50 protein-coding genes (1 of these 50 running past the window's edge) are annotated in these 57,671 nt (G+C 44.1%); 35 read left to right on the top strand and 15 right to left on the bottom strand.

The window, feature by feature from the left end; all coding sequences use genetic code 11:
- Both helD and MKY87_RS29790 read left to right on the top strand, forming a co-directional pair.
- Nucleotides 1-2,012, top strand: the 3' portion of a protein-coding gene (gene helD, locus MKY87_RS29795; RefSeq protein ID WP_340967651.1) for an RNA polymerase recycling motor HelD. The gene continues 403 nt to the left of window position 1, outside the view; only the last 2,012 of its 2,415 coding nucleotides appear in the window; its start codon lies off the left edge, out of view; it ends in the stop codon at nucleotides 2,010-2,012.
- Nucleotides 2,013-2,233: 221 nt separating this feature from the next.
- The gene (locus MKY87_RS29790) at nucleotides 2,234-2,938 is read left to right on the top strand and encodes an SDR family oxidoreductase (protein WP_339783946.1); all 705 of its coding nucleotides are present in this window, start codon (nucleotides 2,234-2,236) and stop codon (nucleotides 2,936-2,938) included.
- A 118-nt stretch (nucleotides 2,939-3,056) separates the two neighbouring features.
- On the opposite strand, the gene MKY87_RS29785 is transcribed toward MKY87_RS29790, so the two are convergent.
- From MKY87_RS29785 to MKY87_RS29775, 3 genes are all read right to left on the bottom strand, one after another.
- Entirely contained in the window at nucleotides 3,057-3,887 is an 831-nt protein-coding gene (locus MKY87_RS29785) for a carbohydrate ABC transporter permease (protein WP_017688542.1), read from the bottom strand.
- A 1-nt stretch (nucleotide 3,888) separates the two neighbouring features.
- A complete protein-coding gene (locus MKY87_RS29780; protein WP_340967649.1) occupies nucleotides 3,889-4,761 on the bottom strand; it encodes a carbohydrate ABC transporter permease in 873 nt (290 codons plus the stop codon).
- Between the two features lie 67 nt (nucleotides 4,762-4,828).
- Nucleotides 4,829-6,142 (bottom strand): ABC transporter substrate-binding protein, encoded by a 1,314-nt coding sequence (locus MKY87_RS29775; protein ID WP_340967648.1) that lies wholly within the window; start codon nucleotides 6,140-6,142, stop codon nucleotides 4,829-4,831.
- Between the two features lie 205 nt (nucleotides 6,143-6,347).
- Here MKY87_RS29775 and MKY87_RS29770 point away from each other — a divergent pair, with 205 nt between their 5' ends.
- The 3 genes from MKY87_RS29770 (at nucleotide 6,348) to MKY87_RS29760 (ending at nucleotide 11,883) form a co-directional block, all read left to right on the top strand.
- Entirely contained in the window at nucleotides 6,348-8,111 is a 1,764-nt protein-coding gene (locus MKY87_RS29770) for a sensor histidine kinase (protein WP_036670882.1), read from the top strand.
- Nucleotides 8,112-8,127: 16 nt separating this feature from the next.
- Complete coding sequence (locus MKY87_RS29765) at nucleotides 8,128-9,654, top strand: response regulator transcription factor (RefSeq protein WP_036670884.1); 1,527 nt, start codon at nucleotides 8,128-8,130, stop codon at nucleotides 9,652-9,654.
- A gap of 243 nt (nucleotides 9,655-9,897) precedes the next feature.
- Nucleotides 9,898-11,883 (top strand): methyl-accepting chemotaxis protein, encoded by a 1,986-nt coding sequence (locus MKY87_RS29760; RefSeq protein WP_051449731.1) that lies wholly within the window; start codon nucleotides 9,898-9,900, stop codon nucleotides 11,881-11,883.
- A gap of 104 nt (nucleotides 11,884-11,987) precedes the next feature.
- On the opposite strand, the gene MKY87_RS29755 is transcribed toward MKY87_RS29760, so the two are convergent.
- Nucleotides 11,988-12,860 (bottom strand): AraC family transcriptional regulator, encoded by an 873-nt coding sequence (locus MKY87_RS29755; RefSeq protein ID WP_036670888.1) that lies wholly within the window; start codon nucleotides 12,858-12,860, stop codon nucleotides 11,988-11,990.
- 245 nt (nucleotides 12,861-13,105) lie between these two features.
- On the opposite strand from MKY87_RS29755, the gene MKY87_RS29750 reads away from it, so the two are divergent.
- Nucleotides 13,106-14,305, top strand: a complete 1,200-nt coding sequence (locus MKY87_RS29750) for an MFS transporter (RefSeq protein ID WP_036670889.1) — start codon at nucleotides 13,106-13,108, stop codon at nucleotides 14,303-14,305.
- Nucleotides 14,306-14,521: 216 nt separating this feature from the next.
- Nucleotides 14,522-15,277, top strand: a complete 756-nt coding sequence (locus MKY87_RS29745; protein WP_051449732.1) for a gamma-glutamyl-gamma-aminobutyrate hydrolase family protein — start codon at nucleotides 14,522-14,524, stop codon at nucleotides 15,275-15,277.
- A gap of 114 nt (nucleotides 15,278-15,391) precedes the next feature.
- On the opposite strand, the gene MKY87_RS29740 is transcribed toward MKY87_RS29745, so the two are convergent.
- Together MKY87_RS29740 and MKY87_RS29735 are read right to left on the bottom strand one after the other, a co-directional pair.
- On the bottom strand, nucleotides 15,392-17,716 hold the full coding sequence (locus MKY87_RS29740) for an MMPL family transporter (RefSeq protein WP_036670890.1): 2,325 nt from the start codon (nucleotides 17,714-17,716) through the stop codon (nucleotides 15,392-15,394).
- Nucleotides 17,717-17,735: 19 nt separating this feature from the next.
- Nucleotides 17,736-18,383 carry a TetR/AcrR family transcriptional regulator gene (locus MKY87_RS29735; RefSeq protein WP_036670891.1) on the bottom strand — a complete coding sequence of 216 codons (648 nt, stop codon included), beginning with the start codon at nucleotides 18,381-18,383 and terminating at the stop codon, nucleotides 17,736-17,738.
- 237 nt (nucleotides 18,384-18,620) lie between these two features.
- Between MKY87_RS29735 and MKY87_RS29730 the strand changes: the two genes are divergently transcribed.
- From MKY87_RS29730 to nspC, 5 genes are all read left to right on the top strand, one after another.
- Nucleotides 18,621-19,514: a TetR/AcrR family transcriptional regulator gene (locus MKY87_RS29730; RefSeq protein WP_340967641.1), complete on the top strand. Its 894-nt coding sequence runs from the start codon at nucleotides 18,621-18,623 to the stop codon at nucleotides 19,512-19,514.
- A gap of 216 nt (nucleotides 19,515-19,730) precedes the next feature.
- Nucleotides 19,731-20,990 carry a cytochrome P450 family protein gene (locus MKY87_RS29725; protein ID WP_340967640.1) on the top strand — a complete coding sequence of 420 codons (1,260 nt, stop codon included), beginning with the start codon at nucleotides 19,731-19,733 and terminating at the stop codon, nucleotides 20,988-20,990.
- 163 nt (nucleotides 20,991-21,153) lie between these two features.
- A complete protein-coding gene (locus MKY87_RS29720; RefSeq protein ID WP_340967638.1) occupies nucleotides 21,154-21,612 on the top strand; it encodes a nucleoside deaminase in 459 nt (152 codons plus the stop codon).
- A gap of 541 nt (nucleotides 21,613-22,153) precedes the next feature.
- On the top strand, nucleotides 22,154-23,392 hold the full coding sequence (locus MKY87_RS29715) for a saccharopine dehydrogenase family protein (protein ID WP_017688530.1): 1,239 nt from the start codon (nucleotides 22,154-22,156) through the stop codon (nucleotides 23,390-23,392).
- A 1-nt stretch (nucleotide 23,393) separates the two neighbouring features.
- A complete protein-coding gene (nspC, locus tag MKY87_RS29710) occupies nucleotides 23,394-24,521 on the top strand; it encodes a carboxynorspermidine decarboxylase (RefSeq protein WP_036670896.1) in 1,128 nt (375 codons plus the stop codon).
- A 200-nt stretch (nucleotides 24,522-24,721) separates the two neighbouring features.
- Here nspC and MKY87_RS29705 read toward each other — a convergent pair whose 3' ends face one another.
- On the bottom strand, nucleotides 24,722-25,495 hold the full coding sequence (locus MKY87_RS29705; protein ID WP_340967636.1) for an SDR family NAD(P)-dependent oxidoreductase: 774 nt from the start codon (nucleotides 25,493-25,495) through the stop codon (nucleotides 24,722-24,724).
- A gap of 111 nt (nucleotides 25,496-25,606) precedes the next feature.
- Here MKY87_RS29705 and MKY87_RS29700 point away from each other — a divergent pair, with 111 nt between their 5' ends.
- Both MKY87_RS29700 and MKY87_RS29695 read left to right on the top strand, forming a co-directional pair.
- On the top strand, nucleotides 25,607-25,963 hold the full coding sequence (locus MKY87_RS29700) for a MerR family transcriptional regulator (RefSeq protein ID WP_338594670.1): 357 nt from the start codon (nucleotides 25,607-25,609) through the stop codon (nucleotides 25,961-25,963).
- A gap of 90 nt (nucleotides 25,964-26,053) precedes the next feature.
- Nucleotides 26,054-26,926: a YitT family protein gene (locus MKY87_RS29695; protein WP_036670902.1), complete on the top strand. Its 873-nt coding sequence runs from the start codon at nucleotides 26,054-26,056 to the stop codon at nucleotides 26,924-26,926.
- Between the two features lie 74 nt (nucleotides 26,927-27,000).
- On the opposite strand, the gene MKY87_RS29690 is transcribed toward MKY87_RS29695, so the two are convergent.
- Nucleotides 27,001-27,672 (bottom strand): cyclase family protein, encoded by a 672-nt coding sequence (locus MKY87_RS29690; protein WP_340967634.1) that lies wholly within the window; start codon nucleotides 27,670-27,672, stop codon nucleotides 27,001-27,003.
- 166 nt (nucleotides 27,673-27,838) lie between these two features.
- On the opposite strand from MKY87_RS29690, the gene MKY87_RS29685 reads away from it, so the two are divergent.
- The 3 genes from MKY87_RS29685 (at nucleotide 27,839) to MKY87_RS29675 (ending at nucleotide 30,826) form a co-directional block, all read left to right on the top strand.
- Nucleotides 27,839-28,033 (top strand): hypothetical protein, encoded by a 195-nt coding sequence (locus MKY87_RS29685; protein ID WP_017688524.1) that lies wholly within the window; start codon nucleotides 27,839-27,841, stop codon nucleotides 28,031-28,033.
- Between the two features lie 216 nt (nucleotides 28,034-28,249).
- Nucleotides 28,250-29,383, top strand: a complete 1,134-nt coding sequence (locus MKY87_RS29680) for a serine hydrolase domain-containing protein (RefSeq protein ID WP_340967633.1) — start codon at nucleotides 28,250-28,252, stop codon at nucleotides 29,381-29,383.
- A 300-nt stretch (nucleotides 29,384-29,683) separates the two neighbouring features.
- Nucleotides 29,684-30,826 (top strand): DUF4309 domain-containing protein, encoded by a 1,143-nt coding sequence (locus MKY87_RS29675; RefSeq protein ID WP_340967632.1) that lies wholly within the window; start codon nucleotides 29,684-29,686, stop codon nucleotides 30,824-30,826.
- 98 nt (nucleotides 30,827-30,924) lie between these two features.
- Here the strand turns inward: MKY87_RS29675 and MKY87_RS29670 are convergent, their stop codons facing one another.
- The gene (locus tag MKY87_RS29670; protein WP_340967631.1) at nucleotides 30,925-31,893 is read right to left on the bottom strand and encodes a DMT family transporter; all 969 of its coding nucleotides are present in this window, start codon (nucleotides 31,891-31,893) and stop codon (nucleotides 30,925-30,927) included.
- Nucleotides 31,894-32,050: 157 nt separating this feature from the next.
- A complete protein-coding gene (locus tag MKY87_RS29665; protein WP_445669471.1) occupies nucleotides 32,051-32,530 on the bottom strand; it encodes a TetR/AcrR family transcriptional regulator in 480 nt (159 codons plus the stop codon).
- Nucleotides 32,531-32,811: 281 nt separating this feature from the next.
- Between MKY87_RS29665 and MKY87_RS29660 the strand changes: the two genes are divergently transcribed.
- The 10 genes from MKY87_RS29660 to glyA all read left to right on the top strand — a co-directional run bounded on the left by MKY87_RS29660 (nucleotide 32,812) and on the right by glyA (nucleotide 42,774).
- Entirely contained in the window at nucleotides 32,812-33,219 is a 408-nt protein-coding gene (locus MKY87_RS29660; RefSeq protein WP_340967629.1) for a cupin domain-containing protein, read from the top strand.
- Nucleotides 33,220-33,531: 312 nt separating this feature from the next.
- Complete coding sequence (locus MKY87_RS29655; protein WP_340967627.1) at nucleotides 33,532-34,521, top strand: LacI family DNA-binding transcriptional regulator; 990 nt, start codon at nucleotides 33,532-33,534, stop codon at nucleotides 34,519-34,521.
- Nucleotides 34,514-35,392, top strand: coding sequence for a ribokinase (gene rbsK, locus MKY87_RS29650; RefSeq protein ID WP_340967625.1), 879 nt, complete (start codon nucleotides 34,514-34,516; stop codon nucleotides 35,390-35,392). The genes MKY87_RS29655 and rbsK overlap by 8 nt, the downstream gene beginning before the upstream one ends.
- Nucleotides 35,392-35,793 (top strand): D-ribose pyranase, encoded by a 402-nt coding sequence (gene rbsD, locus MKY87_RS29645; RefSeq protein ID WP_340967623.1) that lies wholly within the window; start codon nucleotides 35,392-35,394, stop codon nucleotides 35,791-35,793. Before rbsK ends, rbsD begins: the two co-directional genes overlap by 1 nt.
- A 14-nt stretch (nucleotides 35,794-35,807) precedes the next feature.
- Nucleotides 35,808-37,289, top strand: a complete 1,482-nt coding sequence (locus MKY87_RS29640; RefSeq protein ID WP_340967622.1) for a sugar ABC transporter ATP-binding protein — start codon at nucleotides 35,808-35,810, stop codon at nucleotides 37,287-37,289.
- Nucleotides 37,290-37,299: 10 nt separating this feature from the next.
- Nucleotides 37,300-38,262: an ABC transporter permease subunit gene (locus MKY87_RS29635; RefSeq protein WP_371129067.1), complete on the top strand. Its 963-nt coding sequence runs from the start codon at nucleotides 37,300-37,302 to the stop codon at nucleotides 38,260-38,262.
- A gap of 13 nt (nucleotides 38,263-38,275) precedes the next feature.
- The gene (rbsB, locus tag MKY87_RS29630; protein WP_338594694.1) at nucleotides 38,276-39,208 is read left to right on the top strand and encodes a ribose ABC transporter substrate-binding protein RbsB; all 933 of its coding nucleotides are present in this window, start codon (nucleotides 38,276-38,278) and stop codon (nucleotides 39,206-39,208) included.
- Nucleotides 39,209-39,535: 327 nt separating this feature from the next.
- On the top strand, nucleotides 39,536-40,279 hold the full coding sequence (locus MKY87_RS29625) for a YggS family pyridoxal phosphate-dependent enzyme (RefSeq protein ID WP_340967619.1): 744 nt from the start codon (nucleotides 39,536-39,538) through the stop codon (nucleotides 40,277-40,279).
- 19 nt (nucleotides 40,280-40,298) lie between these two features.
- Nucleotides 40,299-41,504, top strand: coding sequence for a benzoate/H(+) symporter BenE family transporter (locus MKY87_RS29620; protein ID WP_340967616.1), 1,206 nt, complete (start codon nucleotides 40,299-40,301; stop codon nucleotides 41,502-41,504).
- Between the two features lie 25 nt (nucleotides 41,505-41,529).
- Nucleotides 41,530-42,774: a serine hydroxymethyltransferase gene (glyA, locus tag MKY87_RS29615; RefSeq protein ID WP_036615966.1), complete on the top strand. Its 1,245-nt coding sequence runs from the start codon at nucleotides 41,530-41,532 to the stop codon at nucleotides 42,772-42,774.
- 137 nt (nucleotides 42,775-42,911) lie between these two features.
- On the opposite strand, the gene MKY87_RS29610 is transcribed toward glyA, so the two are convergent.
- A complete protein-coding gene (locus MKY87_RS29610; RefSeq protein ID WP_340967788.1) occupies nucleotides 42,912-43,532 on the bottom strand; it encodes an NAD(P)-dependent oxidoreductase in 621 nt (206 codons plus the stop codon).
- 50 nt (nucleotides 43,533-43,582) lie between these two features.
- On the bottom strand, nucleotides 43,583-45,013 hold the full coding sequence (gene pdxR / locus MKY87_RS29605) for a MocR-like pyridoxine biosynthesis transcription factor PdxR (RefSeq protein WP_340967614.1): 1,431 nt from the start codon (nucleotides 45,011-45,013) through the stop codon (nucleotides 43,583-43,585).
- Between the two features lie 285 nt (nucleotides 45,014-45,298).
- Between pdxR and MKY87_RS29600 the strand changes: the two genes are divergently transcribed.
- The 7 genes from MKY87_RS29600 (at nucleotide 45,299) to MKY87_RS29570 (ending at nucleotide 53,736) form a co-directional block, all read left to right on the top strand.
- Entirely contained in the window at nucleotides 45,299-47,404 is a 2,106-nt protein-coding gene (locus MKY87_RS29600) for a serine hydrolase domain-containing protein (RefSeq protein ID WP_340967612.1), read from the top strand.
- Between the two features lie 345 nt (nucleotides 47,405-47,749).
- The gene (locus MKY87_RS29595) at nucleotides 47,750-49,198 is read left to right on the top strand and encodes an amino acid ABC transporter substrate-binding protein/permease (protein ID WP_340967611.1); all 1,449 of its coding nucleotides are present in this window, start codon (nucleotides 47,750-47,752) and stop codon (nucleotides 49,196-49,198) included.
- On the top strand, nucleotides 49,191-49,919 hold the full coding sequence (locus MKY87_RS29590; protein ID WP_340967610.1) for an amino acid ABC transporter ATP-binding protein: 729 nt from the start codon (nucleotides 49,191-49,193) through the stop codon (nucleotides 49,917-49,919). The genes MKY87_RS29595 and MKY87_RS29590 overlap by 8 nt, the downstream gene beginning before the upstream one ends.
- A gap of 138 nt (nucleotides 49,920-50,057) precedes the next feature.
- Nucleotides 50,058-50,420: a hypothetical protein gene (locus MKY87_RS29585; protein ID WP_340967608.1), complete on the top strand. Its 363-nt coding sequence runs from the start codon at nucleotides 50,058-50,060 to the stop codon at nucleotides 50,418-50,420.
- 95 nt (nucleotides 50,421-50,515) lie between these two features.
- Nucleotides 50,516-51,586, top strand: coding sequence for an NAD(P)-dependent alcohol dehydrogenase (locus tag MKY87_RS29580; RefSeq protein WP_340967606.1), 1,071 nt, complete (start codon nucleotides 50,516-50,518; stop codon nucleotides 51,584-51,586).
- Between the two features lie 117 nt (nucleotides 51,587-51,703).
- The gene (locus MKY87_RS29575; protein WP_133385963.1) at nucleotides 51,704-52,294 is read left to right on the top strand and encodes a TetR/AcrR family transcriptional regulator; all 591 of its coding nucleotides are present in this window, start codon (nucleotides 51,704-51,706) and stop codon (nucleotides 52,292-52,294) included.
- A gap of 68 nt (nucleotides 52,295-52,362) precedes the next feature.
- On the top strand, nucleotides 52,363-53,736 hold the full coding sequence (locus MKY87_RS29570) for an MFS transporter (protein ID WP_431523324.1): 1,374 nt from the start codon (nucleotides 52,363-52,365) through the stop codon (nucleotides 53,734-53,736).
- A gap of 67 nt (nucleotides 53,737-53,803) precedes the next feature.
- Here the strand turns inward: MKY87_RS29570 and MKY87_RS29565 are convergent, their stop codons facing one another.
- The 3 genes from MKY87_RS29565 to MKY87_RS29555 form a co-directional block, all read right to left on the bottom strand.
- Nucleotides 53,804-55,084, bottom strand: coding sequence for a glycoside hydrolase family 27 protein (locus MKY87_RS29565; protein WP_091030550.1), 1,281 nt, complete (start codon nucleotides 55,082-55,084; stop codon nucleotides 53,804-53,806).
- Nucleotides 55,085-55,192: 108 nt separating this feature from the next.
- Nucleotides 55,193-56,074 (bottom strand): AraC family transcriptional regulator, encoded by an 882-nt coding sequence (locus MKY87_RS29560; RefSeq protein ID WP_340967605.1) that lies wholly within the window; start codon nucleotides 56,072-56,074, stop codon nucleotides 55,193-55,195.
- Between the two features lie 27 nt (nucleotides 56,075-56,101).
- Nucleotides 56,102-56,713, bottom strand: coding sequence for a TetR/AcrR family transcriptional regulator (locus MKY87_RS29555; RefSeq protein WP_340967603.1), 612 nt, complete (start codon nucleotides 56,711-56,713; stop codon nucleotides 56,102-56,104).
- A 138-nt stretch (nucleotides 56,714-56,851) separates the two neighbouring features.
- Between MKY87_RS29555 and MKY87_RS29550 the strand changes: the two genes are divergently transcribed.
- Nucleotides 56,852-57,613 carry an alpha/beta hydrolase gene (locus tag MKY87_RS29550; protein WP_340967602.1) on the top strand — a complete coding sequence of 254 codons (762 nt, stop codon included), beginning with the start codon at nucleotides 56,852-56,854 and terminating at the stop codon, nucleotides 57,611-57,613.
- Nucleotides 57,614-57,671 lie beyond the last annotated feature (58 nt).

The following is a 57,671-nucleotide window of genomic DNA, read 5'->3' as shown; positions in this document are numbered from 1 at the left end:
ACTGGCGTACGCCAATTGCGAGTCTGTACTATGATCACTCTCCCGGGCCAGCAAGTTATGACACACCTTCAGGACGAATTGAAGGAAAGATGGAGCTCAAGCGTCAATTTCAGATTCAACATGGGCAGCTTCATAGCATGTTTGATTCAACTGAGACGATTGGTGACGAATTGTTGCAGCAAGTGCTCGCCAAGGGTGCAGACTCACAAATGAAGAGCATTGTAGCAACGATCCAGAAGGAACAAAACGCCATTATTCGTGATGACCGAAGCCGAATGCTTATCGTTCAAGGGGCAGCTGGCAGTGGCAAGACGTCCGCTGCGTTACAGCGAGTGGCCTACTTACTATACAAACACCGCCAGACCGTCAAAGCAGATCAGATTGTACTTTTCTCCCCGAATCCGATGTTTACCAGTTATACTTCCACCGTGCTCCCGGAACTTGGCGAAGAAAATATGCAGCAGACAACTTTCCAGGAATATCTGAATTATTGGCTGGATTCCTCCTTACGACCAGAGGATGCCTTTGATCAGATTGAATATGTGCTGACAGCCCAAGAAGATCCGGGATATGAAGCTCGTCTGGAGGCGATCAAGTACAAAGCTTCCGAGACATTCCTGCAAGTGCTCCAAAACTACGGTAAGTGGCTGGGGCGGGAGGGCATGCGGTTCAACGGCATTCAATTTCGGGGACGTGAATTCATCAGTTCAGATCGAATCAAGACCCAATTTTACAGTTTGGATCAAAATCTTACCTTGTCCAACCGCATACTTCTTTTGCAGGAATGGCTGCTGAGAGAACTTATTTCGCTGGAACGTCTGGAACGGGAAGCAGACTGGGTTCTGGAGGAGTTGAATTATCTGGACACAGAAGAGTACGTGGAAGCTTTCCGCATGTTGCACAAAGAAAAGCCTGTGTTTGATGTGGCGGAAAAATACGCAGCACGAGATAACGGGAATAACAGTGCAGTGCAAGATGAGGGTGCCTTTAACTTTGCAGTGCAGGAAGAGGAGTTGCTTCGTCAGAAACTGGTGAAAGACATGTTTAAACCTTTAAGAAAGAGTGTGCGGAAATTCCAGTTCGTGGATGTGAAAGGCATATACGAACAACTATTTGTAGATGAAGCCGCTTATCGAGAACAAACGAATGGGGCAATCCCCCCGCAGCACTGGCCTGAGATCTGTAAACAGACCAAAGAAATGATTTTTCAGAACAAGCTGTTCCATGAGGATGCTACTCCGTATTTATATGTAAAAGAGATGATCGAAGGCGTCCGAACAAACACGGAGATTCGTTATGTCTTCGTGGATGAAGGTCAGGATTATTCGGCGTTTCAATATGAATATCTTAAAAAGCTGTTTCCTCGTGCCCGCATGACGGTGCTGGGGGATTTCGGGCAAGCGATCTTTATGCAGGCTACGGATTTGGCAGCATCCAACTCGCCACTGGTTCACCTTTACGGAAAAGGCGAAACTACATTGATACGCCTTGTACGCAGTTATCGTTCAACCAAAGAGATTGTTGAATTCACGAGACAGATGTTACCAGGGGGAGAAGAGATAAGACCGTTTGAAAGGGGAGATCAGAAGCCTCTTTTAACAAAATTGAAGGACGAAAATCTGCGTGGTGCACAGATTCTCACAGACATCGCCGCGCTTAAGGCGGAGGGGTTTGATTCCATCGCTGTGATTACGAAAACCGCAGCTGAAAGTCGTGATGCCTATGAAAGGTTGCAAAGTCAAGGCGGCGAAGGGTTACAGCTCATAACAAAGGATACACAGATTTTCGAAAAAGGGATCATGGTTATTCCTGTGTATCTCGCCAAAGGCGTTGAGTTCGATGCTGTCCTGATCTATGATGCTTCACCCGTCGCTTACAGCCAGGAATATGATCGCAAGCTTCTGTATACGGCATGCACACGGGCCATGCACCGACTTCATCTATATACAGTGAGTGACTGGTCACCATTTGTGCAGGCGTTACCTGCGAATCTGTATGACATAAAATCATAATCCATATGTAAATCCGTTCTCAATGAAGGACCAAAGAAAGATGCTCGGAGCCTTATTTCAAAGGTTATCGGGCATCTTCTTTTTATAAAGACATGAATCATAAAAGTTATTCTTTACTGATCGTTCCTGATGTGATAGATTGTTATTGGGAGTTATGAGAATGATCATTCCCATAACAGCTCAAAAATAAATACATTCTCAATGAGAGGAAGTAATAATAAATGAATATTTCCAAACAAGTTGCTATTGTAAGTGGGGCTAATCGAGGGTTGGGCAAGGAACTTGCTCTTGAACTGTTGGCGAGGGGAACCAAAGTGTATGCTGGCGCACGAAACCCTGAATCAATTGATCTGCCGGGGGCAATTCCACTGGAACTCGATATTACGGATTCACAATCTGTCATGGCTGCAGCTGAGGTAGCCAGTGATGTAACCCTTCTAATCAATAATGCTGGTTCCGCTACGGGTGCTTCTCTGCTCACGGGTGAGCTGAACGATATTCACTTGGAATTCAATACACATGTATTCGGTACGCTCTCAATGATTCGTGCGTTTGCACCGGTGATAGAGAAGAATGGGGGCGGTTCGATATTGAATATCCTGTCCGCTCTATCTTGGCTCAGCCTTGGTAACTCAGGTGCATATTCAGCTGCAAAATCCGCTCAGTGGGGAATTACGAATGCATTACGTCTGGAATTAGCCCCTAAGAACGTTAGTGTTGCCGGATTGCACGTGGCGTTCATGGATACGGATATGACGGCAGGTATCGACGCACCAAAAACGAGCCCAACGGATATTGCCAAAATTGCAATAGATTCCATCGAAGCGGATCTCTACGAGATTATTGCTGATGATACCAGTCGGAATGTACAACAGGGTCTTGCTGGTGGTGTGGCTGCCCTTTACCCGCAATTGTTTCAAAAATAAAGAGGCGTAGATGCATTTTCTCGTTATAAATAAAACAACCCCCACCAGATATGGTGGGGGTTAAGTTCGTCATGAATCCTCCAATTTCATTCCCTCAAGAACGGTGAGAATATAAGGTTTAACCTTTAACTGCACCGGCAGTAAGGCCGCTGACGATATATTTTTGCCCGAATAGATAAAGGATGAATACAGGCAGTGAAGTAAGCACGAGATTGGCGAAGATCAGGTTCCAGTCCCGGCTATATTTGCCGTAGAAATTGTAGATCGACAGTGGCATCGTCCATGTGGAACTGTCTGTCAGGAAGTACACGGGAATCGTGATGTCATTCCATACGGACATGAACACCATGATCGCTACCGTTGCGTTAACGGGCAGGATGAGCGGTGTGACGATGCGGAAGAACACGCCGAACACACTTGCTCCTTCCAGAAATGCCACTTCGTCCAGCGCTCGTGGAATGGTTTTGATGAATCCACTATACAAGAATACACTGAAGGCTGTATTTAACGCGGCGTAGATCAGGATGACACTTGTGATGCTGCCGTAGAATCCCAATCCCTGTACAACACGTATGGTTGTAATTATCGACATTGGCGCAATCAGTCCCATGAAGAAATACATGTAGATGGTGCCGGATAATTTGGTTTCCCGACGTGCCAGAATGAATGCCGCTGCCGAAGAAGCAACGATATTAATGATGGAAGATACGCCAGTAATCAAAATGCTGTTGAAGAACGCTCGCGACAGACCGCCTTCCTGGAAGACACGAACATAGTTCGAGAACTGCCATGTTTCCGGAAAACTCAGGGAGAAACTAAGCACTTCGGCGCTGGTTTTGAAAGAACCAAAGATCAGAATGACAAGCGGCAACAGAACGATAAGAGAGGCCAGAATCAGGAAACCTTCCACGATATAGTTGCGGATGGCGAGTTTGCGTGTATAGCCCATGTTATTCCGTAACCTCCTTACGCCGCATGAAGATCAATAGCGGTATAGCGATAATGGTAACGACCACGAACAGAAGGGTGTTGACCGCGGTACCAAGTCCCCAGTTGCCTTCGCCGAAAGATCGCAGAATGATCGTACCTACGACCTGGGAGGCGTTACCCGGGCCACCACCGGTCATGACATATACTTCGGAGAATACTTTGAGTCCACCGATCAATGTCAACATCAGGTTAATGTTAATCGCGGGCAGCAAGAGTGGTAGTGTGATTTTGAAAAAACTTCTCCACGAACTTGCGCCATCAATCTTGGCGGCTTCGTAATATTCTTGAGAAATGGACTGCAGACCAGCCAGATAGATAGCCATCTGAAACCCAGCGCTTTGCCAGATTGATACGATGGCAATCGTCCAGATCACAATCGATGGGTTGGTCAGCCAAGCTTGGCTTAACGAATGTAACCCTACAGATTCCAATAAATTGTTGATTGTACCTTCGGTACGCAACATGGGAGTGAACAGAATACTGATCACAAGGATGCTGAGAATGGAAGGGGAGTAGAAGATCGCACGCAGCAGGTTCTTTGTTCTTAATCGCATGTTAAGTCCTACAGCCAGCAATAGGCCGATGACATTTTTGCCAACAACGGTGACAATTGCAAATATCGCCGTGTTTTTCAGCGCTAGAATAAGCGTTTTGTCCGAGAAAATTTTCTGGAAATTATCCCACCCAATGAACTTCAGCTCCAGCCGATCCAGCCGCCAATCCGTGAATGAGTAATAGAAGGCGGCGAGAGCAGGCACAACAAAAAAGATGGAGTAGATAAGTAGTGCGGGAAATATCATGTAATACGAATACAAATTTTTAGTCCTTTTCATGTCTCACACTCCGTTATAACTAGGCAGCATAACGGTCGATCTGTTATGCTGCCTTATATTTCACTCTTTAGAAACCTTCTACACCTTTATCCTGCATTAGCTGACTGAACTTCTCATCCCAGGATTTCAGTACTTCTTCAGGTGACAATCCACCCGCGAATTGATCCTGCAACAATCGGTACAGTTCGCTCCGATCAACCAGCATGTATGCATCCGTTGTCAGCACGGTTTTCTTCGGCGTAATGTAGTTGTCGACAATATCCTGTTTGTAGGCTGGGAGTTCCGGTGTAGTAACGTCACTGAAATTGGATACGTATCCTTTGGAATCCACGATCTGTTGTGCGACATCCTTGGAAGCGATATAGTCCAGGAATTGTTTGGCTTCATCCAAATGTTTGGATTTCTTCGGAATGAACAGTTGTCCGCCCAGTGGACTTGCACCCAGACTGGCATTATCCGACGATGGAATCGGAAATACGCCCAGTTCCATATTTGGATCTTGCTCGGCTACGCCTTCAATTAACCAATCGCCCATAAACATCATGGCAACTTCCTTGTTCAGGAATTTACCTACGGCCATGTCATAGCTATCACTGAGTACATCGGTGTTGGTGTACCCCTTGGTGTATACTTCATACTGTTGTTCCAGGAAGGTTTTGAACTCGGGAATATCGGACCATTTTTTCTTGTTGCTGTTCAACTCATCAAAAAACATCGGGTCATTTTTGGCTACAAAATCGGCAAAAGCTGCAGCAGGCCAGATGTTGGCAGCCCAGGCATCTTTATAAGGCATGAATACAGGTGTAATGCCACTTGCTTTGATTTTTTCACAGATCGCCAGGAATTCTTCGTAGTTGGTTGGAATCGACAATCCGAGTTCTTCAAAGATTTGTTTGTTATAAACGACCCCTTGCATCCCTGTATCCTGACTGACATGGAAGCTGTAGAGATGACCACCAGAAGAGAGGACGTCTTTGTTCACAATTCTGCTCGCCCAAGGCTCGTTATCCAGAATCTCGAAGTTACGTTCAAGGTTCAGGTCCGTGACTGCGCTCGCCAGATTGTACTGAATAATGTCAGGCGTTTCATCTACAGCCAGTTTGGTTTGCAGTACCGTTGTTGTTTGTTCCGCTGGAATCAGCTGCAAATTGACACGAATGTTCGTTTGTTTTTCGAATGCATCAAGAATGTCCTGCTGGATGAAAGCAGAGTCCTGAGAACTTTTAGAGATTGCCAGCTCCAAAGTGACTTTGCCACTCTTGCTGTCCCCGCCAGCAGCTGTGCCGGAATCCGTACCTCCTGATCCACAAGCCGTTAACGAGACCGATAATAAACTGGCCAGAATAATGGAAATCGCCTTTTTTCTTTTTAGTGTTTTCAATGCAAATCCCCCTCTAAAACGTTTAGTGAATCCGTTTACAAGTCCGATTATAGATTCTTTTCCCTCGCCGGTACATGTCTGTGCTTGAACGTTGATGTGTAAAATTCTGAACTTGAAATCGCTATCATTTCATGAAATACCGTGATAGAGTAGACATGAATGTAAGGGATTTCACATCATGTCAGAACAGGAGGGCACTCTAAGAATGGCAAAGCTCATACATAAAGCAACTCAATTCAGTTTGCAGACGAAGGTGTTTTTGACGTTTCTGGCTCTGCTTTTGTTCGTGCTGGGCTGTTTTATCGTGTATGTGAATGTGATCGTTGTTCGCCCGCTCAAACTGAAAACGGAGCAGGATACACTCGTGACCGCTACAAAGGTAAGAGAGCAAGTTGATCTCTACGTAGAACAACAGAACCAGATGTCGCAGCGAATATTATCCAGCAAAAATATATTTGCAGCCATGGACAAGAGCTCCTCGGCTCATAGTAATTATGAAAGGCTGAAGCAGATTCGAATCATCAAAGACATCATGTTTCAGGCCATCGGGCCGAGCATGAATATCAAGGACATGTCCATCTACGACAATCACGGGGTTCTCCTGACATCATATCTGGGTTCGGGCAATCCGCCCGCAATCCTGAACACCATGATGGAGAGTAGTCAGATCGGACGAGATTGGACGGAAAGTGGTTTTGTTCTGCTGCGTCAAGACGATACGATCTCCTTTGTGCGCACGATCAATGATCAGAACGGCAAGGTGTACGGTTATCTTAGCATCCAGATGGAACAGGCCTATATACAGAACTTAACGGAGGGCATTACCGCTGGCGATGTCTATATTCTGAATGAACAAGGAGAGCAGATGACGGGCTCGGAAGCGGGTGTGACATTTGCCAATTGGACAAAGCCTTCATCAGACGAGGGACTGGATGTGGACAAAGAAGACAATTATATCACGCATTCCACTTCACCCAGTACAGGTTGGATCACGTATATCATAACGCCCAAAAAATCTGTCCTGGGTTCGATCCATTCGGTTCAGACGATGTCCATTCTGCTGATTACAGCACTGATGCTGGTTTCGTTTGTGTATATCTTCCTATCGACACGTAACCTGCTGTTACCCATCCGCAAGCTGCGTGGTCAGATCTGGCGCATGAACTACAGCAATATGAATCTGAAAGTGGATGAAACGCCGAAGAATAATGATCTCTTATTGCTGAATGAAGCCTTTCAGGATCTGATGGAGAGGCTGCAGCAATCCATTGACCGGGAAAAATCGGCGCTTCATGAAGAAGTAAAGGCGCGTAATTCTGCGCTGCAAGCCCAGATTGCACCTCATTTTATTCATAATGTTCTATACCTGATCAGTATTGCTGCCCAAGAGGGGAAGACCAAAGTTGTATCGGATATGTGCAAACATCTTTCGGACAGTCTGCGTTATATTGTCTCTTCACCATACGCGCATGTGACTTTGGCTGAGGAGCTTCAACATACGAGACATTATCTGTCCCTTGTACAACAAAAGTACGAAGAGGATTTGGAGTGGGACATCCATGCAGACGGGCTGGCGAACGAAATCCGATTGCCGCGGTTGGTCATTCAGCCGTTTGTGGAAAACTGCATTGAACATGCCTTTGCCAACACCGCGCCGCCTTGGCGTATCCAGATTACCGTGAAGCAATATAACGGATTATGGGCTTTGGAGATCAAAGATAATGGAGAGGGCTTTCCACCGGATAAAATCCAGGAGATTTTAGCCAATATTCAGACATCGGGTTCTGGAATGAACCAGACTTCCGTTGGTGGAACAGCCCTTGGTAACATGGGGATTATCAATAGCGTCAATCGACTCAAACTAATGTATAACAACAGGCTCTTCATTAATATATTTAACAATCATGCGGAAGAGCAACATGGAGCAACAATTCAAATCATCGGCTCACTGACAAAGGATTTTTACTAACTAGGAGGCATAGGCGATGTATAACGTTATGATCGTTGAGGATAGCAAACCGATATTACGTAATATTAAAATGCTCTTGGAGACGTTGAGCTTCCCGATTCGTATAGCTGCAACGGCAACGAATGGAGAAGAAGCCTTGGCAGCGTTAAAGCAGGAACCGATTGACCTGCTGTTGACAGATATCCGAATGCCAAAAATGGATGGCCTGTCCCTGATTGAGCAAGCCAAGCTTGCCAACCAGGATCTAAAGGTCATTCTAATTAGTGGGTACAGCGATTTTGAATACACAAGAAAAGCATTGAACCTGCAAGTGTTTGACTATTTGTTAAAACCTGTCGAGCGAGAGGCGCTTGAAGAAGTCATGGGTCGGGTAATTGACCAACTTGATCAACAGATGTCCAAGGAACTGCTGGATTTGCAGGAAATCATACATCCTCAATGTGAGACTACGCCAAAAAAAGGTGAGGATTTTCCGCCCTTATTCAGCCAGATGATGATTATAATGAGCAAACAACCCTTCACCACAGGGTATGAACGTTGGATGCAGGTGGAGCTTGAGGTTATATTGCAGGATTTTTTTACATTCCATGCTTGTCGTGTGTACACCAGTCAAACCCCATATCAATTTGTTGTTTTTGTCAATAAGAGTGCACTTGAGTTGTACTCTTCCGTACATGAATGTCTTGAATCGTTGCGACGGCATTTGGTTGCGCATGACATCGATGCGATCATTGGAGGACAACTTCTATTCGCTGAGTCTGGTAATCTGCCGGAGCTCTATCACCGCATGTCGTCCATTTTGTCTGATCAGCAACGGTTGAAACAAGGATTAGCGCTGGATACCGGGAATCCGGTGTCGATGGCCAGATCTGAGACAGGCTGTCTGGATCCCGTGCAGGAATCTGCTTTTGTACAGATGATACAGGCTCGGCAGAAAGAACGGTTTGCTCTTAAGTTATCTGAATTGCTGAATCGATGGGCAGAGGAAAATGTACATATGACCGAGGTGGAGCGGTTTATCGGATTGATTGTAGACACGTTTGCTCATCTGTACGAGGAACAGGGCTCGGGCATGAGATTGGGTCTGGAGCTTCGGTCAAGACAATTCGCCCATGCACAGTCCTATGCCGATTTTTGCCGGGAAATGACGGAATGGACGGGACAGTGCTTCGATATGCTGCAATCCCACGTTCGAAAAAGCAAGGCGATCCTGTTCGAACAGATTGACGATTACGTAAAACTAAATAAATACTCTCCATTGTCTATCAACGACATTGCCATGAAGTTTCACGTTAGCCCGTCGTATGTCAGCAGAGTGATCAAAAATGCAACGCAAATTACGTTTGTTCAGTATTACACCCAGCTTCGCATTCAGGAAGCCTGCAGACTGATGGAAAGTCAACCGGACATGAAGTTTAAGGAAGTTTCCGATTTGCTGTCGTTTAGCGATCAGCACTATTTCTCGAAGGTGTTCAAAGAGTATACGGGGCTAAGTCCTACGGATTATAAACAACAGATGTCTGGTATAAAGACCCAATCATAGTTAACAAACCCTTTTTATTTATGTTATAATACTAAACAAATACGGCTTGTTACTGAATTCATTCAGGCAATACCTATGTATATTTACGCTCAAAGTCTCTTTGGGTGTGCATATATATGGGTTTTTTTGCGTTTACTTGCCGATTGATTCTACCAAAAATGGATAAAGAGAGGAAGATTCACTTTGGAAAAGAAAAAGAAAAAAAGGTCATTTTATAGGAAAGGAGGAGCCAGTTTACGATTAATGAGTACTAGACTCATTGCAGCTTTCCTTGCAGTGCTTATTATTCCCACTGCACTTATCGGTTATTTCTCGTATCATAGTGCCAAAGATCAGGTGCAACAAAAAATGACAGAGCCCATCAATACCATATTAACGATGGCAGGACAGCATATTAACAATCTGGTGGGGGAAAAAGCAGCATTATTGAGTTACATAGACAGTATGTATGGCACCACCCCCAGTCAGGCGAACAACGAAACAGTACAAGTAGGAATCGACCAATTAGCTGATACATATCCTGATCTTCTTGCCATCACTGTGGGCAGCGATCAAGGTGGTGTTATATCATCTCCAGCAATAGAAGATGTAACATATGATCCACGCAGCACAACATGGTACACCAATGGTATGAGTAACAATGGATCACTCTTTTTTTCGAGTATTATGACAGATCCGGTATCCGGGAAGATTTATGTAGAAATTTCAAAGGCTCTTTCAAATCAACAAGGTGTAGCAAGTATTAAACTTGATCTGGAGCGATTAGCAAAAGAAATATCTTATGTGGATGTCGGAGGTAATGGGAGCCTGATTGTGGTTGACTCCAATCGAACCATCGCAGCTTGGTCTGGTGCCATTGTAAAAGGTGGGGGAGGAGAACTCGGCGGGGCGCTCATCGAGGGAATTCCAGTTCATCCAAATACGGCTTCAAGTTCCGATGAGCCGATGGCATTTTCTCAATTTGTCAGAACGGATCTGGCGTATGATCTAGAGGTATATAACGGTGTTAATGCTTTGACGGGGTGGAATGTCATTGCTTTGATGGGCCATGAAGACTTTATCGCCGCAGCGAAACCCATCATGGTATCGAGTCTAACCGTCATTGCTGTATCTGTATTAATTGCTGGAGTTATTATTTTCTTCATTCTGAGATCTTTTATTGTACCTATGCAAAAACTGAGAAAGGCAACCCGCAGCGTAAGCGAAGGGAATCTGTCCGAACGTGTTAATCTTAAAACCGAGAACGAATTTGGTATATTGGCAAATGATTTTGATCAAATGACCAGTTCCCTTCAATCGGTGGTTGCTGAACTTCATCAGACGTCATCGTTGTTAAGCCACTCTTCCCAAATGATTCAGGAAAGTACAGAACAAACCACCCAATCGGTTCAACATGTGGCTGAAACCATGCAGCAGACTGCGGAATCAGCTATCGTTGGGGCGGAAAATTCGGAACAAACCGCAAATGCCGTAGAAGAGATGGCGAGAGGCATCAGTACAATTGCAGAATCTGCGAGTGCCATCGTTGATTCGGCTGAAGAGACGGAGCGCGCTGTTGCTAATGGTGGGAAAACCATAAACCAGGTTGGAGAACAAATGGAACATATTCTGGGAGCTGTTGAAGAAACCTCGGCATTGATTAATGAGCTGTCCAGTCTGTCTGCCGAAGCCAATCGTATGAATGAAGCGATTGCGGATATCTCTCGGCAAACCAACCTACTATCACTGAATGCCTCTATTGAAGCATCAAGAGCAGGAGAACACGGAAAAGGTTTTGCTGTCGTTGCTGGTGAGGTGCGCACGTTATCGATGCAATCCAAACAGAGTGCGGACGACATTGGCGCTACCATTGGCAAAATGCTCGACTTGATTGCCAAATCCACATCTCTTATGAATGATAAAGTTCGCAATCAAGTCGGTGAAGGAATGCGGATTAGCCAAGAAGCTTCTGCAACCATATCGAACATTGAACAATATACAACGCATATCGTGGATCAAATTCAGGATATTTCCGCTGTCTCCGAACAGTTGTCAGCCAGTACGGAAGAAGTTTCGGCTACAGTTGCCGCGATGAGTCATATCTCTAAAGTGTCGGCTGACAGTGCTCAGACAACTTCAGCAGCAGCCCAACAGCAAATGGCGGCAATGGAGGAGATATCTGCATCCTCTGCACAGCTATCCAAAACAGCTGAGAACATGCAAGAGTTGGTTCGCCGATTTAAGCTCTAAAGTAGAAGTAAGGAAAAGTGTAAAGAGATATGTAAGAGATATGCAAGGCCTAAGAGGCGCTCCCTAAATGGAGCGCCTTTCTGCGCTTAGAGAGATTAGTGAAATTAGTAAGAATGTGACACCTCATCCCCGAACATATCCTTTTGATTCTTTTTTCGGAAACTCCGTGGAGATTCACCAACCGATTTGGTAAATAGAATCGTAAAGTAATTGGGGTTATCGTAACCGACCAGTTTGGCAATTTCCCATACTTTTTTGTTAGTTGAAACTAATAATCGGGTGGATTCACCCATTCTTCGTTGAATGAGGTAATGATAGGGAGAAGTGCCATAGTGATTTTTGTACATATGAATTAAGTAATAAAAATCGATATGAAATTGATCTGCCAATTCTTTGAGTTTAATGTTTTGCCGATAGTGGGTATCCAAATAGTCTTTAATGCTCTCAGCAAGGTTATTACTCCCAATAGTCTCCCCACTAGGAAGCTGTTGACGGGACTGACGATCAATGATCAGAAGTATGGCTTTCAGGACATGCCCAGAGATAGATTCATAACCATGTTCCCGGATTGAAAATTCATTGAAGAGAGTCTGCATTAACGAATGGAGCTCATCGGAATAACGGTTTGCTCGAATGATCGGTTTGTTAGAGGGAGGGATGACCCAATCCTCAAGGGTGTGGGTGTCTTCTGTAAAACGAAAGCCGCAATAAAAGGTGGATAACGGGAATTCAGGATTGGACTTCTCCTCATGAAGAGTCCCCTTATTATAAATGAGCATGTCACCTTTTTGAGCCCAGTGTTTGGTACCGTCAATGGTGAACAATCCTTTGCCTTCAGTTACGTAGATAATCTCATGCAGATCGTCATGTTTATGCGTCGGAAAACTCCAATGGGGATTGTCGGCCAGTTTCCCTACATAAATAATGGTGCAATCTCGATTTGCATGCAGTTGGCCGGATTCGTGGTGTGTATTCATCTATGTCTTCCCTTCAGAATCTGTATTGAAAGTCTGTGTTGAAATGACAACATATATAATGTTTTGCAATAAAACCACAACAACCTTGATTGTCGCCATGGTATATCTGACAGTACAATTTCACTATCCAAAATGTACTATATATCGAAAGTGAAGGGATGGGAAAGCAGAAAATACATGAATTAATGATCGTAGACAGAATTGAAGCGCTTGCAACAATAGAAAGGATTAGTGAGTATTGATTTATGACTAGAAATAGAGAGAAGCTACTTATTTTAACGCTTACGCTCGTTAGTTTTGTACTGGGAACAACCGAGTATGTCATCGTGGGTGTGTTGAAGGAAATTGAAAGTTACATGAAAGTATCACTTGCTGCCGCGGGTATGCTTGTCTCCGGTTTTGCGATTGCATACGCAGTGGGTACACCATTTGCCGTGGCCTTCTTGGCCAAAATATCCAGAAGAAGTTCCATATTGATTGGATTTGCAATCGTGTTAGCATTAAATCTATTGACCGTGTTCTCAACAACGTTCTCTTCTCTGATGGCCATTCGCATCGTGTCGGCCGTTGCTTGTGGACTGACGATATCACTTTCGATCTCAATCGTAAGTGATGCAGTGAACCGGGAGCGAAGAGGGGAAGCTATCGCCTGGATTTTGGGCGGATTTTCAATCGCTAATGTGTTAGGTGTTCCGCTCGGTACATTTATCGGACAACATCTGAGCTGGTCCATGACGTTTGTTGTTACGGCGTGTATAGGTGTTGTACCGTTGATGTTCATGTTCCGTATTCTGCCACGCCAAACAACCACGATTGTCGGTTCGTTCAGAGATCAGATGTCTCTCTTTGTGAAGCCGCGCATATTGCTTGCCTGTCTGATCCCTGTACTGGGAAACAGTTGTATTTTCGTGATTTTTACATACATTACACCACTCCTAAGTGAGACAATGGGTGTGCCTGTTCAATGGATAAGTGCCATACTTCTGATCTATGGTGCCTGCAGCATCCTGAGTAACTGGATTGGTGCCAAAATAGCGAAGGGTGACTTCCTGCCCAAGCTCAAGCGGCTTTTTGTAATTCAAGCCATCCTCTTCCTAGGCATGAGTTTTACCGTTTCTAATGTGTGGATGGGCTTGGCATTCCTGTTCCTGATTGGATGTCTGTCATCCTCCATGAGCGCGGCATCCCAGCTATATTTGTTTGATGTGTCAGGATCGATCGCGCCGGGGTCCAAAGCATTTGCATCTACACTCCTGCCTGTGGCAGCGAACGTGGGTATAGCGTTAGGCTCCGGCGTTGGGGGAATCGCCGTTAATATGGGTGGTGTCCAGTGGGTGCCGCCAGTTGCTGTGATGCTTGCCTTGCTGGCTTTTGTCGTTACCCTGATATGCCAGCGTTCCATCCAAGTGAATTCAGACGAAGCAACCACAGTAAAAGCCGCCTAGATGAGATGAGGTTTAAACTAATCAGATGAATCCATATCCATGGGATTTGTAAGTACAAACAGAGTCGCTGTTATAGCGGCTTTGTTTGTTTTTTAGTTTTCCAGCATTCCGGATGAAACGGGTTCGTAGATGATAGAGGTAGGATAATGCAATAATTCAGTGAATTTGTATAGGAAGAGATCTGATAAAATGAATGAAAAGATAGGAGGGGAACCCATGAAAAAGCCGATGATCGGTGTACTGCCTTTATATGATACAGACAAAAAAAGTTACTGGATGCTTCCAGAATATATGAACGCGATAGAAGGAGCAGGTGGGATTCCAATTATGCTGCCTTTGACAACGGATACCGAGATCATAGCAACGCTGGCTGATGAGTTCGATGGGTTCCTGTTCACCGGGGGACATGATCTCAATCCTGAGCTGTATCATGAGCATGCAGAGGTTGCCTGTGGAGAGTTGTGTATTGAACGCGATATGATGGAGTCAATATTATTACAAAAGGTAATTGAGCTTGATAAACCTGCCTTTGGCATATGCCGTGGACTGCAGCTATTTAACGTTATGTTGGGTGGAACTTTATATCAAGATATTCCCACTAGCCTTCAACTTCATGGGAACAAGATCGTTAATCATAAGCAAAGCCCGCCGTATACGAAACTAGTACATGATGTACATATAGAGCAAAATAATTTGCTTCATGATATCTTGCAAACAGATACGATAAAAGTGAACAGCTATCACCATCAGGGAATCAAGGTGTTGTCGGATAAGTTAACTGCCGTGGCTGTCGCTGAAGATGGACTCATCGAATCCGTGGTCATGCCGAACCGTTCATTTGTTTTGGCTGTGCAATGGCATCCAGAGTACAGCTATAAAGTAGATGACTATAGTCAAAAGTTATTTGCAGCGTTTGTTAATGCTTCTCAATCCGCACGATATAATATCCATATTGAAGACATCACCGCATAAATTTGGAGTAGAAAAAAAGACCTCCTGTTTATAAAAACAGAGGAGGTCTTTGTATTGGTGAATGTAGTCGTGATGAGTAAACGTGGTATTACCATTACGATTGTAGTGGAATGATTATTTTAATCCAGACTTCGTGTTGGTATGCTCTTCAGCATTCAGGGAAGCAATCAGCTTCTCGCCTTCAACATCCAAGTTTGGCAGAATGCGATCCAGCCATTTTGGAAGTGCCCAAGCCTTGTCTCCAAAAATAGCCATGATGGCTGGGACCAAGCCCATTCGGATAATGAAAGCATCAATCAGAATGCCTACCGCCAAAGTGAAACCAATCTGTTTGATCATAACATCATCAGTGAATATAAATCCTGCAAATACAGAGACCATAATTACTGCTGCGGCAACAACTACGCGACTTACCTGATTGTACCCATGCACGACGGATTCAGTTCCGCGATGACCATGCACATAGGATTCCCGCATGGAACTAACCAGGAAGACTTGATAGTCCATCGCCAGGCCATACAGGATACCTGTCACGATGATCGGCATAAAGCTCAGCAGCGGGCCGCCTGTATCGAAACCAAAGAGCGAATGCAGCCAGCCCCATTGGAATACAGCAGTTGTGATCCCGAATGTAGCCAGGATACTAAGCAGGAAGCCAATTGTTGCTTTGATGGGAACGATGATCGAACGGAATACGAGTAACAGGATGATCAGCGACAGCAGGATTATGATGCCTACATAAATAGGGAATACCTGCGCCAGTTTGGCTGACATATCGATGTTAACAGCTGTGAGTCCAGTAACTCCAAGTTTCACATCATAGGTATGTGCGATGCTGGAATTAGCCGCGCGTAGATCAGTGACCAGTGTTTTGGTGAGATTATCGTTAGGACCCGTTTTTGGAATGAGACTGAAAATAGCTAAATCTTCTGTCATACCAAGCGGTGTGACTTGTGCAACGTTATTCTGACCTTGAAGTTCCATCACCAGACCACCCAAGAGTTCCGGTGTAACTTTTACGGAAGACTGATTAGGCTCTGCAACCAGAATAAGTGGTCCGTTAAATCCTTCCCCGAAGCCTTCGGAGATGGCATCATAACTTTGTCTTGCAGTTGTATCCAGATTCGCTGAGGAAGCGCCAGGAATACCCATTTCCATTTTGGTAATCGGCGTCGCGGCAAAACCAAGAATGACGATGATGGCGATAATGGTAGCCCAACGATTTTTGATAACGAATTTCACCCATCTGTCCGCGACTCCGCGGCTAGTGGCTTTAGGATGTTTCGCGCTTTTCTCACGAGCTTTGGCGGAACAGATGCGTTCTCCTACCAATCCGAGTAAAGCAGGCAACAGGGTTAAAGCAACAAATACGTTGATGAGTACGGTGGCTGCTGCGACCAAAGCCATCGTAGACAAGAATGTGAGACCGATGACAAGCATACCGCACAGTGCAATAATGACGGTTAATCCGGCAAAAAATACCGCGCTGCCCGATGTACCAATAGCTCTGGCAGTGGCTTCTTTTGCGCTCAAGCCTTGATCAATGATCATTCGACGCTGGCGATTAACAATGAAGAGAGCATAATCGATTCCAACAGCCAATCCAACCATGAGAGCCAGGACGGAAGTAACACTAGGCATTTCGATGAATTTGGAGATGGAGAACGCACCACCAACTCCAATGGCAACTCCGAGGAGTGCAGTGATCAGAGGCAGACCTGCTGCAACAACGGAGCCAAGGGTGATCAGCAATACAATGACAGCAATCACCAATCCGACAATCTCAGCCGAGCCAACCCCAATCGATACCGTTTTGAGCGTTTCGCCCGGCAAGACCGTAATGTTGGTTCCTTGCTCTACTGTCATAACAGATTGAATAACGGAATCAAATACATCCTGTGTTATGGCAGACTGCTCGATTGTAAATTGGAACTGGAACAGTGCAATACTACCGTCCGAAGAGATCAGCATACCAGGTACAGGAACACCATCGACCATCAAAGGTCCATAGGGAGGAGGCGTGGTTGTTCCGGATTGTGCCGTATCGGTAGCCTGAGCGTTCTGAGCCATTTCCGCCGAAGCACCCGAATTACCCGCTTCAGCTGCATAGTCCGCAGGATTAATGACTTTGTCTAATCCGTAAACTTCATTAACACCTTTCATCATGGCAGCCAAACGTTCAGGCGTATCCAAACGCTCGTTGTCGGGTGCCTTGAAGACAACACTTCCTTGACCGCCGGAGGCGGCTGGCAGTTCTTTTGCCAATTGATCCAGTACCTTCTGTGACTCTGTGCCTTCAATCTTCATTTCAGAACTGATGTGAATACCATTGATGCTGATCATGGAGATGACAATTCCCAGAATTAAAACCCAGCCAATGATGAAGGTTGCAGGTTTGCTAAAAGCGGTTTTCCCCACTCTGTATAATAATGTAGACATTTCTCTAATTTACACTCCTCTATGATGAATGTGGATGGTTGGCATGTTCGAATCCTGCCCGCAAATGATTAAATGTGGTTTCCAAAAATTGATCAAAGGTGATAGCACCGGGCTTGGTATCTTCAGTCATGATTTGTCCGGGCAGCAACACATTGAGTCTTCCATCAATTAATGGCAGTATCGTTCCATATAGTGCGTTGATCAGAAGATAAGTATAGATCTCGTCATACTTCCCGTTGGATAAGTCTAATAAGGTATCTTGTGCCTGTGTCTGCATCCGGTGCATGGCTCCAAGATAATGCGGTTCTAACACGGGATAAGTCTGGGATAGTGAGAGCAGCTGATGAAGTCTTCCAATTAGTTCTGTTGTAAGTTGCATCTTGATCAGGTTATACAGTACGTCAAGCAAGGAGACGTTGTCGGGCATTTCGGTAAGTAACTCTTCGAGTTCCGTTGTATTCTGAACGGATATCGCACCTCTTGCTACGGCTTCCTCTTTACATGTGAAGTAGTTTGCAAATGTTCTACGTGAACAACCCACCTGATGCACGATATCTTCGACCGTAAAGCCATCAAGCCCATGTTCAAGGGTAAGTTCAAATGCAGCACCAGCAAGTGCTTTTTCAGTGGCTTCTTTCTTCAAATGTCGCAAGTTTCTTTTAATCATTATTCTCCGCTTATGCGTTCACCTCCAACACCAATGACTATGGTTTAATTCTTTTTAAGAAGAGCACACTTACTGAACATGCACTTTGTGAGGTTTATCATAACAAACAAGTTGCTCATTGTGCAAATTTACTCATTGTGCAATTATTTTATATGATATCTATACTGCGAATCAAAGCTTCAACTCCTGAGGAATGAATGTTAAAATCAATAGAAAAACTTGGGGCGATAACGAGACATGAGTAGTCGTAAACAAAGTTTATTGGAAACAGCACTTGCGCTATTTTTAGAGCATAGCTATGCAAATACAACAATCCAGATGATCCTGGATCAATCAGGTGTATCCAAAGGCACATTCTACAAATTCTTCAGCTCAAAAGAAGACTGTTTATATTCGATTATTGATCAGCGTATGCAAGAGGATGTTTTCATTCGCAAAGAGCTTGAACAAAATCACTATACATCGGATTATGACCTGCTCGTAGATCAGATTGCGATTCCTATGTCTGTACCTAATAAAGAGCGAGTATGGGAATTATATTGGACGGGATTTTATTCCGGGGAGATCAACTCAGCCAAGCTGGCTACAGTTCACCTGAAATGGCTGTCCACACGCTTGATTCAGGTGTACGGGAACGACATTAGCTTATATGCCAACGAAGGGGCAATTTTGTGTTACGGCATATTACATCAGATTGCCAACACATCAAGAAGTCTAAATACGCAAAAACCGGTATGGAGCGAAGTAGTTCCAAAAGTACTAACGTACATTGAAGTGATTCTAAGAACCATGCACCAGAGAAATGAACATATTTTCGACTTTCAGTCTCTCTATTTCCTGAATGCCGATGAGCGTAACCATGATATGGGACTGGGTATTGATACTCTGTTGGAGGAATTGGAAGAGTTCAACAACCGTGTTCAAAAATCCAAGGAATCTGCATCATTAAAGCAACTTTCGAAGGGGCTTTTAGCGTTATTACAGGATCAAGAGGATTTAAATATTCCTGTAATCGAAGTGGTACTTCAAGCGTTTCACAAAGAGTACAAATCCAGTGCGTTTCAATCGGAAGCCAATAGAGTGACCGAAGCCTGTTGGTGGTACTTGGAACTGGTGAAGCAACGGAATTAATATGGGGGTTGGCTCAAAGCCAACCTCTTTTTTTGATTTTATATGCCCCTAGTTTTTATTAATATACTATTAGTATATTAATAAAATGTTGTTATAACAGTTGTTTTATGTTGTTTAAACTATGATATTTGAAATTAAATATACGAGTAGTATATAATCGGAATGAACATATATTTCCATAGATTCGAATAACTTCACTTCGAAAGGAAGATTTATATGAATAACTCGAATAACCAGACATCAGAAAAAGTAGAATTTAATTTGTTTAGCGAAGAAAATAGTAAAGATCCATTTGCCATGTTTGCACAGATGCGTTTCAAAGGCTCCGTTGTTCCTATTCCTAATCCGATGGGTGGAGCAGGGCAAACCTGGATTGTAACTCGGATGGACGTTGCCATGGAAGTGCTGAAAGATCACTCTCGATTTACGGTAGATATGAACTCTATTGATAGTGGCAATGATATTCGAAAGAATCTCTCAGGCGAGCTTGGTTCGTCGGAACCCCAGACTTTTTTTACCGGAAAGTCGATGCTCTTTGTTGATGAACCGGATCACCGTAGACTGCGTAGCCTGGTTTCCAAAGCGTTCACGCCAAGATATATGGAAAGCCTGCGTCCACGCGTCCAGGAAATTGCGGATGAGTTGATTGACCAATTCGAAGGAAAAGGAGAGATGGATCTTGTAAAAGACTATGCCTATCCTTTCCCAATCAACGTTATTTCCGAGATGTTGGGTATACCTCAGGAAGACCGACCTCAGATCCATGTATGGTCTGAAGCCATTGCCAAAGGTCTTGGTTTTGGTAAACAGGACCCTGCAGTAGCGCAGCACTTGCGATCATTTGCAGAGTACACCTCACAGCTTGTGGCGAATAAACGAGTAGAACCTTCAGATGACCTCATCAGTCAATTGATTGCGATTGAGGAGGAGGGTGATCGACTGAATGAAGATGAATTAATATCCATGATCACGTTATTGATATTTGCTGGACATGAGACGACTTCCAATCTGATTGCAACCGGCTCTTATCTTCTTCTGACCCATCCCGAACAACTGGAACAACTGAAACAAGATCTGAATCTGGTTCCTTCTGCGGTGGAGGAGTTGTTACGATATAACGGACCCGCCACTTCTTCAGGTCCTCGTTATGCAACACAGGACACGGAGTTGGATGGACAATTGATTCAAAAGGGAGATGTTGTGATTCCCCTTCTGAAATCAGCGAATCGGGACGAGCAGCAGTTCACTGACCCCGAAGATTTGGATATCGAACGCAAAATAAAACGGCATTTGGCCTTTGGACACGGCATCCATATGTGTCTCGGTGCTCCACTTGCTCGTGTAGAAGGGGACGTGGCGTTTACCACGCTTTTACGTCGGCTACCGGATATTCAACTCAGTATTCCTCAGGAAGAGATTCAGTGGCATTCTGCTTTGTCATCACAGGGATTGGCAGCATTGCCTGTGAAATTTTAATAGATAAACGTAGTACGACCCATTGGAGTATGACGAATTTTCGTCATACTCTTTATTGGTATAGATGATAGAATGGAATGAACAAGAAGCATTTCATGTGGTGAACATGCTTAATGTAAAAGATAAAGTGGGATACATAATTTTTGTGGTGGAGGTTAACCTTATGAATAAAGATGAACAATTCATGCATAAAGCCATTGAAATTGCTCTGCAAGCTCGCAAAGAAGGAAACGAACCATTCGGAGCCATTCTGGTGAAAAACGGAGAGGTCGTCATGATTGGGGAAAATAAAATCAACACTTTTTGTGACCCTACGCATCATGCAGAAATTGGGCTTATCCGAAAGTATTGTACCGAACACCACGTGTTTGACCTGAGCGAATACACTCTGTATACGAGTTGTGAACCGTGTGTGATGTGTTCCGGTGCGATGGTTTGGTCGAATCTGGGGAGGCTGGTGTATAGTGTATCCCATGATCAATTAGCGGAAATTGCTGGTGGCAACATCATGATCGCGTGTGAAGAAGTATTCGACAAAAGTCCTCAAAAGCCTGAAGTAACAAGGGAATTACTTAACAAAGAAGGGTTAAAAGTATTCGAAGGATATCAATTTCAATCCTAGTCGTTATCCGGACAAAAAATTATTTTTTGATAATTGCTTGATTTTTTTTTCAACGTCTGATAGTGTAAGACCTGTGATTTTGGGAAGTTAATTTATCAATATGAATTAGAGCTTTCCAGCAGATAATTTTGACCACTTCACCAGGAAGTTAAGGCCATACGGACAGCCGGGTCAAACGCCGATTGGCAACTTACGTTGCTTTATTGATTGAGTTCAAAGCTCAAATTTTATAAGTTGGTTACTTTACAACCAGTGCAATTGCACATCAACTTGTGAAACGGTCAATAAGAGTGGTAAAGGCGAATTATTTGCTATATAGACTCTGATCCAATATTGATATACATGAAGGAGCTTTCCGCCAAAGGAGTTCTTGTGAACTTTTTTGGTCATGGAGACTTCACGTCTTTTTTATGATGTATATCGATAAGCAAGTGTGATGATGCGCGATTGCGAGCATTTTTCACCTTGCTTTTTTTGTTGTCTTGTTGTCATCGTATTAAACCAATTAAAAAAAATACATATTGGGATAGGAGAATGTAAAATGGGAAAAGCACTAATCATCGGCGCCGGCGGCGTTGCTTCCGTGGCAGTACACAAATGCGTTCAAAACAGCGAAGTTTTTGAGGAAATCTGCATCGCGAGTCGTACTAAATCCAAATGTGATGAACTCAAAGCCAAGCTGGACGGCGGAAAAACAAAAATTACAACAGCACAAGTAGATGCTGACAATGTTGACGAACTGATCGCTCTGATCAACGAAGTTAAACCTGATATCGTTATGAACCTTGCTTTGCCGTATCAAGATCTGACAATCATGGATGCTTGTCTTGCAACTAAAACAAATTACATGGACACAGCGAACTATGAGCCACATGATACAGCGAAGTTTGAATACAGCTGGCAATGGGATTACAAAGAGCGTTTTGAACAAGCAGGCATCACTGCATTGCTCGGTAGTGGATTTGACCCAGGTGTGACTGGTGTATTCTCCGCTTATGCCCTGAAGCACTACTTTGACGAAATTGAGTACATCGACATTCTGGACTGCAATGGCGGCGACCATGGCTATCCGTTCGCAACCAACTTCAACCCTGAGATCAACATTCGCGAAGTATCTGCGAACGGAAGATACTGGGAGAATGGTGAATGGATCGAAACAAAACCGATGGAAATCAAACGTGTCTACGACTTCAAAGAAGTTGGAGAGAAAGACATGTACCTGTTGTACCATGAGGAATTGGAATCTTTGGCAAAAAACATGCCAGGTCTGAAACGTATCCGTTTCTTCATGACATTTGGTCAAAGCTACCTGACTCACTTGAAAGCTCTTGAAAATGTAGGCATGACTTCAATCGAGCCTATTGAATATGAAGGTAAACAAATTATTCCACTGCAATTCCTGAAAGCAGTACTGCCGGATCCAGCATCCCTTGGACCACGTACTGTGGGTAAAACAAACATCGGTTGTATTTTCAAAGGCAAAAAAGATGGTCAAGACAAAACATATTATGTATACAATATCTGTGATCACCAAGAGTGCTACAAAGAAGTGGGTTCCCAAGCAATCTCGTACACAACAGGCGTTCCAGCTATGATCGGTGCAGCAATGGTCATGACAGGCAAGTGGAACAAACCAGGCGTATATAATGTAGAAGAGTTCAACCCAGATCCATTCATGGAAGAGTTGAACAAATGGGGCCTCCCATGGGTAGAAGACTTCAACCCGGTACTCGTTGATGAGCTGCCAGAAGAAGTTAAAGAATCGGAGCTTGTTCGTTAAAATGCGGTTCGAGCAATTACCGACACCATGTTTTGTTGTTGACGAGGCGCTTATTGAGAAAAACCTGCAAATCCTGAACGGTGTTATGCAGCGTACAGGTGCCAAAATCGTGCTCGCTCAAAAAGCATTTTCCATGACTGCGATGTATCCGCTGATTGGAGAATACCTGAGCGGTGCAACGGCGAGCGGTTTGTATGAAGCGCGTCTGGGCCATGAGGAAATGGGCAAAGAGAATCATGTCTTTGCTCCGGCATACCGCGCAGAAGAGATCGACGAGATTATCTCAATCTGCGATCACATTATTTTCAATTCTTTTTCACAGCTTGCAAAATTCAAGGATAAGGCGCTTCAGGCTGGCCGTAAGGTCGGCTTGCGCGTCAACCCTGAATGCTCTACCCAAGAAGGACATGAGATCTACGATCCGTGTTCTCCGGGTTCGCGTTTTGGCGCAAAACTGGAGGATTTCGATGCAGACCTGTTGGAAGGCGTCTCCGGACTGCACTTCCACACACTGTGTCAGCAAAACTCCGACGATCTGGAGACTACGCTAAATGCAGTTGTCGAGAAGTTCGGACAATGGTTGCCGCAGATGGAATGGATCAACTTCGGTGGTGGGCACCATATCACACGTGAAGATTATGATATTCCAAGACTGGAAGCATGCATCAAGCGTATGCAGAACGACTATGGTCTGGAAGTATATCTGGAGCCGGGAGAAGCTGTTGCGCTGAATGCGGGTTATCTGGTGACTTCTGTGCTGGACTTCCATAAGAACGGTATGGACATTGCCATTCTGGATACTTCAGCTACATGCCATATGCCTGATGTGCTGGAAATGCCATATCGCCCGCCGCTGATCGGTTCGGGAGAAGTGGGTGAGAAGGCTCATCTGTATCGCTTAGGTGGACAAACCTGTCTGTCTGGTGACGTGATTGGGGATTATTCATTCGATCAGCCTTTGCAAGAAGGCGACCGTCTGGTATTCGAAGACATGGCGATTTACTCCATGGTGAAAACCAACACGTTCAACGGCATGCCGCTTCCAGCGATTGCAGTCAAAAGAAAAGACGGCGATTGCGAAGTTGTCCGTGAATTCGGATATCAGGATTTCAAAATGAGGCTGGCATAATTACTTCATTATATAGTAAACATTCAATTAAGAATTGAATATAAAGCATTGAATATAAATACAAAGAAGGGAACCTGGAGACAGGTTCCCTTTTTAACGTTAACTGATGTTTAACAATTACATTTAATGATGTTTATCATTGAGGTTAGATGAATGTTTACTGGTATTGAGCCGACTTAGCTTCGACTTCAGTTTTCGGGTTAATGTTGTGGTTTCGAGGCTGCTCTCGCAGCGTATGGAAAGATGGGTTCTCTTAGTTCAAAGTCATATGTTAACCCATCCACAATGCCCACTACACTCTCACTGTCATACAACCCCAGCAAAAATCCAGCCATTTGTTCCGCCGTATGGAACTTGGGAACCCTGCCTTCATATTCAAACTCATCTACATTAAAGGAATGTTTCGCAAATTCCGTCTCGGTTGCAGCCGGAGCGAGCACCTTGGCCTGCATCGCTGCGTTCTTACCTTTTAACTCTTGCGCAAGTCCTTCCGTAAAGGCACTAACATAGAACTTGGTTGCGCAGTAGGTTACTGCATCGGCTACAATCGTATATCCACCACCAGAGGAGATATTAATGATCTGTGTGCCATCAACATTTGCATAATCACGTACATACAGGGAAGAAAGAATCGTAAGAGCTTCTATATTAAGATGAAGCATCTGCTCAATCTTTGGCAGGTGTTGTTCGCCAACGGAAGCGAAATTCCCGAATCCGGCGTTGTTGATCCAAGTCTCAATGGAATAAGCCTGAAGACTTTCATAGAATTCATGCACATTAGCGGCAATAGACAGATCCACTATACGAATGACAACATCCAGATCTGGATTGATTTCAGCTACTTTTGCTTTTAATTTGTCCAATTCATCGGTTCTGCGTGCAGCCAGGATCATATTTTTGCCACGAGCTGCAAAAGCTAAAGCCGCTTCATATCCAATGCCTGAACTGGCACCGGTAATCACTGTATATTTCATGGGAATTCCTCCTGGATCTGATTTCATTTTTTATTGTGATGTGACCACGAGTTGATTATACTGATTAGAGCTTACTCTAAGTCAAGCGGGAAAATGGAGGGGAGGTTAACCATGCATACCATAGGTGAAGTGGCAGAATTACTCCATATCAGTGCACATACGTTGCGTTATTATGAGAAGGAACAGATTATAACTCCTTTCCGAGATGCCAGTGGAGACAGGCGATACAACGAGTCACACCTGAAGTGGCTACAATTTGTGATCAAATTAAAAGAGACTCAAATGCCCATTGCTATTATTAAAAAATATGCCTCCTTGTTTCAGGAAGGTGAGCATACGGCGGCGGATCGTTTAAAGCTGCTGGAGGAGCATAAAGAGTCGATTCAAAAACAGATGCACATACTTAACACAGCTGATGAGATGCTTGAGCATAAAATTTCGTCGTATCGAACGCTCATCGGACAATGAACTAACACACACAAATGACGATCTATTGCCAAAACAGTGATTTTTATTATAGACTGTTTTTTATCGGTTGTTCATCAAGGGGGAAATGCAATGCATCAAAACAGAAAACAAAAGTCAAACAAGTTAAAGATTCTCTCCAAAGTATTATTGATTATCATTGGGGGATTTATAACGGCATATGGCCTCGAAGCCATATTGATCCCGAATAATGTCTCAGATGGTGGTGTCACAGGTCTGAGTATCGTAGGATCACAGCTGTTCGGATTACCACTGGGGATGCTCATCGGGATTATTAACATTCCATTTGTGTGGCTCGGGTACAAGCAAATCGGAAAAAGCTTTGCGTTATATTCGATCATCGGTATTGCTTCACTGGCAATCAGCACGAGTCTGATGCACCATGTACCAACTATCATTGAAGGTGATACCTTGCTTGTTACGGTTGTCGGCGGGATTATTATCGGTTTTGGTATGGGACTTGCATTACGTAATGGTGGCGCATTGGATGGCATAGATATGCTGGCTGTACTCCTTTCGCGAAAAGTACCTTTTGGAACCAGTGATCTCATTCTGTTCCTCAACATGTTTGTATTTATTGTCGTTTCTACCGTGTTCGGTCTGCAAGGTGCGATCTTGTCAGGACTTGCGTATTTTATTGCTTCTAAAGTAATACATATTGTTGAAGAGGGCTTGAGCGGCTCCAAAACGTTTAAAATTATTACGAATCAACCTGAGATTATGGTTGAAACCATTCGGGACCGCTTAGGCCGTGGAGCAACGTATACTGAGGCTTACGGTGGCTACTCTAATGAGCAATTCAAGGAAATTACTTGTGTCATTAACCGGATGGAAGAGAGTAAAATTAAAGATATCATTCACGAAATTGACCCAACTGCTTTTGTAGTCGTATACGATGTAGCTGAAGTAAGAGGCGGAAATTTCAAAAAGAAAGATATTCACTAACATACAAAAACGCGCTGACAGGAGGAATACTCTTGCCAGCGCGTTTTTGTTTTACCATATGTATATAAAAAAAATCAAGCTTCCGTAAAAACTGTACTGAAGCTACTGTCAACACCTTCAATATACAATGGAACAGCATATACCTTTTCAATTCCAGATAAATCATGGTTTAAATTCATATCCTCTATAAGTAGAATGAACTTGCCATCAACCCGACCTTTCCCGAGCATAATCTTATGAAAAGTGATAGCTTCATCCACATGAATCACAGAGCCAGAAGAGATCATATCCATTCCAACTGCTCTCAATGAATCAAAAACCATCAGGTAACTTGCAGCATCTGCTGCAAACCCTGGGTTATGATCACTATAACGAACAGGGTCAGATGATCGAAAATTTCCAAAACCTGTGCGTATGAGCAGTAGATCAGAGCCAGCGATCTGGTGTTCATACGGCTCCAAGTCAGCTTTTGTAATAAGTTCATCATCTCCTTTGGGAATATCGAGGATTGTTGGATGAGTAAAGATAAAGTAGTCTATTGGAATCTCGCTTATTTTTAGACCTTGCGGATTGAAATGCCAAGGCCCGTCAATATGAGTTCCATTATGGTCGAGAGATGTGATGATAAATTGGTTATACAGATCTCCTTGATCTATGCTGGACTGCTGCTGAATCTCAACAGGAGGGTTATCTTTATAAACGGGAGTATTTACACTAAGAGGATAGGACAAGAGGATCCGCTTCATCTGTTGTTCTCTCCTTTATGTCACACAGTTTCTATATAATGTTTGGTGAATGTATGGACTCATATTATGAAAGGAATCGGTATTTCATGCATAAGTACAGCTCTCTTATGGAAAACTTCTATAGTGCGAATACAATGCATGATTTCATGTATGGGAGGTTAGCATAGTGACAAAACAAGACCCGCAAGAGCTTTTGAAGCAAAAACACGAGCTGGATGAACAAAAAAGACAGTTCACTAATTTTTCGCGGAATATTTCTGGTCATGGTGAGGTTGAAGCTGGTCAAGAGTTCAGTGTTGACCGGGTACCAGATGATCAAAACCGTATGAAATCGGTTGAGAACAGACGCGGCGAAGTCTAAAACGGTACAACATAAGCCGATCCTTTCATGGATCGGTTTATTCGTGTGGAGCAGTGTGATGCACAAAGGATATGTATTGTAATTGCACATAGGAGAGTATATAGGTGGTGGTCAATCGTTGTAAAAGGTCGTATATTATTAATATGTCGATTGTGGGATTGAATATGGACCACATCGCAATATGATAAACGATTTTACATAGAAGGACGGGAAAAAATGGATTTTAAACCGCTTGCTTCATTTATTGACCGCATTACATCCTGGCGTATACCGTGGGCAGAGGTGCTGGTTATGCATCGAAATGATACCGTTTTCCATTATCGTAATGGATACGCCAATCTGGAAGACAAAACACCTATCGGTGATGGAGCGATCTTCAATCTATACTCCATGACCAAAATCATGACCTGCGTGGCAGGATTGCAACTGGTAGAGAGAGGTGAAATGCTGTTAAGTGATCCACTGTCCGATTATCTGCCAGAGTATGCTGATATGACCGTGAAGAAAACGATGGCGAACGGAGAGATTCGGCTGGAAAAGGCGACAAGAACCATTACAGTGCGAGATTTGTTCACCATGACAGCCGGGTTCTCCTATGACGTTGGTTGTCCAAGCATTCAAGAAGCTGTAAAAAGCACCAACGGAACATTGCCTACACGTGACTTCGCGAGAGCGCTTGCAAAAGAACCGTTGTTGTTTGAACCAGGGACACATTGGAATTACAGCATGTGCCATGATGTGCTGGGAGCCTTGGTGGAAGTGGTAAGTGGCAAAAGCTTTGGTACGTATCTCCGGGATGAAATCACCGGACCACTTGGTATGAACGATACAGCGTTTAATCTGAACGATGAGCAGCAGACACGCCTGATTCCGCAATATGCTTATAATGATGAGCTTGAGAAGGCTGTCCGTCTGGACGGCAACGGATTCCGGGTAGGGACAGAGTTGGAAAGCGGCGGTGCAGGATTGTTGTCAACCGTTAGTGACTATGCACTTTTCTTAAATGCACTTACTGGGCGTGGTACGAGTCCCGAAGGCGTCCGCATTTTGTCACAAGCTTCAGTGGAACTGATGCGAACGGATCACCTGAACGAGATGACTCGGGGTGATTATTCCTGGGATCATATGTATGGATACGGCTATGGATTGGGTGTTCGCACACATATCTCCAAAGCAGGAAGCGGCTCACTGAGTCCAATTGGCGAATTTGGATGGAGCGGCGCTGCTGGTTGTATGGCTATTATTGATCCGGATTCAGAGCTTACAGTTATGTATGCCCAGCATTTGCTGAATAGCCAGGAGCCATACGTTCAACGACGCTTACGAAATGTCGTGTACTCCTGCCTGTAAATCATATCGTATTCGAAGTTACTTGAAGAGCCGCTGATCAGCGGCTTTTTTATGTTATATGGAAGGAAAACTATTGATTCAGATTGTTATATATTTCTTTATTAGATAGGGTATGTTATCATTCTTAGGAAAATAGTACTAGTAGGAGGATATGCCTATTGAACATGAACCTATATTAATTACATAGTTTGATTAAGATTACACGCTAGCAATTACTTGTTTGAATGTTGAGGTTGTGCACGGTTTAAAATTAGAAAAACGCTACTAGATTTTATTTTTTTTCTCAAAGGAGAGTCAACAATGATATACCCTAAGCACCAATCAAAATGGGCTTCTCTGGCCCTACTAACTTTAATCGGCTATGTTCTAAGCGCATTGCTTCTGCTTCCACCCAATGCTGCTGCCAAAGGAGAGCAAATCTCCGCCAAACAGCTCGAAAGTATGAGCCGGCTTTCATTTACGCTTCGTGATGCCAAACAAACGGCTTACACCGTTTATATTTTCGCTTATGATGAACAGAAGAGCACGCTGACCGAAGAAAATGGTTGGACAAACAATAAAAAAGGCGACAAGAGTTATTCAGGCACGTATCGCGCAGCCTTGCTGAAAAAAGGTGCAGCATACGGAACAGTCCAAGCAGCAAAACTGGATCTGAATACGATTATTTTGCCGCAAACCTGGAACTTCGTTGTGAAAAGCAAAGAGGCTAGTACACCAGACATGCTGATGATTACCGATTGGGGAACTTCTAATTTTAATGAGGTGAAAACCTATATTGTTCGTTCCGGGGAATTGCGCCGTGTAACATATGTCGATAATAAGGGTAAAAAAATCGACGATTCCTACTCTGCAAGCAGAGATGATGGAATCCGTACTCTTTCAGGTGCCCGAGTACAGTTCAAAAATTACAACAACCTTCAATTCGTCTATGGAGTTAATACGTTTAAGTTGAATGTAAACAAATCGGAGTTGCGGTTGGAAGATACGCGTAACCTCCGTTCAAAAGCTTGGCCGAACTCGGGTGTTGGCGATCGCGCTTACCTGAAAAGCTTGAAAGAAGCTGCTTTAAAGGGTGCATTACCAGGCCGGACGGACATCAAGATTGGCATGACGCTTCAAAATGCGCAAAAAAAGCTGGGGAAACCAACCTCTCGTTCAAATGAGGAATGGGGAGCGGTCTATTATTATTCTAAATTCGGCGTCGGATTTGATTCATACATGCACGAGCTAACCAATAAATCACGCATTGCCGTTTTTGATTTGTACAATGAAAAGCAGAATCTGTCACCATGGAATGTGAAAATATGGATGGGGAAACCTTCCTCAGAGTATTACAATGAAGTCGTTGGTGGTTATGAGATGGTATACCAATTGGGTAATCACGCCATTGTATTCAATTATGAGGAAGAAGAGGACTTGATTGACTTTACGAGTATATATTAAGCTATACCCATTGTAAGAAACAAAAGTGTATCATATTCTTATTACAAAAAAAGCCGCTAAATAGCGGCTTTTTTGATTTCCATGAGATGGACTGTAGTCTATTTTATTGGGGTATCATTAGAGCTTTGCACAGAACGAACACGATTGACTAAATAAATGCCGACCGACACGAACAGTAATGCAGCCAGATTTTTCAGTTCCAAGATCGTTTCCCCCAGGAATAACGCCGATAACAATGCGCCAAACACAGGGATTAGGAAGTTGTAGACAGACACTCTTCCGACCTTGTTATACTTGAGAAGCATATTCCACAAACAAAATGCGACGGATGACAGCAAGGCCAGGTAGATCAAGTTACTGGTGGATTCCAAGGTGAAATGAGTAACCCGACCGCCGAGTGATAGACCTAACAGCGTAAGTACCAGTCCCCCAACAAACAGGCTGACCCCTGTTATGATCAGAACATCAATCGTAGCGGTGAGACGTTTTGCGTAAAGGGCCGTAACGGAAAAAACAAGTGCTGCTATAATAACAAACCCTTCGCCTGTGAATGAAAAGGAAAAAGCAAGCAGATCCGTATGGAAGTTTACGATGATTACACCAACGAATCCGAGCAAGCAGCCAACGATTTTATTTCTGCTTAATTTGTCGTTTTTATAGATGAAATGGGCCAGAACAACACTGAAAAAGGTTGTCGTTGCGTTCATAATGGAGCCTTTGACACCCGTCGTATTGGCTACGCCAACGTAGAAAAACATATATTGCAAACCGGTTTGCAATATACCTAACATGATAAGGCTTGTCCACTGCTTCCTGGACAATTGGAGCTTCTCTTTTCTAACGATACGAGACAGGAGCAAGAGCAGCAAGCCCGCTAGTGTAAATCGGTATCCGGCAAATACATACTTGGAAGCAATATCTTCCGGCAGAATGTTAAATGCGATATAACCAAGTTTGATGGACGGGTACGCACTTCCCCACAACAAGCAACACAGGCTTGCCACGAGCATGACAAAAATGGGATCACTAAACTTACTTGGTTTCTCAAGGGTATTTCTCTCTATCACTTTCGATCTTCTCCTCGCATTTCATGCACATATGTATGTACGAATCTAATATCTTCACTGACCATATCACATAACGCCAATGTTTGTAATGATAATTAATAAACCGCTCCCCAGGTGGTAAGATTATAAAGAAGGAACGGTTCATGAGGAGTCTATGTCATAGATTCCTTTCTAATAAAATCCCAACTTGTTCTGCGACAATGTGAGGTTGCCGAGGTAATCCATTCGTGAAATAGGATTCCACGATACCAACGATTGCTGTACCAAAGAACGTAAGAATAACTTCTTTCGTTAGTCCTTTATTTTTGCCCTCCGTTACATTCACCTCATCTTCCAGTTCTTCAATGACGAGAGCCAGGAAGCGATTGCGGAAAAAAGGGGCTCCTTTACTCAGTAACATAGCCGAGAAGAATGAATAATGAACTTCAAAATAATCGAACCAAAGTACATTGCTTTTTATAAAATCCAGATCGGATGCTTCTTTGCACAATCTTCTTAGTTCATCAATATGTTCTTCAATTAATTTATCCAGCAAGTCAAATTTGTCCGAATAGTGATGATATATCGTTCTGCGGCCGACATTTGCATGATCAGAGATATCTTGCATCGTAATGTTATCAAAAGGTTTCTCGTTCATGAGTTTGATAAAAGCGGATTTGATCGCTTCCTGAGACTTTAGTATTCTTCGATCTGTAATAGAAACGATAGTAATCACCATTCTTTCCAGAGAGTAATTGCACAAATGTTGTCTCCTTGCGCCATAAGGCACAGATCGGGTTCATTTGATCCTTGCAGAGGCAGTGCAATTATTTTATATTATACACGAATGTGCGATATCGCACGTATGTGTGTAATCATTTTTAAGTCAACATAGGAGCAGGACGCATTAATCAATAAGATCACATTGGAGGAAATGAAATGGCTAAACATGAAGAAGTTAAAGATGGAGTGATATTCCCGGTAGGAGAAAAAAACGAAGCATTTGCACAATATTTTGTAGGGCATAGTTATCTCCAATCCTTGGTTGCTGATCCCAAAGTGAATGTGGGTGTTGGGAATGTAACGTTTGAACCGGGATGCAGAAATAACTGGCATATCCATCGCGGTGGATTTCAGCTGTTGCTAGTGACTGGTGGGGAAGGTTGGTATCAGGAAGAAGGAAAACCTGCTCAATTCCTAAAAGCCGGCGATGTTATTGTGACTCATGATGGTGTGAAACATTGGCATGGGGCCGCTAAAGATAGTTGGTTTGAACACATTGCGATCACTGCAGGCACACCGGAATGGTTGGAACCTGTTACAGATGAAGTTTACGGGAAGTTATAAAATAAACGCTATGAATTGATTTATTAGGAAAATTTACTCCTAATTTGTTAAATTAAAGGCTATTTAAGTTCAGCGAGATTACTGATTCTTATGTTGATCTGGGTGCCATCACTCTGAGTTTTAATCGAGTGATGGCCTCTTTACGTCTATGAAGTATCGATCTCCCTGACAGGTGAAAACCATGATATAGAAGGATTCCAGTGCACATTTATGTATACTTGGAGAAATTTCCAGAATGAAAATGCTTGTCAAATCAAAAATAATATGATAATTTAATGTCTGTAACCGGTTACACATAGAGGAGAGCAACTTATGAAAACAATTAAAGACGTAGCTCAACTGGCTGGCGTATCTGTTGCCACCGTATCCAGAGTCATTAATGATAGAGGTTATGTTCATGCGGACACACGCAAGAAAGTGGAAGATGCTGTGAAGGCGCTTAACTTTTCGCCAAATGAAGTGGCCCGCTCATTATATAAGCGCAAGTCCAAACTGATAGGCCTGTTGTTGCCGGATATTGCCAACCCTTACTTCCCGCAGTTGGCCCGCGGTGTAGAGGACAGGATGCAGGAACAGGATTACAGACTGATATTTGGAAATAGTGATGAGGATGAACGGAAGGAGCAGGATTACATCCAGACGTTTATCCAGAACAACGTGGTTGGTGTGATCTCTTCAACGAACTATCCTCATTCTTCAATATATGAAAAACTGAAGATTCCCGTTGTGTTTCTGGACAGAACATCACTGGATCGTCCATCCGTGTATGCGGATGGCAGGGAAGGTGGAAGACTAGCTGCAAGGGAGATTATCAAACGTGGCAGTCGCCGGATCACGGTTATGCAGGGACCGTCACAGATCAGACCCGCTCAGGATCGTTTTGAAGGGGCGATTGAAATCATCCGTGATGCTGGGTTAGACTACCGGGTAATCCAGACGACCTCATTTTCAATTAACGAGGCAGGTGTATGGGCTGAAGAATTATTCAGGAAGTATGCGGACACAGACGGGGTCATTGCCAGCAATGACATCGCAGCCATGGCAGTACTGCATGAGGCATCACGAATCGGAAAAAAAGTTCCTGATGACGTACAAGTTATTGGTTTCGATGATATTCCGATGAGCAGCCTGTTATCGCCGGCATTGTCCACCATCCATCAGCCAGCATACGAGATGGGAAGAGAAGCCGCGGGATTACTTATCCAGCTTGTCGAACAAGCTGCAATAGAGAACAAAAACATACAGTTGCCCGTAAGTTTCATCGAACGGGGCACTACGAGAAAGGTGAGATCAGATGGCTAAAATATGTGTAATTGGAAGCAGTTCGATGGATCTGGTTGTTACTTCGTCAAGACGGCCGGGAGCGGGGGAAACCGTTCTTGGCGATAGCTTCAAAACGGTTCCTGGTGGCAAAGGAGCCAATCAGGCTGTTGCCGCTGCAAGACTGGGTGCCGAGGTTGCGATGATCGGCCGGGTAGGCGACGATGCTTTTGGCAAAGATATTTTAGAGAACTTTAGAGCAAATGCTGTAAATACGCAAAATGTGAAACCGGTTACACATTTAGAAAGTGGAACGGCTCATATCATTCTGGCAGAAGGTGATAATAGTATCGTAGTGGTTGAAGCGGCGAATCGGGAAGTCACTCCTGCATATGTCGATGAAGCAGCTGAAGTGATCCGTGATGCAGATATCGTACTGATCCAGCAGGAAATTCCGGAGGAAACGGTTGTTCATGTAAGTACATTATGTGCAGAATTCGGAACACCGCTACTGCTTAATCCCGCACCGGCGAGAACATTACCGCAAGAAGTGATCGACAATGCCGCATATATCACGCCGAACGAGCATGAAGCCGAGATTTTGTTTCAGGGTATGAGTCCGGCACAGGCACTACGTCAGTATCCTAACAAGTTGTTCATCACGGAGGGCAGTAAAGGTGTACGTTACTTTGATGGCACTGAGGAAATTCTAGTCCCAACTTATAAAGTTGAGGCTATCGATACTACTGGGGCAGGGGATACGTTCAACGCCGCATTTGCAGTTGCTTTGGCTGAAGGAAAAGCGTTGCAAGAGAGTATACGCTTCGCCAATCGGGCTGCATCGTTGTCCGTCACCAAGTTCGGAGCGCAGGGCGGCATGCCAACGCGTGATGAAGTAGAGGAGAGTTTGTAATGAAAAGAAATGGCATGTTGAATAGTCATATTTCCAAGATTTTGTCTGATCTGGGCCATACGGACATGATTGCAATTGCGGATGCAGGTCTGCCGGTACCGGATGGGGTACTCAAAATCGATCTGGCCCTCAAACTGGGAACACCAAGTTTTCACGAAGTGGTGGAAGAGATCGCTGAAGATATGGTCATTGAGAAAGTCATTGTGGCTGAAGAGATTCGCGAAGGTAATCCCGTAGCCATGCAATTCATCACAGAGAAATTCGGGGTAGAAGCAATCGATGCTTCCGTCAGCCACGAACAATTCAAAGTATTAACCCGGCAGGTGAAGGCGATCATCCGCACAGGTGAAGCGACACCCTATGCCAATTGCATTTTACAATCGGGAGTCCATTTCGGTTAAAAGGAGGTTGCGTAATGCACATTCAGATGCAAGATATTCATAAAGCCTTTGGAACGAATCAGGTGCTGAGCGGAGTGGATTTTGAACTAAAAGACGGTGAGGTCCATGCCCTGATGGGGGAGAATGGAGCCGGCAAATCCACACTGATGAATATTCTGATTGGTCTCCATCAGAGAGACCAAGGGACCATCATGATCGACGGAGAAGAAAACTATTTTGGAAGTCCAAAGGAAGCCGAGAAACTGGGTATCACATTCATACATCAGGAGCTGAACGTATGGCCTGAAATGACGGTGCTGGATAATCTCTTCATCGGTAAGGAACTGACATCATCGTTCGGATTGCTCAATACAAGACAAATGAAAGCGCTTGCCAAAGAACAGTTCGCCAAGCTTTCCGTAGACATACCACTGGAACGTCCTGCGGGAGAGTGCTCTGTCGGGCAGCAACAGATGATCGAGATTGCCAAAGCGTTAATGACAGATGCTAAGGTCATCATTATGGACGAGCCAACAGCAGCACTTACGGAGCGCGAGATTCAGAAATTGTTTGGTGTAATCAGCTCGCTGAAGAAGGAAGGCGTGTCCATCGTGTATATTTCTCACCGAATGGAGGAGATATTCACGATCTGTGACCGGATTACCATCATGCGTGACGGAAGAACGGTAGACACGCAAGATATTCCGCAGACAAGCTTTGATGAAGTGGTGCGGAAAATGGTAGGTCGTGAACTTACCGAGCGTTATCCTGTCCGGAATCCTTCATATGGTGAAGTTGTCCTCGAAGTAAGGAATGCAAGCAGCAAAGGTCTATTCGAGAATATTAACTTCACCGTGAGAGCGGGGGAAATACTCGGTTTCTCAGGACTCATGGGTTCTGGACGAACAGAGATCATGAGAACCATCTTTGGTTTGGATACGTTGGATAGCGGTGAAATCTTCATCCGCGGCAAAAAAGCAAACATTCGTAAACCGGCAGATGCAGTGAAACATGGAATCGGATTTATTACAGAAGACCGCAAGGATGAAGGGCTGGTATTAGACTTTTCTATTCGCGAAAATATGGCGTTGACGAATCTGTTCAGTTTCTCAAACAAAGGTTTCATCTCAGCTTCGAAAGAACAAGACTTTGTAGATACATTGATCAAACGTCTACAGATCAAAACGCAATCCTCCGAGACGGCGGCAAGGAATCTATCCGGGGGTAACCAGCAGAAGGTGGTTATCGCGAAATGGGTTGGTATCGGTCCAAGCGTACTTATCCTGGATGAACCCACACGCGGAGTGGATGTCGGAGCGAAGCGCGAAATCTATGAATTGATGAATGAACTGACAGACCGCGGTGTTGCAATCATCATGGTATCGTCGGAGCTACCTGAAGTGCTTGGCATGAGCGACCGAATCGCGGTTGTGCATGAAGGACACATCAGTGGCGAGGTTGCAAGGGAAGTAGCCACACAAGAAAACATTATGACATTGGCCACAGGGGGACAGTGATATGACAACAATGCAGGAAAACAAAACGGCTAAAAGCGGCTTCCGTTTCTCAAGTGTGATACAAAAATTAGGACCGCTGCTCGGCTTAATCATTCTTATTCTCATCGTATCGGTGTTGAATCCAAGTTTCTTGGAACCGCTTAATATCTTGAATTTATTGCGTCAAGTCTCGATTAATGCGCTGATTGCTTTCGGTATGACATTTGTTATCCTGACGGGTGGAATTGATCTGTCGGTCGGCTCAATCTTGGCTTTATCCAGTGCTTTTGTAGCAAACATGATGTTGTCCGGCCTGGACCCGATCTTGTCCATCATTATCGGTGTAGCACTCGGTGGTGTCATGGGTATGGTGAACGGACTGATGATTACCAAAGGCAGAATGGCTCCGTTTATCGCTACATTGGCAACGATGACGATATTTAGAGGACTGACGTTGGTGTACACGAATGGTAATCCAATTACAGGACTCGGGGATAATCTGTTGTTCCAACTGTTCGGCCGTGGTTACCTGCTGGGCATTCCGGTGCCTGCAATCACGATGCTGATTACCTTCATGATTCTATGGATTGTTTTGCATAAAACAGCTTTTGGCCGCAAAACGTACGCCATCGGCGGTAATGAGAAAGCTTCTATTATCTCAGGTATCAAAGTTAATCGCGTGAAGATTATGATCTACTCCCTGACAGGTATGCTCGCTGCTTTGGCAGGTGCAATTTTGACATCACGCTTGAATTCAGCGCAACCAACAGCAGGTACATCCTATGAGCTGGATGCAATCGCAGCGGTTGTACTGGGTGGTACAAGTCTTGCTGGAGGACGTGGACGCATCGTCGGTACACTGATCGGTGTTTTGATTATCGGCGTGTTGAATAATGGATTGAACTTGCTTGAAGTAAACTCATTTTACCAAATGGTTGTGAAAGGTATCGTCATTGCCATTGCCGTCCTGCTGGACCGCAAGAAAACAGCATAAGGAGAGAATATATATGAAAAAGTGGACTTTAACACTCGTAAGTATGCTGATGATCATCGTTCTGGCCGGGTGCTCTCTGGAGCCACCGGAATGGGCCAAACCTGACCCTTCCAAAAGTAACGGACAAAAGAAAATAGGTTTGTCGATATCTACACTGAACAATCCATTCTTTGTATCACTGAAGGATGGAGTCATGGCTGAAGCCAAAAAACAGGGAGTACAGGTCATCGTGGTTGATGCACAGAACGATTCGGCCAAACAAACCAATGATGTGGATGATCTCATTCAGCAAGGCGTTAGTGCACTTCTGATTAACCCTGCGGACTCTGCAGCGATCTCCACAGCAGTTCAATCCGCTAATAGTGTGGGCATTCCTGTAATCACGCTGGATCGCTCCGCAGATAAAGGCGAAGTGGCGGCACTAGTGGCATCTGATAACGTTAAAGGCGGACGCATGGCAGCTGAATATTTTGTGGAACAACTGGGTGAGGGCGCAAAAGTCATTGAACTTGAGGGTGTACCTGGCGCTTCCGCAACAAGAGAACGGGGTAAAGGTTTCCATGAAGTGGCTGACAAGCAACTTGATGTGGTTTCCAAACAATCTGCTGATTTCGATCGGTCCAAAGGATTAAATGTCATGGAGAATCTGCTTCAGGGTAATCCTGACGTGCAGGCGGTATTTGCCCATAATGATGAGATGGCACTTGGTGCGATTGAAGCGATTCAAAGCTCAGGTAAAGACATTCCGGTCATCGGATTCGATGGTAATGATGATGCAATCAAATCCATTAAGGATGGGAAATTGACGGCAACAGTCGCTCAGCAGCCTGTGCTGATTGGCCAACTGGCGCTGCAAGCAGCTCTGGATGTGCTCAGTGGCAAGCAGGTGGAGTCATCCATTCCCGCTGAATTGAAGCTGGTAACCAAGGAAAATGTGAATGAGTAAATCATCATAAAACATGTATCTTCGTTTTGGACATGAACATAGGACTAAACCAAGCCGCTAAATTAGCGGCTTTTTTTCATTTCAGAAGAAGCGTGCGGGCATCACATCAATCAGATTATTGACTTTTAAAAGCATATTAAAGGTGCCCCAATTGAATTAATGTCCACTTTGTCGTTTTGGACTGCTCAAAAGGAGCGTTTTTGGATATGTATATCCAATCCATGCGTTGCTATACTAGCATGACGTTCCACACATTCTTCACAATACATAAGGAGGAGCTAATCTCATTGATTTATTCCTGTTTGGAATAGAAAGAAGGTGGCTGACATGAAACACCTAGTAGAAGAAAATCTTCAAGCTGTAAGACAGCAAATGGCATTGGCCTGCCAGGCTTCAGGTCGCAACATAGAGGACATCCAATTGTTGCTCGCGACCAAAACGGTACCGCTAGAGAAATTACAAATAGCTATCCAAGCAGGTGAGCTCCTGTTTGGAGAAAACAAAGCTCAGGAACTCCGAGACAAATTCCCACTCATGGAACAAAGCAAGCAGGTGGAATGGCATTTTATCGGGCATCTGCAAACAAATAAAGTAAAGGACGTTGTTAAATATGTTACGCTCATCCATTCCGTAGATCGTCTGAAACTGGGTCAAGCGTTACATAACCAGCTTCTCAAAGAGAATAAGACCTTAGACATTCTTGTGCAAATTAATACGTCCTACGAAGAAAGTAAATTTGGTGCCTCTCCAGAAACAGCCGTCGAGCTTGTAGAACAGTTGTCTCAATTCGAGACATTAAATGTGAAAGGTTTAATGACCATTGGAAAACTGAATGCGACAAACGAAGAAACACGACATTGTTTTCGATTGTTAAACCAGATCCGTACACAGATTAAAGAGAAAAATATTCCACGCGTAGAAATGGATATTTTATCGATGGGTATGTCTGGTGACTTCCAAGTCGCCATTGAAGAAGGAGCTACAATGATACGTGTAGGAACAAGTGTATTTGGACCACGGTATTTACCAGACGAATATTACTGGAATGAAAACACACGCATCGATGATTAAGTGAGAGGTAGTGTTAAATATGAAGACAGCATCCCCTTCGTTACGTGGCCGTGATTTGATATCGCCGGTAATCGCCGCTTTGATATCCGTAATTGTTAATTACGGGGGTACGTTTATCCTTGTTTTTCAAGCTGCAAAAGTGGCTGGTTTAAGCCCGGAAATGACCGCTTCCTGGATATGGTCCATCTCGATTGGGGTAGGCGTAACGGGGATTTGGCTCAGTTATCGATATAAGGAGCCGATTATTACAGCCTGGTCTACACCGGGTGTGGCGTTTCTCGTTTCAGCATTAGCGGTAACCCCTTATCCAGAAGCTATTGGCGCTTACATGATTTCAGCAGTTGGATTTATTATTTTGGGTTGGTCAGGCATGTTTGAACGTTTCGTTCGACTTATTCCCCCAGGCATCGCTTCAGGATTGTTAGCAGGTATTTTGCTACAGTTTGGAATATCGGCCTTTGGAGGGGCGAAGGTAGATCCTTTGCTTGTGATTGTACTGTTTACAGGCTATATCGTGCTAAGAAGGTTTACTTCCCGTTATGCCATTGTTGGCATATTGGCAATTGGTTTGATTTATCTGATATGCATGGGAAAAACAGACTTCAGTACGATCCAATTGGCTGTAGCATCGCCTGTATTTGTTGTTCCAGCATTTTCGTTAAATGCTTTACTTGGCGTTGCGCTACCGCTGTTCATTATTACCTTGACAGGGCAGTATATGCCCGGAATGCTTGTTCTGCGTAATGATGGATTCAAGACAAGTGCCAATCCTATTTTGGCCGCAACAGGTTTGGGTTCGCTTCTTGCAGCCCCATTCGGATCACATGCTTTTAATGTGGCAGCTATTACAGCAGCGATTTGTACAGGAAAGGATGCACATGAGGATTCAACCAAACGTTATATTGCAGGTATTGCTTGTGGTGTTTTTTATATTTTTGTCGGCATTTTTGGCGTAACATTGGCTGCTCTGTTTTTGATTCTTCCTGCTACCTTTATTGCAACATTAGCGGGATTAGCCTTACTTGGAACGATCGGTGGCAGTCTTGCCAATGCATTAACGGACCCTAAGGGACGTGAAACTGCATTGATTACGTTTTTGGCGACAGCAGCGAATGTGACTTTGCTTGGTGTGGGTGGTGCATTTTGGGGACTGTTTGCAGGAATGATGGCACATCTACTGATGAATAGTAAATTTCCCAAAAAACAGTTTGGAACGAATAAATAACCGTAATATTGAGAGGAAGATGTTCATGAAACATTTGGAGAAGCAAGATAAAGTAATAGGAATGGCTGTCCAGCAAGAGCTTGGAAGGCAGCAGGATAAGATAGAACTGATTGCATCAGAGAATTTTGTAAGTCAAGCTGTGATGGAAGCAACAGGTTCGGTATTGACCAATAAATATGCGGAGGGGTATCCGGGCAGAAGATATTATGGCGGGTGTGAGCATGTCGATACAGTCGAAGAGATAGCAAATAGCCGCCTTAAAGCACTTTTTGGCGCTGAACATGCAAATGTGCAGCCTCACTCCGGTTCTCAGGCCAACATGGCAGTATATTTTGCCTCGGTTGAGATTGGGGACACAATACTTGGCATGAATCTATCCCAGGGTGGTCATCTAACACACGGGAGTACTGTTAATTTTTCAGGTAGGTTTTACAATTTTGTTTCATATGGTGTCGATGCACAGACGGGCCGCATTGACTTTGACGAAGTACGTAAACTTGCTTATAAGTATCGTCCACGCATGATTGTTGCAGGTGGAAGTGCATACCCGCGGACCATTGAGTTTGAATTATTTGCCCAGATTGCCGCCGAAGTGGGAGCTCTTTTCTTTGTAGATATGGCGCATATAGCAGGAATTGTTGCGGCAGGTTTGCATCCTAACCCGGTACCACATGCCCATTTTGTTTCAACCACCACACACAAGACCTTACGAGGACCACGAGGGGGAGCCATTTTGTGCCGGGACTCCTGGGCAAAGGTGATCGACAAAGCTGTATTCCCGGGAACCCAGGGTGGGCCATTCATGCACGTTATCGCGGGGAAAGCGGTGGCATTAGGTGAGGCATTGCAATCCGATTTCACAACATATATTGAAGGTGTTCTGAGTAACGCCAACGTATTGGCAGAAACTTTAATGAATGAAGGACTCACCCTTGTATCGGGAGGAACAGATAATCATATCGTGTTGGTTGACTTACGAACGATGGGCCTTACAGGCAAAGAAGCCGAAGCTTTACTGGATGAAGTAGGGATTACGGCTAATAAAAATGCAATCCCTCACGATACGGCAAGTCCTTTAGTTACGAGCGGTATTCGTTTTGGAACTCCGGCTATGACTTCAAGAGGACTTGGGGCAAGGGAAATGAAAGAAATTGCTCAGCTGATAGGGCTTGCTTTTAAAAATCCAAAGAACTCGGATGTAAAAAATCAAATATTAGGCAGTGTCCGCGAAATCACTTCGCAATTCCCTTTATATGAAGGGCTTAAATAGCTCAACAGCAGACACAGATAGAGCCTGCAATTGTTACCACTGGATAACAATTGCAGGCTCTTATTTTGCTTGCTTAGATTAAAACTTACTTTTCTGAACAGTAGAGATGTACCATAAGTGAGATTATGGACACGCTCTTAGTAGGCTATACCTACACGAGACTGTACATACTCATCAGACATTAATTGCTGATAAGCAAACTCCGCAGTATCGATTACTGATATAGAAGTTCCGCCGTCAGGCAAATAGTCGCGCTCAATCCGGTACTTAAAAAGAGATTCTCCATCATATAAGTAGGTAGGACACACGATGGTCCATTCTAACTTTGAAGCTTTGAGAATGTTGTACATCTCCAGATGTTCTTCAGCTGCCCTCGTGGACTTGCGTCTGGACTCGGGCGATTGAAAACGAAGCAAGCCAGGATCGGTTCGACTTTGCAATATTCCTGCTGTACCAATGGTAATGATTCTTTTGATACGCTCCTGAGCCATAGCCTTAACAATCAATCCCATGGATTGTGATAATGTAGTTGTTCCATCGGTACTTAAGGAACTAACAACGAGATCCACACCCTGTATGGCTTGATAAATATCTTCTTTGACTAAAGCATTCCCTTGATGCAGAACGAAATTGTCATCCCTGATTTGTACCTTTTCCGGGCTTCTAACCAGTGCAGTTACATGATGATTGGAACGTAGGGCATTAGAGACGAAATGACTCCCAACCCGTCCGGTGGCTCCCAATACTAAAATTTTCATTTTCATTACAAAAACATCCTTTCGAATCCGAGTGGAGAGCATGTTCTCCATCATAATACAATCTTTGCAAGCCGATGTATGCCTTCCTCAATCTGCTTCTCATCCACTTTCGCAAAACCTAATATCCATCCTTTTCGGTGACTATCCAAGCAATACTTACTAAGCGGATACACGCGCACACCTTGATCAAGGGCAGCATTCGTCAGCGCTTCTTCGTCAAATGACGTTTCAGATTCTAGAAGCATATGTAATCCCGTTTCCACACCACTTAATGTAAATCGTGAGCCTAGCCCAGAAGCAACAATGGCTTTGGTCATGACTTCGTGTCTGCGTCGATATATGTTCCGAACTCTTCTCATATGGCGCATGAAATGACCACGTTCAATAAAATGAGTTAGCGTTAATTGTTCCATAATCGGCAGATGACGATAGGTTAATTCATGAACTTGAGTAAGGCGATCGATAGCTATTTTGGGGCCAATGATAGCGGATAGTCGAATGCCTGGTGCAACCATTTTGGAAAAACTCATCATATAAAGCGTATTCTGAGGTTGCTGACTGAATATAGTCGGAAGCGGATCTCCACGGTACCTAAATTCGCTATCGTAGTCATCCTCAACAATCCAATATCGATGATGAGCTGCCAAGTGCATCAATTGTTGCCTGCGTGGCTCCGACATAATAACACCAACGGCGCATTGATGAGAAGGTGTGACAAATACGAGTTTTGTCTGTGGGTGAATATGATCTACACATAATCCATACTCATCAACTGGAACGGGATCGACTTGCATCCGGCGGTATTTCATCGCCAACCAAGCGGCTGGGAAGCCGGGATCTTCTACGGAAACTCTGTCTCCCTCACTTAAGAGTGCCTGGGCAATTAAATCAATACTATGTTGTGCACCTGAGGTTAACAAGATTTGATCAACATCGATATGAATGCCTCGTTCAAGTGACAAATAACGCTGAATCTGTTCTCTTAACGCCAGTAACCCTCTGGCATCACCATAAGCCCAAAGATCCAGATTAGGTTCAGTGGAAGCTTGTAAAAAGGATTGCCTCCAGGCTTTTGTGAAACTTTCATCCAGATAAGGCTCATGGGGATTAAAATCAATTTCTATTTTGCGATTGTCTCTATTGCCGAACCAACTATGCAGATGACCAATCGATTCGTTTAGTGTAGGCAGTTCGGGAGGAATAGGCCCTTGCATCGTGATGCCTTCTGTTGACCGAGGTGCATATGTCCAATCACTAACTCTTGTCCCGGCTCGTCGAGAGGTTACCGTATACCCTCGGCTGAATAATTCCTCGTACACAATCTGTATGGTTGACCGTGAAACACCAATTAATTGAGCAAGTTCACGTGATGGAAGCAGCAATTCGCCTGGTTGCCATTTCCCGGTTGTGATATTATGAATCGCTTGATCCAGAAGTTGCTGCCAGATCGGGCGATGGTCATTCCGATTAACTTTTAGCATTGCTTCAACTCCATTACTCATACTGCATTATGGATTGCATTTATTTATGTACTTAGCCATGTTATTGGCACTCCATTGATTGATATACCATTATAGCAAAAGTTTAATTTGCAAACAAAACAAAGCTGGACTAAAGCGATTTTTACCGTGTGTCCAACCTATTTGGGTTGGTCCTGCTTGGTTCATACTCGATTCATATTCAAGCCACAGACAGTTCATCTTCTTCGGTTACACTACTGGAGTACTAACACAGAGATTCCTAATCCATAGACTAGACAGGAGAAGATGAGATTGACACGAAAGAAACGAACGTCTATCGCCGCCATAACTTTGGTGTTTGCAATGATGTCCCCAATGTCGGCCATGGCCACACCCGCTACCAGTAACGATAGTAACCCTACGTATGATCTAACTAAAAAGGCAGTAAGCGCGAAGGCAAAGGTACTCACTGAATCATACGCTACGACAAGTGTGCAGTACGCACTGATGGATGAGGGCGAGATTGTGATCTCCGGTCAGGCAGGCAAAAATGATCTGAAAAACAACATCCCGCTTTCTTCAAATACCATGTATGGCATTGGTTCAACCAGCAAAATGATGCTCACAACCGCCGTAATGAAGCTTGTTGACGAGGACAAGATCGATCTTGATGAGCCTGTCGTGAAGTATATTCCAGACTTTAAAATGAAAGACAAGCGTTACCAACAGATTACACCACGCATGTTACTGAATCATTCATCCGGACTTCTCGGAACGTCAAGTAACAGTTCAATACTGTTTGGAGATAATGATACCTATGCACATGATACGTTACTGGAGCAATTGGCGACGCAACATTTGAAGGCCGATCCTGGCGCATACTCGGTGTATAGTAATGACGGTTTTACATTAGCTGAAATTCTGGTTGAGCGGGTTAGCGGCATGAGCTTCACAACTTTCATGCACCGGTACATAACCGAACCTCTTGGTATGGAGAATACCAAAACACCACAGGATATTGTGGACTTTAGCCAGATGGCAGCAACATATTCCCCTTCGCATGAGGAGCAACTCCCATTAGAGACTACAAATATGATTGCCTCGGGAGGCATCTATTCCACCGCTGAAGATCTGGTTCAGTTCTCGAAAATCTTTACAAGTGAGGTTGAAGGTGTTCTTTCGGAGGAATCCGTAGAGGCCATGGAGCAAGAAGAATACAAGAGAGGCATGTGGCCAGAAGAAGGCGATTCTTCTATTGGTTACGGCCTGGGCTGGGACAGCGTGAACCTGTTTCCTTTTAATGATTACGGCATCCAGGCAGTAAGCAAAGGCGGCAATACAATAACCTATCATTCCTCATTGATTGTACTTCCGGAGTATAATATGGCTGCTGCGGTAACCTCTTCGGGTGGTCATAGCTCAACGGATCAATTGCTGGCAACTGAGCTGTTGCTTGGCGCGCTTGAGGAGAAGAATATCATTCCAGAGCGTAAGCCGGAGAAGTCTTATGATGCACCAGTGAAAACAACCATGCCGAAGGAACTTACACAGCACACTGGCATATACGCGGGTGGGGCAAACATGTTAATGAAGATGGACGTAAAAGATGATGGGCAATTAACGCTATCTAATCTGTCCTCTCCTAACAGTCCTGATCAGACCTATACGTACACCAATGATGGCTCATTTGTTAATGATGCGGCTACGGAAAAGCTGAAGTTCGTTCAGGAAGTCAATGGGAACACATACTTGTGGTCTCGCTCGTATCAGTCCGTTCCTGGGCTTGGGCAAGTTGCTTCCTCGGAATATAAAGCAGAAAAGCTTGAAACCAATGAATTGTCTGCAGAAGTAAAGGCCGCATGGCAGAAACGTGAAGGCAAAGCCTACGTGTTGGTCAATGAAAAATATACATCAACACTGTACAACTCAGCGATGCCGATGATTCCCATTCATACTTTTAATGAGCTGCCTGGTTATATCTACACCAATAAAATTGTTGGAGCTAACCAAGCCGTGAACCAATTGCAAATTCCTGGATTAGCGGGCCGTGACACGATGGAGTTTAATTTCTATGAGGAAAATGGCGTGGAATATGTTACAGCTGGAGGCAACGTTTATGCTGCTCAAGACATCATCAAACCGATCTATGCGGGAAAACAATCGAAGACTACGATTCAGGCGAATGGTCATGCCACATGGTACTCGATTCCAACATCAGCTGCAGGTAAAGAAATGACCGTCAAGATGTCTGCAAACAGCGCATTTGCTGTATACAACCAAGCGGGTGTAGGCATGAATCATACAGTGGTCAGTGGACAAAACGAAATTGTATTGCCTGAGAAGGGAACCATTGTGTTCGCGGGTGAAGCTGGTTCGAAGTTCGAGATTGTATTGACAACCAGAGCAAATTAATAGATGATAAAAAACTGTATAACAAAAAGTCGCGGAAATCGCGGCTTTTTTTGAGTTTTAAATTTTAAATAATATGTTTTAAAGTAAATGTACCTTTTTTCAGATTCACGATGTAATATTGGGTTTCGCAAAGCTTACCTGGAGGGTAAGTATTAAAAGGGCTTTTACTGGTTGGAAAAAAAATGACGGAGGAAAATGTTGCAAGTGGAAAGGCAAAGCATTGATTGTTAATATACAGTAAATAATAACAATCAAATGGGCAGAAGATCGACAAAAAGGTTAACAGTAATACCTATTCAAAGAAAATAATGAATTATTCGGACAACACCGAGACGGGGAGGACACATGAAAACAACGAAGATCTCATTTTTTATACTTTCACTGATGCTGCTCCTGGTGAGCGGTCTAACAGGGTGGGTAGGGAACGCTGCTGCAGCGTCCGATTCCGGTAAAACCTATGTTATCGGAACTGATGTCACATTTGCTCCATTCGAATATGAAGATGAGAATGGTGATTTTGTTGGTATCGACATGGATTTGCTGGATGCCATCGCCAAAGATCAAAATTTCAAGTATCAAATCAAATCCCTGGGATTTAACGCAGCTGTACAGGCACTTGAGGCGAATCAAGTCGATGGTGTGATCGCAGGGATGAGTATTACGGATGAGCGAAAAGCAAAATTTGATTTTTCTGATACTTATTTTGAATCAGGTGTCGTTATGGGTGTTAGTGCCAACAATGACACAATTAAGAGTTATGAAGACCTTCGTGGGCAGAAGGTAGCCGTGAAAACCGGAACAGAAGGGTTTAGTTTTGCAGAGTCCATTGCTACAGAGTATGGATTTACGATCGTTCCGTTTGATGAGTCATACCAAATGTATGAGGATGTAAAAACCGGTAATTCCGTAGCCTGTTTTGAAGATTATCCTGTACTGGCCTATGGGGTTAATCAGAACAACGGTTTGAAAATTGTTACCGACAAAGAAGATGGCGCTCCTTATGGTTTTGCAGTAAGCAAGGGGAAAAACCAGGAGCTTCTGGAGATGTTTAATACAGGTCTCGCCAATATCAAAGCTAACGGTGAGTATAAACGCATTACCGAGACATATCTTGGTGAGAACGCTCCGACTGTTGCTAATCAAGGTCGCTGGGAGCTAATTCAGAAATCTCTTCCTGCACTTTTTAAAGGTCTGGGAAACACACTTTTATACACGATTGTGTCCCTGTTCTTTGCGTTTATCATCGGTCTGATTTTCGGATTTATGAAGGTGGGACAGAACAAATTCCTTCGTGGTGTTGCCACTGTATTTGTAGATATCTTCCGCGGCATTCCGCTGATTGTCCTGGCATTCTTTATTTATTTCGGGATTCCACAGGCGATGGGCTTCACGATGCCATTGTTCTTGGCAGCGATTCTGACACTTAGTCTGAATGCAGGAGCGTACGTAACCGAGATTATCCGAGGCGGGATTCAATCGATTGATCGTGGTCAGATGGAAGCTGCCCGTTCATTGGGTCTTCCTTATCGCAAAGCGATGATAAAGATTGTCATTCCGCAGGCAGTGCGGGTTATGATTCCGTCCTTCATTAACCAGATGGTTATCACGTTGAAGGATACGTCAATCTTGTCCGTTATTGGTCTCGTAGAGTTGACACAATCGGGTAAAATTGTTATTGCAAGAACGTTCTCCTCTTTTGACATTTGGTTAACGGTTGCGGTTATGTATCTGATTGTCATCATCACATTGACCAAAGTTGCTGATTATCTGGAGGTGAAGGTTCGTCGTGGCTAAAATAAAAGTTGAAGGTTTGAAGAAAAGTTTCGGCACGAATCAGGTTCTCAAGGGAATTGATGTGGCGGTCAACGAAGGAGAAGTCGTCTGTGTCATCGGGCCTTCCGGTTCGGGAAAAAGTACCTTCTTGCGCTGCATCAACCAATTAGATGCCATTACGGCAGGCCGGGTTATCGTGGATGATCAGGATCTGAATGATCCTAAAACCAACCTAAACAAAGCTCGTGAAAATATTGGCATGGTATTTCAACATTTTAACTTGTTCCCTCATTTTAGTGTACTTAAAAACATCATGTTTGCGCCCAGAGAACTCGGGATATTAAATTCACAGCAGGCGCGCGATACAGCACTCAAATTACTTGACCGTGTGGGTCTGTCTGATAAAGCAGATAGCTTCCCAACACAACTGTCAGGTGGACAAAAACAACGTGTAGCGATCGCTCGTGCGCTTGCCATGAATCCGGACGTTATGTTATTTGATGAACCAACTTCGGCGCTCGACCCTGAGATGGTAGGAGAAGTGCTTGGTGTTATGAAAGACCTCGCGAGCGAAGGCATGACGATGATGATCGTTACCCATGAGATGGGTTTTGCCCGTGAAGTAGCCGATCGTGTGATCTTCATGGACGGTGGTTATATCGTCGAGCAGGGCACTCCGGAAGAGATATTTGGAAATCCGAAGAATGAACGGACGATCAGCTTTTTGGAGAAGGTACTCTAGAACTGAATCGAGAATGAACACATTGAAAGTCGCTATTTTAAGCGGCTTTTTTTGTTATATTTATGAGGTGATATTATAGGTAGCGCTCCTTTCTTAAAAGACCAACCAACTAAGCGAAGAAAGAGAGGTCATTACTCCATGGAAAACGTTTCACAAGAAGATCAACTGGAATCTATCAAAGCCTTTCAATCAACCATCCGCAAATCGGAGAATGCTCTAGAAAACATGATTCAGAAAAGTTCAAATACTACCTTATTACAAAAACGCCTCAAAGCTCTGCATATCGGCGCAGCGTTATTGGAAAATGTCTGGAATCAAAAAGCTCATTCATACACCAAGGAAGATATAGCAGAAGCCCGCCTTGTCTTGATTGGATTGTTTCCATCCCTTGAGAGCATGTATCTCAAGTCCAAAGAAGGTAGCCCTCAAAAGACTCTACTGGAGAGAAGGATTAAAGCCTTCCGGCTAGCTGTTCAAGCCATGGATGATCTCGCAATTTAATCATTTCAACATTCTAAATCTTCAACAAATGAAACCGCTGAATATATTCAACGTATCCATTGTTTGACAGGAAGATTGGGTATGCGTAATGGACCATGGATACACATATGTCTATCGAATGGAGACTGATCATGGGCGAAAAAACGAATAATGCTGGATTACCCCAAGAACGGGGAAATAACACCATGAATGCATTGGTATATGATACCTACGGAACACCAGAAGTCCTTCGATTAGAGAAATTAGCCATCCCTATGCCCAAGGATCATGAAGTGTTAATTGAGGTCCATGCCACTTCGGTAAACTCCTGGGACTGGGATCTCCTTCATGGGAAGCCATTCGTTAACCGCATCGGCGCGGTCCGACAGCCTCGTTATCGAATTCTTGGCGCAGATGTCGCAGGGCGTGTAATCGCCGTTGGAGCTTCAGCTACACGGTTCAAACCAGGAGACAAGGTGTTCGGAGATCTTTCCGGTTGCGGCTGGGGTGGATTCGCGGAATATGTATGTGCGGCTGAGAATGCCTTGACACCCAAACCTGCGGGTATCAACTATGTGCAGGCAGCAGCTATTCCTCAGGCAGCCGTTCTGGCTTTGCAAGGTCTACGTGATCGGGGGGAGCTGCAAAAGGGACAGCGTGTTCTGATTAATGGCGCCGGTGGCGGAGTCGGAACATTTGCCATCCAATATGCCAAATTGCTTGGGGCTGAGGTGACTGGCGTTGACAGTGCTGAAAAGCTCGATATGTTACTCGCTGTGGGAGCTGACTATGTGTTGGATTATAGGAAAGCTGATTTCACTGCAAAAGGAGTACAATACGACCTGATTCTGGATGTTATTGGCAAGCATTCGGTTTTTGCTGTGAAACGTGCATTAGTTAAGGGGGGCAGATATGTGATGATTGGAGGTCCAATGTGGCAAATTCTTCTCAATCTGATGTCAGCTCCTATTGTTGCCAGGCTTAATTATAAGCAAATAATACTTCTCATTCATAAACCGAATCATGAGGATCAAGAAGTATGGAAAGAACTTGTTGAATCAGGCCAGGTCGTGCCGATTGTTTATCGGGAGTATGCATTAAGTGAAGCGGCTCAAGCCATTCGGGATATTGGAGAAGGTCGTGTGAAAGGAAAAGCCGTCGTCTCCATCAAGAAAACGGAAGTATGAACAGAAGGGCATCATGAAGGTAGCTTGTCGATTCGTACCTTGACAACAAAAAACTCTTTAGTTATTATTGCATCAATGACAGTGGTTACTGACATTCAGGAAGGAGGGGATATAGACATGTCCATTAGCAGCAATCTAAGCAGTAAAGAAAAATTAATGTTGACGGCCATCGATTTAATTTCAAAAAAAGGCTATAAAAGTGTGACGACACAGGAAATAGCTACAACAGCCGGACTAAGTGAAAAAACCTTGTTTCGGCACTTTGGAACCAAACAAAACTTGTTAGAGACTGCCTTTGACCAATATCATTATGCAGAAGAGATGACAAGGATCTTCAATGAAAAACTCGTATGGGATCTGTATACAGATTTGTTGCTGATCAGCAAGACATATCATAATATCATGAACCGTAACCGCAAATTGTTTATGATTAGCCTGAAGGAAGTAGAGCATCTACCCGGTTATAGAGAGAGAACGGTAAAGCATCCTCAACAACTTTTGGAGATTCTAACCAATTACTTTAATATCATGTTTGATAAAGGAAAGTTGGTTCAAATCAATCCTGAACTGCAAGCTTTTTCATTCATGTCATTGAATTATGGCGTATTCATAAATAATCTCGAAGAAGATGTGCTTTTTCCAGGGCTCTCATTGGAAGGCATCATTACAGAGAGTGTGTGGACGTTTACTAGGGCATTAACTCCCTAGTTTTTTTAAAGTTTTTAATGACAGTAAGTACTGACAGACAATTTATATTCAAAAGAATTGAGGAGAGTATGATGAACACCAATAAAGAAGCGTTATTGCTCCGTGTTCTTGTTTTCACATTGATCATATCAGTCATGAATGGAATGATGTTTAATGTTGTATTACCTGTGATTGGCAAAGAGTTCCAACTTACTGCTTCTCAAGCGAGTTGGATCGTTACAGGGTATTTGATTGTATATGCGATAGGTACTGTTACTTACGGGAAACTTACCGATAAATACAGCATAAAGGGTCTAATTTCATTTGGTCTTTGGATATTGGCAGCAGGCTCTCTTCTGGGGATTGTGGCTACAGAGTATTGGATGGTTATTGTTGCACGGATCGTACAAGCTGCTGGTGCAGCGGTCATACCTGCATTGGCCATGATTATTCCCGTTCGATACTTCGCACCGGAGAAACGCGGGCAAGCGTTGGGTACCTCCGCCATTGGAATCGCTCTTGGAAATGCTCTTGCTCCGATCGTAGCCGGATTTGTATCGAGTGCTTTAAGTTGGCAATTTCTTTTTGTAATCCCATTGCTTTCTCTTGCTGCGCTACCTTTTTATCGAAAATACATGGATGATGAAAGAGGCGGCAGTGAAAAAATGGATTATTTGGGCGGAGCGTTATTAGCAGGAACGGTTGCTACACTTTTGCTCGCATTAACCCAATCTAATGCATGGTTCCTATTAATCGGGATGGTCTTATTAATACTGTTCATCATGCGCATTCGTTATGCGGAAGTGCCGTTTGTGAAACCCGCTGTTTTTCAAAACAAAGCATATTCAGCTGGAATGGGAATTGCATTCCTTCTGATCGCAATCAGTCCTGCTATTCCATTTACTACGCCACAATTGCTCTCGGAAGTACATGGTCTATCCCCAGCATTGACAGGTGTCATTATGCTACCTTCTGCGCTCGTAGCTGCACTCCTCGGACGCAAAGGTGGAAGGCTTGCGGATGAAAAAGGGAATCCTTTTCTACTTTATACGGCATCTTCACTACTTGTTGTTGGTTTCATAAGCCTATCATTAGTTGTAGGTGCTACACCTGTCTTGATTTCCTTTTTTCTTGTTTTTGGTGTTCTGGGTCAGTCTTATATGCAAATTGCGATCTCAAATACCATTGCTCAGACGCTTCCCAAAGAGCAAATTGGAATCGGGATGGGGTTGCTATCCATGTTTAACTTCATTGCAGTGTCTGTGTCTACTGCTGCCCTAGGAAAGGTGCTTGACGGGGGAAAAACCACGCTTCAACTGAACCCTTTGATTCAAGATAAGACAGCTTTTGTGTACAGTAATATTTTTATTGTGCTCGCTTTGTTTGTTATTGCGATGACCATGTTATATATGCTGCAATTTGGGCGTAAGTCCAAAACTGTTCATCATTCGAGTGCATCTTAACGATGAACATGAAATGAGAGAGAGGCCTGTCTAATGAACGACAGACCTCTCTTTTTCTTTTGCAAACTTAGGAAAACCGATAGAGACGCACGCCGTGCGCAGGTACAGTAGTAACTAAGGAATTCTCTGTAAATTCAGCTGCTTCTCGGCTCCACAATTCGGTACCTTCGGTAATGCTGGATAGTCCGACCTCATCAATGGATAGATCCACAGGTAGAGAATTCTCACCGATGTTGAATACAGCGACGTAAGAGGAACCATCCGCATGCTGGGCAGTCCACACAATAAGATCTTCTTTACGTAAGGCTTCTTTGGCTCCATAACTCTCGCGATGCATTCGCAGAACCTCACGATTGGTCAACAGGGATAGTGTCCAGTCATCATTATCTCGCAGTTCACCACCAAAAATGAGCGGGGAGCGGAAGATACTCCACAGTGACATCATCGTCAATTGCTCATCAGGCGTGAACCGAGTCCAACGATCTGCTCCACCACCGTCTACAGAACGGATACCGATATGACCCAAAGGCAACATATCACAGTCTGGCCAGCAACCTGCTTGGGGAACGCCCTGCCACGTCCGGCAGCGGTCGAACATATCCAATAACAGCGGCCAAAGGTCCCAGAAATCGTCGGTGACACGCCACATGTTGGCATGATCAGCTAAGAATTCTGAGTATTCCACCGGGGCAGGGCCAGGAGAGAGACTTAGTACCATGGGCCGACCGGAGCGCTCAATCGCTTTGGATATCATTTCGATCTCAGGCTGATGGGTGTCATAGAGCCTTGAAGCAGCAATATCGTCCACCTTCACCAAGTCAACGCCCCATTGTGCATACAGTTCAAAAAGCGAATCGTAGTAGGCTTGTGCGCCTTCTTTTGAGCTATCAACACCATACATATCTGTATTCCACGGACAGATGGAATTTGGATGAGCAATATCGCGCGCAGTGGCGGTTGTACCCAGAATCGGAGTAGCCGCATGTGCAGCTTGACGTGGAATACCGCGCATGATGTGAATGCCAAATTGCAGCCCAAGACTATGAACGTAGTCGGCTAATGGCTTAAATCCCTGTCCACCTGCAGCGGAGGGAAACCGATTCTCGGCAGGCATAAGCCGCGAATATTCATCCATGATGAGTGGAACGAACGGACGATATTGCGAAGAATTGGCCAAAGGCTCGTACCATTGAATGTCGACCGTAATATAGCTCCAGCCGAAGTCTTTAAGATGTTCTGCCATGTACTCGGCGTTGCCACGAATTTCGTCTTCCGTAACGGCCGCTCCGTAACAATCCCAGCTGTTCCAGCCAAGCGGTGGAGTTGATGCTGCAAGCGTATGATTCATGGGAATGCTCCTTTATGGATTAATTATTGCTCTCGCTCAATTCATCATAATAAAGGATTTTATTAATATCTACAGTAATGTTGAGTATAAAATAGCAAAATATTGCGGTTAGTCGAAGAACAATTTACGGTACACAAGGCTTTCTCCGCCACTACGAAATTCACCTGGCGTAGCGCCGGTTATGCTGCGAAAGGCTTTGATAAAATAACTTCCGCTGGAATAACCGACTTGCTCGGCGATGACTTCAATGCTAAGCGTAGTTCCGCGCAGCAGTTCCATTGCTTTCTCGGTACGTACACGGGTCAGATAAGCACCAGGCGTCAAACCTGTACTGGAGGAAAAGCGACGTATAAAGTGATATTTGGAAAGGGAAACATGCTCCGCAAGGTGATCGATACTGATCATCTTGGAGTAGTTGTTTTCTATGTATTCAACGGCTATTTGAATGTTTTCAGACCAATTCTCCCTGTTGCGCAATGTTGTTTTCTGTAATCGAGTCAATTCTGTCATGAACTGATATACGCTGGATGATGCGATCAGAGGATCGGTGATTCTGCCTGCCGCCGCATCAGTCACGATCATCCGCAACAGTCGGATAGGTGTACAATCAGCGGGAAGATAGGGAACTTCTCCAGCTTCCCGAAGGAATTTTCGCCAATGGGGCAGAATAAGAGTGGGCCTGAACAGGAGGAACAGAAACTCCCAAGGTTCTTTTGATGCTGGATGGTAGTAATAGCGATGAGTTCCCGGAATTTCGGCCAAAAAAGCTTGTCCTGCGGTAACATGATGAATGCGATTGTTCGACTCAAATACACCTTCACCAGAGATTGTATATTGGAATAACAGGAGAGGCCCGTCCGAACGTTCGAGTCCATCCCAATGATAAGAAGGATCGGTTATTGAATCACTTCCTGCCGCATAGAGTACACACAGTTGGAGATCCTTGTCTTCGGCAAATCGAAACCCATAGGTTCCTCTAGGGATATTCATGTTAGCTCTCCTTGTTGCCCTGAATTTTTACTGCGCTCCGCGAATGAAAATATCTACTAGCTTCTGGCCAAGCGAAAAGTTGGAACCATATTTATGCAGGTTATCTTCCCGATTCCCCATTAACATCAATGTCGAGAAGGTCTCTGCCAGGAAAAAAGGATCGTCCGTCCTCAGTCTGTTTTCATCCATTGCCCGTTGGAAATGAGAGGCTAACACTTCGTGAATCTGATGCTCCGCGTTGCGTATATCCTGAATTTGAGCTGGTTCAAGAAAAGGCTCAGCTTCTCTGAGCATGGTTTCAATCTCCGCATGTGGATTGCCCAGTCTGGCCTCTGCCAATCGCACAAGCCCCGACTCTAAATTTTCGGCTTGATCAAGCATATGCGAGGTTAACCGACTCACATTCTGCAGCATCGTTGTAAAGGCAACCTTAAAAAGCTCTGGTTTACTGGTGAAATGATAATAAATGGTTGGTTTTGAGACGCTACATGCTTTGCCAATTTGCTGAAGTGTGACTGTTTCGTAGCCATACTCCATGAATAACTGTGAAGCAGTTTGAATAATGGTTTGCTGAATTGAGATATCGTCGTTGCCATGTTTGGGTCTTCCAGGCAATCGTTTGTGTGTTTTTTCTGTCATTGGACTTCCCTCCATAAATATTTTATGACAAATAACGATAGTAAGCAAAATCAACTTGTAATTATACTTACCGGTAAGTATAATTATGAAGAGTTAAAAAAGACATATCATTATCCTCATACTAAGGTGGTTTTAAGGTTGAAAACAGCACAACGTACAAACAAATGGAAAAAGATAATCATGTGGACGATCCTGTCCATCGTTATCATCGTGGCCGGTGTTTTCGTATATCTCAATTCGGTTACGTATAGTCCTTCTGAACGAGCGGAAACGGCGATGACAAGTGATGCTCAGGTTAATGTCACTAAGATTAAGGACGGTTACCGATTTGAACCCGTGGGTACAGAGATAACCAAACCGAATATTATTTTTTATCCAGGCGGTCTGGTTGAACCTGAAAGTTATTCTCCACTTGCCAGAGAAATGGCAGAACAGGGTCACCGCGTATATATCGCAAACATGCCAATAAACTTGGCGATTTTCGGTCAAAACAAGGCTGATTCCTTTATCGAGGAACATCCTAACGAAGCGTTTGTTATTGGTGGCCATTCGTTGGGAGGGTCATTTGCATCACGGTATGCTGCGGAGCACAATGAGAAGTTGGAAGGCGTCTTTTTCTTGGCTTCTTATGCAGATGAAGGAGGTAGCTTGAAGAATACGGACTTGTCTATCTTACAGATTACAGGCTCGGATGACGGAGTGCTTAACAGGGAAGACTGGGAGAACTCCAAAGCAAATCTTCCGGAAGACACGACATATGTGAGTATTGAGGGTGGAAATCACGGTCAATTTGGCTCATATGGCATGCAAAAAGGAGATAATCAGCCTGCTATTGCGGAAGAAGAGCAGTTGGAAGAGGTTGTAGCAGCATTAGGGAACTGGATGGATAATTTAAAATAATGTATTAAATTTATGTGTTGAATGGTAATGATCCGTGGTACGATTAAAGTCGCTATTT

The organism is Paenibacillus sp. FSL R7-0198 (genome assembly GCF_038000415.1).
In the GTDB taxonomy this organism is placed as follows: domain Bacteria; phylum Bacillota; class Bacilli; order Paenibacillales; family Paenibacillaceae; genus Paenibacillus.
Note: the sequence above shows the minus strand (reverse complement) of the source record. Positions and strands in the feature narration are given on the sequence as shown.

What these genes read in the sequence shown, in the direction of transcription:
- nspC (WP_036670896.1), top strand. Translation starts at nt 23,394, where the DNA reads ATGCGGTTCGAGCAATTACCGACACCATGTTTTGTTGTTGACGAGGCG.
- MKY87_RS29580 (WP_340967606.1), top strand. Translation starts at nt 50,516, where the DNA reads ATGGATACACATATGTCTATCGAATGGAGACTGATCATGGGCGAAAAA.
- MKY87_RS29655 (WP_340967627.1), top strand. Translation starts at nt 33,532, where the DNA reads ATGAAAACAATTAAAGACGTAGCTCAACTGGCTGGCGTATCTGTTGCC.
- MKY87_RS29750 (WP_036670889.1), top strand. Translation starts at nt 13,106, where the DNA reads ATGACTAGAAATAGAGAGAAGCTACTTATTTTAACGCTTACGCTCGTT.
- MKY87_RS29770 (WP_036670882.1), top strand. Translation starts at nt 6,348, where the DNA reads ATGGCAAAGCTCATACATAAAGCAACTCAATTCAGTTTGCAGACGAAG.
- MKY87_RS29665 (WP_445669471.1), bottom strand. Translation starts at nt 32,530, where the DNA reads ATGAACGAGAAACCTTTTGATAACATTACGATGCAAGATATCTCTGAT.
- MKY87_RS29625 (WP_340967619.1), top strand. Translation starts at nt 39,536, where the DNA reads ATGAAACACCTAGTAGAAGAAAATCTTCAAGCTGTAAGACAGCAAATG.
- MKY87_RS29725 (WP_340967640.1), top strand. Translation starts at nt 19,731, where the DNA reads ATGAATAACTCGAATAACCAGACATCAGAAAAAGTAGAATTTAATTTG.
- glyA (WP_036615966.1), top strand. Translation starts at nt 41,530, where the DNA reads ATGAAACATTTGGAGAAGCAAGATAAAGTAATAGGAATGGCTGTCCAG.
- MKY87_RS29660 (WP_340967629.1), top strand. Translation starts at nt 32,812, where the DNA reads ATGGCTAAACATGAAGAAGTTAAAGATGGAGTGATATTCCCGGTAGGA.
- MKY87_RS29755 (WP_036670888.1), bottom strand. Translation starts at nt 12,860, where the DNA reads ATGAATACACACCACGAATCCGGCCAACTGCATGCAAATCGAGATTGC.
- MKY87_RS29620 (WP_340967616.1), top strand. Translation starts at nt 40,299, where the DNA reads ATGAAGACAGCATCCCCTTCGTTACGTGGCCGTGATTTGATATCGCCG.
- MKY87_RS29790 (WP_339783946.1), top strand. Translation starts at nt 2,234, where the DNA reads ATGAATATTTCCAAACAAGTTGCTATTGTAAGTGGGGCTAATCGAGGG.
- MKY87_RS29600 (WP_340967612.1), top strand. Translation starts at nt 45,299, where the DNA reads ATGAGATTGACACGAAAGAAACGAACGTCTATCGCCGCCATAACTTTG.
- MKY87_RS29705 (WP_340967636.1), bottom strand. Translation starts at nt 25,495, where the DNA reads ATGAAATATACAGTGATTACCGGTGCCAGTTCAGGCATTGGATATGAA.
- MKY87_RS29730 (WP_340967641.1), top strand. Translation starts at nt 18,621, where the DNA reads ATGAGTAGTCGTAAACAAAGTTTATTGGAAACAGCACTTGCGCTATTT.
- MKY87_RS29675 (WP_340967632.1), top strand. Translation starts at nt 29,684, where the DNA reads ATGATATACCCTAAGCACCAATCAAAATGGGCTTCTCTGGCCCTACTA.
- rbsD (WP_340967623.1), top strand. Translation starts at nt 35,392, where the DNA reads ATGAAAAGAAATGGCATGTTGAATAGTCATATTTCCAAGATTTTGTCT.
- MKY87_RS29700 (WP_338594670.1), top strand. Translation starts at nt 25,607, where the DNA reads ATGCATACCATAGGTGAAGTGGCAGAATTACTCCATATCAGTGCACAT.
- MKY87_RS29765 (WP_036670884.1), top strand. Translation starts at nt 8,128, where the DNA reads ATGTATAACGTTATGATCGTTGAGGATAGCAAACCGATATTACGTAAT.
- MKY87_RS29695 (WP_036670902.1), top strand. Translation starts at nt 26,054, where the DNA reads ATGCATCAAAACAGAAAACAAAAGTCAAACAAGTTAAAGATTCTCTCC.
- MKY87_RS29565 (WP_091030550.1), bottom strand. Translation starts at nt 55,084, where the DNA reads ATGAATCATACGCTTGCAGCATCAACTCCACCGCTTGGCTGGAACAGC.
- MKY87_RS29635 (WP_371129067.1), top strand. Translation starts at nt 37,300, where the DNA reads ATGCAGGAAAACAAAACGGCTAAAAGCGGCTTCCGTTTCTCAAGTGTG.
- pdxR (WP_340967614.1), bottom strand. Translation starts at nt 45,013, where the DNA reads ATGCTAAAAGTTAATCGGAATGACCATCGCCCGATCTGGCAGCAACTT.
- MKY87_RS29560 (WP_340967605.1), bottom strand. Translation starts at nt 56,074, where the DNA reads ATGAATATCCCTAGAGGAACCTATGGGTTTCGATTTGCCGAAGACAAG.
- MKY87_RS29720 (WP_340967638.1), top strand. Translation starts at nt 21,154, where the DNA reads ATGAATAAAGATGAACAATTCATGCATAAAGCCATTGAAATTGCTCTG.
- MKY87_RS29785 (WP_017688542.1), bottom strand. Translation starts at nt 3,887, where the DNA reads ATGGGCTATACACGCAAACTCGCCATCCGCAACTATATCGTGGAAGGT.
- MKY87_RS29575 (WP_133385963.1), top strand. Translation starts at nt 51,704, where the DNA reads ATGTCCATTAGCAGCAATCTAAGCAGTAAAGAAAAATTAATGTTGACG.
- MKY87_RS29640 (WP_340967622.1), top strand. Translation starts at nt 35,808, where the DNA reads ATGCACATTCAGATGCAAGATATTCATAAAGCCTTTGGAACGAATCAG.
- MKY87_RS29715 (WP_017688530.1), top strand. Translation starts at nt 22,154, where the DNA reads ATGGGAAAAGCACTAATCATCGGCGCCGGCGGCGTTGCTTCCGTGGCA.
- MKY87_RS29610 (WP_340967788.1), bottom strand. Translation starts at nt 43,532, where the DNA reads ATGAAAATTTTAGTATTGGGAGCCACCGGACGGGTTGGGAGTCATTTC.
- MKY87_RS29585 (WP_340967608.1), top strand. Translation starts at nt 50,058, where the DNA reads ATGGAAAACGTTTCACAAGAAGATCAACTGGAATCTATCAAAGCCTTT.
- MKY87_RS29735 (WP_036670891.1), bottom strand. Translation starts at nt 18,383, where the DNA reads ATGATTAAAAGAAACTTGCGACATTTGAAGAAAGAAGCCACTGAAAAA.
- MKY87_RS29595 (WP_340967611.1), top strand. Translation starts at nt 47,750, where the DNA reads ATGAAAACAACGAAGATCTCATTTTTTATACTTTCACTGATGCTGCTC.
- rbsB (WP_338594694.1), top strand. Translation starts at nt 38,276, where the DNA reads ATGAAAAAGTGGACTTTAACACTCGTAAGTATGCTGATGATCATCGTT.
- MKY87_RS29570 (WP_431523324.1), top strand. Translation starts at nt 52,363, where the DNA reads ATGATGAACACCAATAAAGAAGCGTTATTGCTCCGTGTTCTTGTTTTC.
- MKY87_RS29740 (WP_036670890.1), bottom strand. Translation starts at nt 17,716, where the DNA reads ATGTCTACATTATTATACAGAGTGGGGAAAACCGCTTTTAGCAAACCT.
- MKY87_RS29745 (WP_051449732.1), top strand. Translation starts at nt 14,522, where the DNA reads ATGAAAAAGCCGATGATCGGTGTACTGCCTTTATATGATACAGACAAA.
- MKY87_RS29780 (WP_340967649.1), bottom strand. Translation starts at nt 4,761, where the DNA reads ATGAAAAGGACTAAAAATTTGTATTCGTATTACATGATATTTCCCGCA.
- rbsK (WP_340967625.1), top strand. Translation starts at nt 34,514, where the DNA reads ATGGCTAAAATATGTGTAATTGGAAGCAGTTCGATGGATCTGGTTGTT.
- MKY87_RS29760 (WP_051449731.1), top strand. Translation starts at nt 9,898, where the DNA reads ATGAGTACTAGACTCATTGCAGCTTTCCTTGCAGTGCTTATTATTCCC.
- MKY87_RS29555 (WP_340967603.1), bottom strand. Translation starts at nt 56,713, where the DNA reads ATGACAGAAAAAACACACAAACGATTGCCTGGAAGACCCAAACATGGC.
- MKY87_RS29680 (WP_340967633.1), top strand. Translation starts at nt 28,250, where the DNA reads ATGGATTTTAAACCGCTTGCTTCATTTATTGACCGCATTACATCCTGG.
- MKY87_RS29690 (WP_340967634.1), bottom strand. Translation starts at nt 27,672, where the DNA reads ATGAAGCGGATCCTCTTGTCCTATCCTCTTAGTGTAAATACTCCCGTT.